Source organism: Streptomyces sp. NPDC048353 (assembly GCF_055587165.1).
The window spans coordinates 170,108-216,462 of sequence record NZ_JBVJGU010000011.1; the positions used below are offsets into that span (position 1 = coordinate 170,108).

The window sequence follows — 46,355 nt, forward strand, 5'->3', positions numbered from 1 at the left end:
CGCGATCTACACCGAACCGCTGGAGCTGCACGAGGGCGCCAAGCGCTACTACCGCTCCGTGAAGCCGTAGACCCGGCGCGCCGCACCCGGCCCGCTCTCACCCCCTCGTTCGGGGTCCACGCCCTCTCACTCCCCGCGGGGCTGCGGGGCCGAGCGCGGCACCGTGACCGTCACGCGCAGCCCGTGCGGCTCGTTCGGTGCGAAGTCGATCGCACCGCCGCCCGCCGCCAGCAGCACCCGGGAGATGGAGAGGCCCAGGCCCGACCCCTTGACGTTCTGGTGGCGGTTGCTGCGCCAGAAGCGGTCGCCGACGCGTTCCAGTTCCTCCGGGGTGAGGCCGGGGCCCTGGTCGGCGACCACGATCGCGCAGGTCCCGCCCTCGGGCGTCACGGTCACCGTGACCTCTTCGCCCGCCGGGGTGAACTTCAGGGCGTTGTCGATCACCGCGTCCAAGGCGCTGGAGAGCGCCACCGGGTCCGCCCACCCCGTCACGGCCCGGTGCTCCCCGGTCAGCCGGACGCCCTTGTCCTCGGCGAGCGGCCGCCAGGAGGCGATCCGCTCGGCGGCCAGCGCCCCGATGTCGGTGAGGCGCAGATCGGCGGCGGCGTGCTCGGCGAGCGCGAGGCCGAGCAGGTCGTCGAGGACCTGGGCGAGCCGCTTGCCCTCGGTGCGGACGGAGGCGATCTCCTCGTTGCCCTCGGGGAGTTCGAGGGCGAGGAGTTCGATCCGCAGCAGCAGCGCGGCGAGCGGGTTGCGCAGTTGGTGGGAGGCGTCGGCGACGAAGGCGCGCTGCTGCTCCAGGACGTCCTCGACGTTGTCGGCCATCTCGTTGAACGAGCGGGCGAGCCGGCGCAGTTCGGGCGGCCCGCCCGCGGCGGCGACGCGGGACTTCATCCGGCCGGTGGCGATGTCGTGGGTGACGGCGTCCAGGACGCGGACCGGGCGCAGCACCCAGCCGGTGAGGCGGAACGCGGCTCCGACGGCGAGGAGCATCGCGGCGGACTCGCCGGCGGCGATGAGGAGCCAGCCGCGGAGGATGGCGGAGCGCAGCTGTCCGGTGGGCGAGTCGGTGACGACGACGGCGACGACGTCCCCGTCGCGTACCACCGGGGAGGCGATGGCGAGCCGTGCGTGCTCCTGCCAGGGCCAGACCTGGGGCGGGTCGTGGCTGCGGCGGCCGAGCAGCGCTTCGTTGAAGGCGCGGCGCCCCTCCCCCTCGTAGGGGACGACCCACTCCTCGGGCGCGGCGGCCATGGCACGGTTGTCGCGGAAGAAGATCCCCGTCCGGATGCCGTAGACGTCGTGGTAGCTGGCGAGTTCCCCTTCGAGGGCGGTACGGCGCTCGTTCGGACCGAGGTCGGTCTCGCTGACGAACTGCGCGAGCGCGGCGAAGCGTGCCGCGTCGTCCAGCCGGTCGACGACCACCCGCTGCTGTTCGGAGGCGGCGAGGCTGGCGGCGAGCGGGAAGCCGAGGGCGAGCAGGACCCCGGCCATGAGGATGATGAGGAGCGGGAGGAGACGTGTGCGCACGAGAGGGATCCGGCGGTTACGCGGCCGGGACGACCAGGCGGTAGCCGACGCCGCGCACGGTCTCGATCAGGGCGGGCATGCGGAGCTTGGAGCGCAGCGAGGCGACGTGGACCTCCAGGGTGCGGCCGGTGCCTTCCCAACTGGTGCGCCAGACCTCGCTGATGATCTGCTCGCGCCGGAAGACCACCCCGGGCCGCTGGGCGAGCAGCGCGAGGAGGTCGAACTCCTTGCGGGTGAGCTGGACCGGTGCGCCGTCGACGCTGACCCGGCGGGTGGGCAGCTCGATGGTGACGGAGCCGAGGCGCAGCGCGCTCTCCTCGCCGGGCCCGGTGGCCTCCTCGCCCCCGGCGGTGCGCCGGCTGACGGCGTGGATGCGGGCGAGCAGCTCCCCGGTGTCGTACGGCTTGACCACGTAGTCGTCGGCGCCGAGGTTGAGCCCGTGTATGCGGGATCGGACGTCGGCCCGCGCGGTCACCATGATCACCGGGGTGGCGGTGAGCTTACGGATACGGCCGCAGACCTGGTATCCGTCCTGGTCGGGCAGGCCGAGGTCGAGCAGGATCACGCCGAAGGAGGGGCGCTCGCCGTGTGCGGCGGGCAGCACCGCCTGGAGGGCCTCCTCGCCGTTGCGGGCGTGCGTGACGGCGAAGCCGTGCTTGGCCAGGACGGCGGACAGGGCCGCGGCGACGTGATCGTCGTCCTCGACGAGCAGCAGTCTCATGACCCTCCTCCGTTACCTCGATGTCCGGGATGACCGTGCCGGTCGGGTGACCGTGCCGGTCCGGTGATCACTCTGTTCAGGTGATCGCCTTGTTCTCGTGCGGTTCGCGTGATCGTCTCGTCGTGGTGATGGTGTTCTGTGTACAGGCTGCCATCAGGTTTGTACCAGGGCTGAACGCCGATGGTCGCCGTCACCGTCAAGTCTGCCCCCTGCGACCGTGGGGTTTCCGGGATGAACCGGCTGCGCCCGGGGCGTCCCCTTCACCCACTGTGTCCGGTTGCGGCCGGATCGTTATCCTCAATTTCCGCTCAGATGTAATGACGCTGGTCGCACCACGTGCCTAGTGTCCTCCCCAACCGAGGAGGACGGAGCAAGAAGCCGATGAGCGGAGTGTCAGTGACCAAGGGCTCGAAGGACGCCGTACCGGCGGCGGGCGACCTGGTCGTGCTGTCCAACGTGAACAAGCACTTCGGCGCGCTGCATGTGCTCCAGGACATCGACCTGACGATCGCCCGGGGCGAAGTCGTGGTCGTCATCGGGCCTTCCGGGTCCGGTAAGTCCACGCTGTGCCGCACCATCAACCGCCTGGAGACGATCGACTCCGGCACCATCACCATCGACGACCGGCCGCTGCCCCAGGAGGGCAAGGAGCTGGCCCGGCTGCGCGCCGACGTGGGCATGGTCTTCCAGTCCTTCAACCTCTTCGCGCACAAGACCGTGCTCGAGAACGTGATGCTGGGCCAAGTCAAGGTCCGCAAGACGGAGAAGGCGGCCGCCGAGACCAAGGCCCGCGCGCTGCTCGACCGGGTGGGCGTCGGCACGCAGGCCGACAAGTACCCCGCGCAGCTCTCCGGCGGCCAGCAGCAACGCGTCGCGATCGCCCGGGCGTTGGCGATGGACCCCAAGGTCATGCTCTTCGACGAGCCGACCTCGGCCCTCGACCCCGAGATGATCAACGAGGTCCTGGAGGTCATGCAGCAGCTGGCGCGTGACGGCATGACCATGGTCGTCGTCACCCACGAGATGGGTTTCGCGCGCTCCGCCGCCAACCGGGTCGTCTTCATGGCCGACGGCAGGATCGTCGAAGAGGCCACGCCCGACCAGTTCTTCAGCAACCCGCGCAGCGACCGGGCCAAGGACTTCCTGTCGAAGATCCTGCACCACTGACCGTCACCGGCGGGCTCCGCCGGCCGTACCGTCCAGCGGGTTTCCCCCTGGCCGTCCGGTCGGCGGGCATACCCTGACCGTCTTGTCAGCGGGCCTCCCTGCTTCGCCCGCCGATCAACAACCCACGAAAAAAGGGATGTTCACCATGAAGCTCCGCAAGAGCGCGGCCGTGGCCGTCGCCGTCCTCGCGCTGACCGCCACCGCCTGTGGTGGCAAGGAGGGCTCCGCCGGCGACAAGCCCGCCGTGAAGCCCGGCGACAAGAGCGCCCCCCAGCTGCCCAAGTACATCGTCGCCACCGACGTGAAGGTCGACTCGCCGACCCTCAAGGAGGCGCAGAAGCGCGGGAAGCTGATCATCGGTTCCAAGGCCGACCAGCCCTACCTCGGCTTCGAGGACCAGGCCACCAAGGAGCGGTCCGGCTTCGACGTCGAGATCGCGAAGATGATCGCGGCGGAGCTCGGCTTCAGCGAGGACAAGATCGAGTGGAAGACCGTCGACTCCAAGCTGCGTGAGACGGCGATCTCCACGGGCCAGGTTGACTACTACGTCGGTACGTACACGATCAACGACAAGCGCAAGGCGCAGGTCGGCTTCGCGGGTCCGTACTACCAGGCCGGCGCCGACCTCCTGGTCCGCAAGGACGAGACCGCGATCACCGGTCCGGAGACCCTCAAGGGCAAGAAGGTCTGCTCCATCACGGGCTCCACCCCGCTGCAGGAGATCAAGAAGCCGCAGTACGGCGCCCAGACCACCGAGCTGGCGAAGTACTCGGACTGCGTGCAGCAGCTGCTGACCAAGCAGGTCGACGCCGTCACCACCGACGACTCGATCCTCAAGGGCTACGCCGCCGCCAACAGCGGCAAGCTCAAGGTCGTCGGCAAGCCGTTCACCAAGGAGCCCTACGGCGTCGGCATGGACAAGGCCGACACCGCCCTGCGTGCCAAGATCAACGACACGCTGGAGAAGTACGTCAAGGACGGCACGTACAAGAAGATCTACGAGGCCACCCTCGGCCTGTCCGGCTCGGCCTACACCGCGCCGCCGGCGATCAACCGCTACTGATCGTCCGCGTCACCACGGGCGCCCCGTACAGGAGTACGGGGCGCCGCTCCCCCTGCCCGTACACCTTGTCCGTAAGCCTTGGCACGCCTCGACCGTAGGCCGCCGACCGCCGACGCGGAGACCTCATGAACGTACTGCTCGACCATTTCCCGGAGTTCCGCGACGGCTTCATAGGAACCGTGTCGATCACCGCCGTCAGCTCGGTCATCGCGCTGGTCCTCGGCGTCGCCATCGCCGGCTTCCGGGTGTCCCCCGTCCCGCCGCTGCGCTTCTTCGGCACCCTCTGGGTCACGTTGCTGCGCAACACCCCGCTCACGCTGCTCTTCCTCGTCTCGTTCTTCGTGGTCCCGGAGATCTTCTTCCCGGGCATGAGCCCCTTCCTGCTGGGCTCGCTGGCGCTCGGCTTCTACACCTCGGCGTTCGTCTGCGAGGCCGTCCGCTCCGGCATCGGCACGGTGCCGATCGGCCAGGCGGAGGCCGCCCGTTCGCTCGGCATGACCTTCTCGCAGACCCTGCGCATGATCGTGCTGCCGCAGGCGACCCGTACCGTCCTGCCGCCGCTGAGCTCGATCTTCATCGCGCTCACCAAGAACTCCGCCATCGCCGGCGCCTTCAGCGTCACCGAACTCTTCGGCTGGCAGACGCTGATGAGCGAGCAGGGCTACGCGATCGGTCCGATCTTCGTCTGGGTGGCCGCCGCGTACCTGGTCGTCACCTTCACCATCAGCGGGATCTTCCGTCTCCTTGAGCGCCGCATGGAGGTCGCCCGATGAGTGCCAGCGTTCTCTACGACAGCCCCGGCCCCAAGGCACGCGTCCGCAACCGGATCTACGCCGTCCTGGGCACCGTCGCCATCGTCGCGCTGCTCGGGGTCAGCGTCCTCCGGCTGAGCGACAAGGGTCACCTCGACCCCGCGATGTGGGACATCTTCAACTACGCGGGCATCCGGCAGAACATCGCCGACGCGATCCTCGCCACCCTGAAGGCCTTCGGCCTCGCGGCGGTCGGCTCGCTCGTCCTCGGCGTGCTGCTCGCCGTCGCCCGGCTCTCGGACCACAAGCCGGTCCGCTGGGCCGCCACCGGCTTCATCGAGATCTTCCGCTCCATCCCGCTGCTGATCACGATCTACGCCGTGTGGGTCGGCTTCCTCACCGAGTACTCGATGTGGGCGCTGGCGCTCGGCCTGTCGATCTACAACGGCTGCGTGCAGGCCGAGGTGTTGCGCGCCGGCGTCAACGCGGTGCCCAAGGGCCAGCGCGAGGCCGCGTACGCGCTGGGCATGACGAAGACGCAGGTCATGACGACCGTCCTGCTGCCGCAGGCCGTCCGTTCGATGCTGCCGACGATCATCAGCCAGCTCGTGGTCACCCTGAAGGACACCTCGCTCGGCTTCGTGATCCTCTACCCCGAGCTGCTCCAGACGGCCCGCCTGATCGCCTCCAACACGCAGGTCAACGGCCAGTACCCGTACGTCTCGACGATCGTGGTCATCGGCACCATCTACATCGCGATGTGTCTGGCGCTCTCCGCGCTCGCGACCTGGATCGAGAAGCGCGGCCGCCGAGCGAAGACGGGCATCCCGGTCACGGACGCCGCCGCGCAGGAGGTCGTGCTCACCGCCGACGCCGGCGGGGGCCCCGGGCGGACGACTGGGGACGCCGACGGGTCCGGTATCACGAAGAACTGACAGTATGTGACATCATCCGGGGGCAGTGGCGGTCGCGCCGCTGCCCCCGTCGCTTGACGCAAGCACCCGCAATGGGTTGCATACGTTCTGTGATCACGCACCGGGCTCGCGCCACACTTCGCTGTGCTACCCGCATGACCGAACGGCCTTCAGGAGCCGCGCCGTGGACCCGGTGATCATCGTGGGCGCGGGGCCCGTGGGCCTCGCGCTCTCCCTTGCCCTGGCCTCGCAGGGCGTGCCCAGTGTCGTCCTCGACGAGGGCCCCGGCAAGGAGGAACCCCGCCCCGCCCGTACGGTCGTCCTGCGCGCCGACATGGCCGCGATGGCCGAACGGCTCGGCTGCACCACGCTGCGTGACGAGGGTGTCCGGTGGGTCGGCTGGCGCTCCCTGCGCCGGAAGCAACAGATGAGGCAGGTCGCCCTCCATCCTGGTCTCGCGGATACGGAGAGTGACGCCGAGGGGCCCGCAGCTCCGCTGCACATCCCGCAGCACGCCCTGGCGCGCGGCCTGCGCGACGCGATCGCCGGGCAGGACCTCGTCCAGTTGATCACCGAGGCCCGGCTCGACGGGATCGAGCAGGACGCGGACGGCATCACGGCGCACACCCGGGGGCCGGGCGCGACCTGGTGGCGCGGCAGCCATCTGGTGGGGTGCGACGGGGCCCGTTCCACCGTGCGCAAGCTGCTGGGCGTCCGCTTTCCCGGGCGTACGGCGGTGGAGCGGCACGCGGTCGCGGCGCTGCGTACGGAACTGCCCTGGACCGGCGAGGCCGTGCTGCACCGGCAGCCCCCGTGGCGGGGCGGCGGCGAGGAGGTCACGGCCCGGCCGCTGCCGGACGGGGTCTGGCGGATCGACTGGCTGCTGCCGCCGCGCGGTGATCTCGTCACCCCGGACGCGCTCGTCTCCCGGATCCGCGACACGCTCGCCGGCTGGTGCGGCGGCCAGACGCCGCCGTACGAGCTGATCGACACCGGGGTCCACACCCTGCACCACCGGCTGGCCCGGCGCTGGCGGGTGGACCGGGTCTTCCTCGCGGGCGACGCGGCGCACCTGCTCGGCGCGGTCGGCACCCAGGGGGTCGACGAGGGGCTGCGGGACGCGGACAACCTGGCGTGGAAGCTGGCGCACGCCTGGCACCACGGCGCCTCGGAGACACTGCTCGACAGTTACCAGAGCGAGCGGCGGGCGGCCGTCGCCTCCCGGCTCCGGGCCGCCGACCAGTCGCTTCCGGTGTTGCGGGGCGGCGGCGGTCTGCGGACGTACATCCCCGGCGGCACCCGCGGGCACGACGCCCTGCTCACCGACGGCCACCTGGGGCTGGGCCCGCTGGGCGCGCCGCCCGCCTACCCGCACTCGCCGCTCGCGCCTCCGGAGGACGGGAACGGCCGGGCCGCGGCGGTGGTCACGGAGGCCGGTGCGCCGGTGGAGGATGTCCGGGTGACCGCGCCGGACGGCACGACCGTACGCCTCCGGGACCGGCTCGGCCGGGGCCGGCTCCTGGTCGTCCTGATCGCCCCGGGGACGGGGGTGTGGGACCGGCGGCACTGGAAGAGCGCCGGGGTCATGCCCCAGTTGGCGGAGGCGGTGGCCGCCCTGCCGGTACGGGCGGAGGTGCTGGTCACCGAGGCGTACCCGGGCGCGGCCGCCCACACCGTCCTGCTGGTGCGGCCGGACGGGCATCTGGTCGCCGCGTTCGCCGGTGTCCGGCCGGCGGAGCTGTTCGCGGCGGCGGACGCCGCCCGCGGCGGGGCCGTCGGGGGCACCCGGGAACTGCCGAGGCCGGCCTCCGGGGAGCCCGGCTCCGGCGCGCCGGGCGGCGCCGCCGCGTCGGGCGCCGCCGCGGGGTCCGGGGCCGCCTCGGCGTCCGCGTCCACGTGAGCGACCGCACGGCGGACGCCGATTGACCGTCGCGGGCGCGCATGGTGTACTCCGGATCGTGACCGACACCGATGTGCGCCTGTGGCGGAGGGTCCATATGGACCTCGTCCGCTACGCGGGCTGCGTGTGTCGCCCTTCCTGCTGAATTCGCCCTTTCCCGCGCGCTTTTCGCCGTCGTCGTCGGCGTGGCCTCGCGCGCTCTCCGCGAACTCCCAGGACGGTCCTTCGTGTCTTCCGCGTCTTTCGTGCCCCCTGTGTCGGCCGTATCCCCCGTGTCTGCCGCGGCCCCGGTATCGGTCGTAACCCCTGTGTCCGCTGTGGCGGTCGGCACCTCGCTGCCGTCCGGGTCCTCGCCGGCCGCCGGTTCCGCTTCCTCGCCCGCGCGTTCCTCTTCCACCCCTTCCGCGGCCGATCTGCTGGACTTCGTCCGGCGGACGGCCGAGGACACCGCGCTGATCGACTCCCTCCCCCTGGATCCGGAGGGCCGTACCTGGGTGCGGCTGGACGGGCCCGGGGGCAGCGAGGCCTGGCTCATCGGCTGGCCGCCGGGCACCGGTACGGGCTGGCACGACCACGCCGAGTCGCAGGGCGCCTTCACCACTGCTCGGGGCACGCTCCGGGAGAACTCCCTGGCGGCACGCCTGCCGGCGAGCGGCTGGAAGACCCTGGAACTGGCCGAGGGGGTCGACCGGACGAGGCATCTGCCGGCGGGCCGGGGCCGGGCGTTCGGGCAGCACCATGTGCACGAGGTGCTCAACGAGTCCCGCACGGCGCACGCGGTGTCGGTGCACGCGTACTATCCGCCGCTTCCGCTGATCCGCCGTTTCAGCCGGTCGGGCGCGGTGCTCCGTCTTGAGCAGGTCGAGCGTCCGGAGGACTGGCAGTGAGCGACGAACGGGTCGGCATCGACGAGCTGTTGGAGCGGGTCAGGTCGGGCCTGGACCGGATCGAGGCGCGTGCGGCCTACGAGGCGTACGAGGCGGGTGACGCGCTTCTGGTCGACACCCGGTACGCGGCGCTGCGGGACCGGGACGGGCTGATCCCCGGCGCCCTCGTCGTGGAACGCAACGAGCTGGAGTGGCGGCTCGACCCGCTGGGCAGCCATCGCGCGCCCGAGGCGGACAGTCACGATCTGCGGGTGGTGGTGTTCTGCAACGAGGGCTACGCGTCCTCCCTGGCGGCCGCCTCGCTCCGGCAGCTGGGTCTGCACCGCGCGACCGACGTGATCGGCGGCTTCCAGGCCTGGAAGGCGGCGGGCCTCCCGGTGCTCCTTCCGGAGGCGTAGCTGGAGGCGCGAGGGGCCGGCCCGGGGCGGGGCGTAGCTGGAGGCGCGGGGTGCCGGGCCGGAAGCACGGGGCGTAGCTGGAGGCTCGGAGAGAGCCCGGTGGTCCGGCTTTGCCCGGGGCCCGGGTCGGGCTGGGGAGCGGAGGGCCCGGCCGCGCCTCTCGACACGCGCTCCGCTAGGGCGTGTTCCGTAGGAAGCGTCGTCCACCCGCCGGCCAGACGGGACTTTCGAAACACGCCCTAGAAGGGTTCGTCCAGTCCCTCCGTGTCCTCGCCCTCTTCCTCCAGTGCCTGTCTGACCACCCGCAGGGCCATGCCTTCCGCGTACCCCTTGCGGGCGAGCATCCCCGCCAGCCTCCGCAACCGCCGGTCGCGCTCCAGGCCGCGGGTGGCGCGGAGCTTGCGGTCGACGAGCTCGCGCGCCGTGATCTCCTCCTGCTCGGAGTCGAGCTGCCCGACCGCCTCCTGGATCAGCGAGGGGTCGACACCCTTGGTGCGCAGCTCCCGGGCGAGGGCCCGACGGGCGAGGCCGCGCCCGTGGTGCCGGGACTCCACCCAGGCGTCCGCGAAGGCGGCGTCGTCGATGAGACCGACGTCCTCGAACCGGGAGAGGACCTCTTCCGCGACCTCGTCGGGGATCTCCCGTTTGCGCAGGGCGTCGGCGAGCTGCTTGCGGGTGCGAGGGGTCCCGGTGAGCAGGCGCAGGCAGATCGCCCGCGCCCGCTCAGCCGGATCCTGGGGCGACAGCTCCTTCTCGGCCCTCGACGAGTCGGGGCTGTCGCCCGGCCATTCGGTGCGCCCGGTCACCGCGTCAGCTCTTGGCCGCCGGGGCCTTGGTCGCCTTGGTGGCCTTGACGGCCGGGGCCGTGGCGGGCTTGGCGGCGTCGTCCGCTGCCGCCGTCTCCGTGGCGCCCGCGGCGTCCGCGGCCGGCTCGGCCGCCGGGTCCTTCGGCCGGACACCGACGCCCAGCTTCTCCTTGATCTTCCTCTCGATCTCGTTGGCGAGGTCGGGGTTGTCCTTCAGGAAGTTCCGGGCGTTCTCCTTGCCCTGGCCCAGCTGGTCGCCCTCGTACGTGTACCAGGCGCCGGCCTTGCGGACGAAGCCGTGCTCCACGCCCATGTCGATCAGACCGCCCTCGCGGCTGATGCCCTGGCCGTAGAGGATGTCGAACTCGGCCTGCTTGAAGGGCGGCGCGACCTTGTTCTTGACGACCTTGACGCGGGTGCGGTTGCCGACCGCGTCCGTGCCGTCCTTGAGGGTCTCGATGCGGCGGATGTCGAGGCGCACCGAGGCGTAGAACTTCAGGGCGCGGCCACCGGTCGTGGTCTCCGGCGAGCCGAACATCACGCCGATCTTCTCGCGGAGCTGGTTGATGAAGATCGCGGTGGTCTTGGACTGGTTGAGCGCGCTGGTGATCTTCCGCAGGGCCTGGCTCATCAGTCGGGCCTGCAGACCCACGTGCGAGTCGCCCATCTCGCCCTCGATCTCCGCGCGCGGGACGAGCGCGGCGACGGAGTCGATGACGATGAGGTCGAGGGCGCCGGAGCGGACCAGCATGTCGACGATCTCGAGTGCCTGCTCGCCGTTGTCCGGCTGGGACAGGATGAGGTTGTCGATGTCGACGCCGAGCTTCTTGGCGTACTCGGGGTCGAGGGCGTGCTCGGCGTCCACGAAGGCGACCTGGCCGCCGGCCTTCTGGGCGTTGGCCACGGCGTGCAGCGTCAGGGTCGTCTTACCGGAGGACTCCGGGCCGTAGACCTCCACGACACGGCCGCGGGGCAGGCCGCCGACGCCGAGCGCGATGTCGAGGGCGGTCGATCCCGTGGAGATCACCTCGATCGGCTCCTGCACGCGGTCGCCCATGCGCATCACGGCACCCTTGCCGAATTGCCGTTCAATCTGTGCGAGCGCGGCGTCGAGCGCCTTCTCGCGGTCGGTTCCTGCCATGGGTTCCACCCGGTTTGCTTGAGTCGATCGCTTCATGTGAAAGACGCTATCCCCTGCCACTGACAATGGGCCTCGGCGTCCTTCCGACCTGTGGAAAACTCGGCGGCGCCCCGCCGAGAAGCCCGTGTTTCCAGGGGCCGGAACTCCATCAGAATGGATGTTCGATTTCGGTGTCAAGCACACCACGCCGTGCGCCCCGACCGCTGCGGGGCGCTGAGCCGCGAGTCCTCAGCCGCGAGTCCCAGCCGTGAGCCGACTGCCGTCAGCCGCGTGCCGTGCCCACTTATCCTTCCTGATATGGCCCTCCCCCACCGCGTCCGTGGCACCCGCGTGCCGCCACGGACCGCCGACGCCGCCGTGACGCTCGCCGTCACCCTCGTCGTGGCCGTCTGGACCCTGGTCTCGGGGCGGTACGAGGACGAGCCGGTGTCCCGCACGGTCATCGGCTGGGTCCTGCTGGCGATCGGCTGCGGAGCGCTCTACTTCCGGCGTCGGCTGCCCGTGACGGTCGCCGTCGTCACGCTCCTCGCCTGCGTGGCCTACTACCCCGTGTCCGCGCAGGACGGGCCGCTGATGGTCGCCTTCGCCCTCGCGCTCTACACCACGGCCGCCGAAGGGCGTTTCGCCGCCTCCGTCGCCCTCGCGGCCGCGACGCTGCTCGCCGTCGGGGTCGGCGAGATCCGCCAGCAGCCGGGCCACCGGCAGATCGACGACACCTCGCTCGTCATGCTGGCGGGCTGGCTGATCAGCCTGGTCGCCGTCGGACGCGCCCAGCGCACCCGGCTCGCCTATCTGCACGAGGTGGAGCAGCGCGCGCTCGCAGCCGAACGGGAGCAGGAGGCGCGGGCCCGGCAGAGCGCCACCGAGGAGCGGCTGCGGATCGCCAGGGAGCTGCACGACGTCCTGGGCCACACCCTCTCGCTGATCAACGTCCAGACCGGTGCGGCGCTGCACCGGTTGGACAAGAAGCCCGATCCCGAGGTCGCCCTTGCCGCGGCCGAGGAGGCCCTGCGGGCGGTGCGGGCCACCAGCAAGGACTCCCTGCGCGAGCTGCGCGCGACGCTCGGGGTGCTGCGCCGGGCGGACGAGACGGCACCGACCGCGCCCACCTCCGGCCTCGCCCTCCTCGGCGAGCTGGTGGAGCGGGCCAGGAGCGGGGGCGTCGACGTCCGTACGAGCGTGACGGGCGCCGCCGTACCCCTGGCGCCGCCGGTCGACCTCGCCGCGTACCGGATCGTGCAGGAGTCGCTGACCAATGTGGCCCGTCACGCGCGGGCCCGCGGCGCCACGGTCGCGCTCGACTGGCGCGCGGACGAGCTGCGCCTGCGCGTCGAGGACGACGGCGAGGGCTCGCCGGACGACGCGCCGCTGGGCAGCGGGATCCGGGGGATGGCCGAGCGCGCGCGGGCCTTCGGCGGCGACCTGACCGCGCGCAACACCGCGGCCGGCTTCCGGGTCGACGCCCGCCTTCCGTTCACCGGACTCACCGCCACCACCACTGCCACCGCCGCCACCACCGCCGCCACCGCCACCGCCACCGACGAGCTCGCCCCGGGCGCCGCCGCCATCGATCCCACCCCAGGTTCCGGACCGACCGCACCCCCCGCCCCCGCAGCACCCACCCCACCGCAGGACGTGTCCGAGAGGGACCCCCGATGATCCGTGTCGTACTCGCCGACGACCAGACCCTGGTCCGCGCGGGGTTCCGCTCGATCCTCGCCGACGAGGACGACATCGAGGTGGTCGGCGAGGCAGGGGACGGCGAGCGGGCGGTCGCCCTCGCCCGCGAGCTGCGCCCCGACGTGGTCCTCATGGACATCCGGATGCCGGTCCTCGACGGGATCGAGGCCACCCGCCGCATCACCACGGACGCGCGGCTCGAAGGCGTCCGGGTGGTCATCCTGACCACCTTCGACCTCGACGACCACGTCTACGGCGCGCTGCGCGCCGGAGCGAGCGGATTCCTCGTCAAGGACACCGAGCCGATGGAACTGCTGCACGGCGTACGGGTGGTGGCGCGCGGCGACGCGCTGATCGCCCCGGCCGTCACCCGCCGCCTGATCGCGGACCTCGCCGGCCGCGGCCGCCGGCCGGACCCGAGCCCCCGCCTGAACGCCCTGACGGAGCGGGAGCGCGAGGTGATGGGCCTGGTGGGCGCGGGGCTCTCCAACGACGAGATCGCCCAGCGCCTCGTCCTCTCCCCCGCGACCGCGAAGACGCACGTCAGCCGGATCATGACCAAGCTCGGCGTCCGGGACCGGGCGCAGCTGGTGATCCTGGCGTACGAGTCGGGGATGATCACGCCCGGCTGGCTGGCCTGACCCGACCGACCGGCCGCCCAAACCGCCTTGCCCGGCCCGGGGCCGGCCGACGAAGCCCACTCCCGCCCCCTAGGGGGCACGCGCGCGTGGACGCGACTCCCGGGGTACGCGCGCGTGGGGAGGCACAACCCGTGGGGTACGGCGGGTGTCCCCCGCTGGGGGACGCCCCGGCCGGAGTCGTACGCCGACGCTGGCGCGGTGAATCCAGATGTCCTCGATCTCGCCCGGCTGCAGTTCGCGCTCACCGCCGGCGGTCACTTCCTCTTCGTCACCCTCACCCTGGGACTCGCGACCCTCGTCGCCGTGCTCCAGACCGTGGCGACGATCGGCCGGAAGCCGTCCCACGCGCGCATGGTCCGCTTCTGGGGACAGCTGTACGTGATCAACTACGCGGTCGGGATCGTCACCGGCATCGTGATGGAGTTCCAGTTCGGAATGAACTGGAGCGGACTCACGCACTACGCGGGCAACGTCTTCGGCGCCTCCCTCGCGGTCGAGACGATCGTGGCCTTCTTCGTCGAGTCGACCTTCCTCGGGCTGTGGATCTTCGGCTGGAACCGGCTGAACCGATGGGCCCACCTGGCGGCGATCTGGATCGTCACGCTGACCGCGTACCTGTCGGCGTACTGGATCCTGGTCTCCAACGGCTTCCTCAACCACCCGGTCGGTCACCGCGTCGAGGGCGACAAGCTGGTCCTGGACGATCCGGTCGCCGTGCTGACCAACCCCTCCGTCCTGCTCGCCTTCGGGCACATCCTCGCCGGGTCGCTGCTGACGGCGGGCTTCTTCGTCGCCGGGGTCAGCGCGTACCACCTCTTCCGCCGCTCCCCCGAGTGGGAGCTCTTCGGCCGGAGCCTGCGGATCGGGGTGTTCCTGTCCCTCCCGGCGCTGATGGCGACGGCCGCGTTCGGCGGCGTCCAGCTCGCCTCGTTGAGCACCCTCCAGCCCATGAAGTCGGCCGTCTTCAGCCAGGAAACGGCCGAGATCACCCGGCTCCAGGCGGAGCTCGTGGCCCGTCACGGTCCCGGTGACTACGTCCCCTCCGAGGTGTGGACGCGCGGCGGCGGCCTGGTCATGCTCGTCTGCTTCGGCCTGATGATGTACTTCACCTTCGCCGGCGCGATCCTGGCCTGCTTCAAGAAGGCCGTCTTCCGCTTCCGGCTCTGGCATCTCGCCCTGATGGCCGCCGTACCGCTGCCGTACGTCGCGATGATCAGCGGCTGGGTCTTCCGGGAGGCGGGCCGCCAACCCTGGGTCGTGTACGGACTCCTGACGACCGAGGACGCGGTCTCCGACCTGTCCCCCACGTCGATGCGGGTCTCACTGGCCGTCTTCACCACCCTCTTCGCACTGCTCGTCGTCCTCAACGCCTGGCTGCTGGCCCGCCACGCCCGCCGCGGACCCGTCGACTCCGGTCTCGGCCATGACGACCGTACGGCCTCCCCCGAGGAGCAGGCGGCAGCCCTTCCCCCCGCGCGCTACTAGGAGCGGACCGTGCACACCCCCGACACTCTCGGCACCCTCGCCATCGTCCTGCTCGCCTTCTTCGCGACCGGCTACCTCGTCCTCGGCGGCGCGGACATCGGCACCGGGATGATCGCCCCGTACCTCGGGCGCACCGATGACGAACGCCGCCTGGTCCTCGCCTCCTTCGCGCCCTTCTTCCTGGGCAACGAGGTGTGGCTGGTCGCCACGGCCGGCGTGCTCGTCGGCTGCTTCCCCGATCTCGAAGGGGAGCTGCTGACCGGCCAGATCGCGGTGTTCGTGCCGCTGCTCACCGGGTGGGTCGTCCGTGACGCCGGCCTGTGGTCGCGCGGCCGGGGCGGGGGCCGGGTGTGGCGGGCGGTGTGCGACGGCGCGGTGGTCTGCGGCAGCTGGGTGGTCGCGCTGTCCTGGGGTCTGCTGCTGGCGGCGCTGCTGACCGGGAAGCCGTACGAGCCCGCCGGCGGGTCCGTCGCCGTCCTCATCGCTCTCGCCGTGGCGGCCCTGTTCGCGGCGCACGGCCTCGGCTTCGCCACGCTCCGGCTGACCGGCCGCCCGTACGCACGCGCCCGTCAGCTGGTGGGGCGCACCGGCCCCTGGCAGTCCTTCGCCCTCACCGGTGTGCTCCTCGGGGCGCTCGCGCCGGCGGCCGGAGCCGGTCTGCCGCTGGCGGCGCGGGCGGCGGACCGGGCGACGCTCTCCCTGCTCGTCCCGGCCCTGCTGGTGATCACCCCGCTCCTGGTCGCCGCCCAGGTGTGGACCTGGCGCACCTTCCGGCACCGGGTGGACCGCCCCTCGTACCTGTGACGCCTCCGCACCGGGGGGACCGCCCCCCGTACCTGTGACGCCTCCGCGGCCACGGGCCGAGCCCGCAGGGCCGAGGGGAGCCGTCCTCGCGGGGCGCCCCCGGCACGGTCAGGCGCCGTCGTCGCGGGAGGCCCCCTGGCCCTGCTCCTTCTTGTGGTGCAGCGCCCTCTGGAGGCGCGCGACCACCGCTTCGCCGTAGCGCCGGTGTCCGTGCACGCGCGGGTCGTCGGTCACGTCGTACCGCTTCACATAGGCGCCGAGGAACGCCTGGAGGGTGGCGATGGCCGGGATCGCGATGAGCGCGCCGACCGCGCCCAGCAGCGCCGTGCCGGCGATCACGGATCCGAACGCCACGGCGGGATGGATGTCCACGGTCTTGGCGGTGAGCTTCGGCTGGAGGACGTAGTTCTCGAACTGCTGGTAGACGAGGACGAACGCCAGCACCCACAGGGCGTACCAGGGGTTCACGGTGAAGGCGATCAGCATCGGCAGCGCGCCCGCCAGATACGTACCGATGGTGGGGATGAACTGCGAGACCAGGCCGACCCACACCGCGAGGGCGGGCGCGTAGGGCACGCCCAGGACCTCCAGGAGGATGAAGTGGGCGATGCCGGAGATGAGGGCCATCAGTCCGCGGGAGTAGAGATAGCCGCCGGTCTTGTCGACGGCGATCTCCCAGGCCCGCAGGACCTCGGTCTGGCGGGCGGGCGGCAGGACGGAGCACAGGGCGCGCCGCAACCGGGGGCCGTCGGCGGCGAAGTAGAACGAGAACAGGAAGATCGTCAGCAGCTTGAACAGGCCGCCGAGGACGGTGGCGGAGACGTCCAGGACACCGCTCGCGCTGTTCTGGACGTACTTCCGCAGCCAGTCGGAGCGCAGCACGCTGTCCTGGACCTCGACCCGGGACATGTCGGTGTGGAACGTCTGGTTCATCCAGTTGATCAGTGAGTCGAGGTACTTCGGGAAGTTCTCGACCATGTCGACGATCTGGCCGGCGAGCATCGACCCGAGCAGGACGACGAAGCCGACGCTGACGATCATGACGGCGAAGAAGACCAGGAAGGTGGCCAGGCCCCGGCGCATCCCGCGGGCCGCCATGCGTCCGACGGCCGGCTCGATGGCGAGGGCGAGGAAGAAGGCGACGAGGATGTTGACCAGGAGCCCGATGAGCTGGTGGAAGGCCCAGCTGCCGAGCTGGAAACAGGCGTAGAGGGCGAGGGCCAGCACGAGGGCGCGCGGCAGCCAGCGGGGCATGCGGGCGGCGGGCGGCACCTGGGCGGTCGTCGCGGCCGGGCCGGCTTCCGGTCCGGCCGCCGCGCTCCCCGGAGCCGCCGCGTCGCCGGTCCGCCGGGGCTTGCCGGTGCCGCCGCCCCGGCGCACGGGGCGGGTCGGATCCGTGGGATCGGTCGGGTCCGTGGGGTCGTCGGTCAGGTCTGCGGGGTCTGCGGGGTCCGCAGGGCCTGCGGGGCCTACGGGGTCTGTCCGGTCGGTCTCGTCGGAATCGTCAGTCGGAGCCACCCCGCCAGTCTCGCGCACCGGGCGGACATTCCGTCCCGGCCCGGCGCCTCACCGTTTGTCGTCGGGCACGCCGACGGCCGCGCAGACCGCCCGCCACACGTCCTTGGCCTCCCAGCCGGCGTCCAGCGCCTCGTGGACCGTACGGCCGCCGAGTTCGGACATCACGTGGTCCCGCGCGAAGGACTCGGCGTAGGACCCACCGAAGTGGTCCTCCATCCGCTCCCAGAAAATCGTCAACCGCATGACCCCAGTATCCCGCTCCCAAGAGTGCAGCCCCGCCCTTACCCCTTGTCAGCGGCGCTTTCCGCCCTACGGTCTGACCATGGCTGGAACTCCTCTCGCGGATCCGTCCGCGGCTCCGCACGCGCAGTCCCCCCTCGCGCGTGCCGAGCACTTCATCTGGCTCACGGCCCGCGTCCTCGAACAGCGCCGCTTCGCCTACCACTTCCTGCGCGGGGGCGCGGAGCCCGTGGAGGCCGCGTTGTCGGCGTACCTCAACGAGGACGGCGGGTACGGCCACGCCCTCGAACCCGATCTGCGCGGTCCGGTCAGCCAGCCGCTGCACACCGGGCACGCGCTGCGCGTCCTGGACTCCATCGGCCGCTGCGGCGGCCTGCGGGTCGAACGGATCTGCCGCTACCTCACGGAGGTGTCCACCCACGACGGCGCCCTGCCCGCGGTCCTCCCCACCCAGCGCGCCTACCCGCACGCGCCCTTCGTGCCGGTCGTCGACGCGCCGCCCAGCGAACTGCTGGCCACCGGCCCGGTGGTCGGCCTCCTGCACCGCAACCAGGTGTGGCACGCCTGGCTGTTCCGGGCCACGGAGTTCTGCTGGGCGGCGGTGGAGTCGCTGGAGAAGTCCCATCCGTACGAGATCGAGGCCGCCGTCGCCTTCCTCGACGGGGTCCCCGACCGCTCACGGGCCCAGGCGGCGGGCGACCGGCTGGGCCGCCTGGTGCGGGAGCAGGGGCTGGCGGTCCTCGACCCGGGGCAGCCGGACGTCTTCCCGGTGGCGCCCGGGTACGCCCCGGGCGAGCACCACTTTCCGTACGACTACGCGCGCGTGCCGGACTCCCTGGCCCGCCGCTGGTTCACCGAGGAGGAGATGGCCCACTCGCTCGACCACCTCGCCGCGGCCCAGGAGGAGGACGGCGGCTGGCCGGTCAACTGGCGGCAGTGGGCGCCGGGCCCGGCCATGGAGGCCCGCCCGATGGTCACGATCGAGGCCCTGCGCACGCTGCGCGCCCACGGCCGCCCGATCGACTGAACGAGAGGGGCGCCTCCCGCCGGCGCGGGACCGCCGCGGCGCGGGCGGTGCGGGCCCGGGCGTACGAGCCCGAGGCGTACGTGCCTGAGACGGGCGGGCACAGGGCCACCCGGCCGGCTGACCCGAGGGCGCCTTCCGCCGGCGCGGGACCGCCGCAGCGCGGGCGGTACGAACCCGGGCCGTACGGACCCGGCCCCTGCGAGCCCGGAAGCGCCGCCTCGCGGTCCACCCGGCTCCGCGGCCCGGGGCCCTTGCCGCCGGGCTCCTCTGCCGTCGCCCCTCAGCCGCCGATGGCCCGGACGCCCGCCGTCACGACGACGGCGGCTCCGACCACCACCAGGAAGGGCGCCCGCACGATCAGCGCGACGGCGGCGGCCGCGATGCCGGCGGCGCGGGCGTCCAGGACGAGGGCGCCACCGGCGCTGAAGGTCTGCTGGGCGGTGAGGGCCGCCAGCAGGGCCACCGGGAGCAGGGCGGCCAGGCGCTGGACGACCGGTCGTTCCAGCGCGCCCGCGGGCACCAGGAGCCCCAGGAGTTTGACGAGGTAGCACCCGGCCACGGTGAGGCCGATGGCGAGCCAGACGTTCATCCCTCGTCCTCCGTTCCGCTCTTGTCGGGCGTCCCGCGCCGCCCGCTCTTCCCGTCCACCGGGGTCGTCCGGCCCGGCTCACCGCTCCCGGGCTTCCCGGCTTCCCTCCCCGCGTCCTTCGCCGCCTCGCGGCGGCCCTGCACCCACAGCACGGCGGGCGCGGCGAGCGCCGCCGCCAGGACGGGGACGCCGGCGGGCAGGACGGGCAGCAGGCCGAGGCCGAGCAGGACGGCGAGCCCTGCCGTGGCCCGCTCGGTGGCCGTGCGCAGCATCGGCGCGAGGAGGGCGAGGAAGACGGCCGGACCGGCCGCGTCCAGGCCCCAGGCCTCGGTGTCCCCGAGGGCTTCGGCGCCGAGCGCCCCGAGGAGCGTGGTCAGGTTCCACAGCACGTACAGGGTGAGTCCGGTGACGGTGAACCCGATCCGCGCCGCCCGTCGGGTGGGCTGCGCGAGCGCGACGGCCGCCGTCTCGTCGATGACCCACTGGGCGGCGAAGGGCCTGACCGCGCGGGGCAGGGCGAGCAGTTGGGAGAGCCGCAGGCCGTAGAAGGCGTTCCGGGTACCGAGGAAGAAGGCCCCGGCGGCGGCCGTGAAGGGGTTGCCGCCCGCCGCGAGCGCCCCGACCAGCGCGAACTGCGAGGCGCCGGTGAAGACGAGGAGGCTGAGCGCGCAGGTCTGGAGCAGGGTGAGGCCGGCTCCCGCCGACGTCACGCCGAAGGCGAAGCCGGAGAGCCCGACGGCGATGCCGACGCCGAGCGCGTCGCGTACGACGGCGGAGTCGGGTTTATCCGGTGCGTCCCGTATGACCGGGGGTGCTGTCTGTTCTGCCACGTCAGGGACGTTACGAGCCGTCCCGCGGGCCGGTCTTGTACGTTCTTGCACGCTCCCGCTGGTACGCACCGGGAGGAACCCCGACGATCCGGGTGAAGTGCCTGTTCAGGTGGGGTTGGTCGGTGAACCCGACGGTCACGGCCGCCTCGCTCGGCGCGACGCCGGTCTCCAGCAGGTGCCGGGCGCGCCGCACGCGCGCGTTGGTCAGCCAGGTGTGCGGGGGCATGCCGTACGCGGTCTTGAAGGCCCGCAGCAGGGCGAAGGGGCTGACGCCGAGCTCCCGGGCGAGCTGTTCCAGGGACGGCGGCTCGGACATCCGCCCCTCCAGGAGCTCCCTGGCCCGGACCGCCGTACGGCCTCCGGCCGCCTGCGGGGTGCGGGCGGGCAGGGTCTGGCCGTGCCGGCGCAGCAGCCGGGCCACGCCGATCCGCAGCAGGCTGTCGGCGGCGAGGGCGTTGCCCTCCTCGGCCGCCCGGTGCACGGCCTGGATGAGCCGGGCGGTCTCCTCGTCCTCCACGATCGTCTCGGCGAACCCGACGGTCCCCCGCAGCGTGGTCTCCTCGCGCGCGATGCCGGCGATCAGCTGCGAGGAGGGGTAGAGCGTGGCGTACGACCAGCCCTCGGGCACTCCGGCGTGCGCCGCGTGTGGCACCTCGGGGTTGATCAGGACCACGGTGCCGGGCCTGGCGCGGATCGTGCCCTCGGGCATGACCACGTCCTCGATCCCCCGGCGTACGGCGCCGAGGACGAACCCCTCGTGGCTGTGGCGGGTGAAGGAGTGGCTCACATAGCGGGCGCGCAGCAGATCGAGACCGGGCACGCCGGGGTACTGCCAGTGCCTGGCCCACTCGTCCTTGTGGCCGCCGCTCGGCTGGATCGCCATACCTTCCATTCTGCGCCGCCGGAACCGCCCCCGACCTGCGCGTCCATGCCTCGGACCCGCCAGGGCGGGCACGCAGGGGCCCGGGCGGGCAGGGATGAGTACGGAAGGTCCCCAGGCGGCCCCCGGGGGTCGCCTCGCCGTGCACGTCATCCGACCGGGCAGGCACGGCCGGCGCCCGGGGCGGTCCCCGGGGAGACGCCCCGCCGTGCACCTCATCCGGCCCCGGGCAGGGACGAGTACGGAGGGTCCCCAGGCAGGCACCGCCAGGCCCGAGGCGCCCCTGGGGAACGCCTTCCTCCGCCCCCCGCCGGGCACGTCATCCGGCCCCGTTGTCAGTGGCCGGGTGCACGATGGGGGGCATGGTCAGGTCTGCTGCGCTCGACTCGTTCTCCCCCGCGACCCGCGGCTGGTTCACGCGGGCCTTCAGCGCGCCCACGGCGGCGCAGGAAGGCGCCTGGCAGGCCATCGGCGCGGGCTCCGACGTGCTCGTCGTGGCGCCCACCGGCTCCGGCAAGACCCTGGCCGCCTTCCTCGCGTCGCTCGACCAGCTCGCCTCGGCCCCGCCGCCCGCGGACCCCAAGAAGCGCTGCCGGGTGCTGTACGTCTCGCCGCTGAAGGCGCTCGCGGTCGACGTGGAGCGCAATCTGCGCTCGCCCCTGACCGGCATCCGCCAGGAGTCGGTGCGGCTGGGGCAGCCGGAGCCGGACGTGCGGGTGGGCATCCGCTCCGGCGACACCCCGCCCGCCGAGCGCCGGGCTCTGGCCACGAAGCCGCCGGACATCCTGATCACCACGCCGGAGTCGCTGTTCCTGATGCTGACCTCCGCCGCGCGCGACGCCCTCTCCGGCATCGAGACGGTGATCCTTGACGAGGTCCATGCCGTGGCCGCGACCAAGCGCGGTGCCCATCTCGCGCTGTCCCTGGAGCGGCTCGACGAGCTGCTGCCGCGCCCGGCGCGCCGGATCGGCCTGTCGGCGACCGTCCGCCCGGTGGACGAGGTGGCCCGCTATCTCTCCCCGCAGCGCAAGGTGGAGATCGTCCAGCCGCCCTCAGGCAAGGAATTCGACCTCTCCGTCGTCGTCCCGGTCGAGGACATGGGCGAGCTGGTCGGCTCCCCCGCCTCCGAGGGCAAGGACGGCGGCGACAAGCCCTCGATCTGGCCGCACGTGGAGGAGCGGATCGCCGATCTCGTCCAGTCGCACCGCTCCACGATCGTCTTCGCCAACTCCCGCCGGCTGGCCGAGCGGCTCTGCAACCGGCTCAACGAGATCGCGTACGAACGCGCGACCGGGGAGGCTCTTCCCGAGGGCTCCCCGCCGGCCGAGGTCATGGCCCAGTCCGGCGCCGCGCAGGGCGCTCCCGCGTTGCTCGCCCGGGCGCACCACGGTTCGGTCTCCAAGGAGCAGCGCGCCCAGGTCGAGGAGGATCTGAAGGCGGGCCGGCTGCCCGCGGTGGTGGCCACCTCCAGCCTGGAGCTGGGCATCGACATGGGTGCGGTCGATCTGGTCGTCCAGGTCGAGTCGCCGCCGTCCGTCGCCTCCGGGCTCCAGCGGGTGGGCCGCGCGGGGCACCAGGTCGGCGCCGTCTCCACGGGCGTGGTGTTCCCGAAGTACCGCGGCGACCTGGTCCAGGCGGCCGTGGTCACGGAGCGGATGCGCAGCGGTTCCATCGAGGCGCTGCGGATTCCGGCGAACCCCCTGGACGTGCTGGCCCAGCAGCTGGTGGCGATGGTGTCCCTGGACACCTGGCAGGTCGACGACCTGCTGACCGTGATCCGGCGGGCCGCCCCCTTCGCCTCCCTGCCCGAGTCGGCGTTCACGGCCGTCCTGGACATGCTGGCCGGCCGCTATCCCTCGGACGCCTTCGCCGAGCTGCGCCCGCGCGTGGTCTGGGACCGCGTGGCCGGTACGGTCACCGGCCGGCCCGGCGCGCAGCGGCTGGCGGTCACCTCCGGCGGCACGATCCCCGACCGGGGTCTCTTCGGGGTCTTCCTGGCCGGCGCAGACCCGAAGAAGGGCGGCGGCCGGGTCGGTGAGCTCGACGAGGAGATGGTGTACGAGTCCCGGGTCGGCGACGTCTTCACGCTGGGGACCACGACCTGGCGGATCGAGGACATCACCCGGGACCGGGTCCTGGTCTCCCCCGCGCCGGGCGTGCCGGGCCGGCTGCCGTTCTGGAAGGGCGACCAGTTGGGCCGCCCGCTCGAACTGGGTCGCGCGGTGGGGGCGTTCCTGCGCGAGGTCGGTTCGCTCGAACCGGAGGACGCCCGGCTGCGGCTGCTCACGGCGGGCCTGGACGGCTGGGCCGCCGACAACGTCCTCGCCTATCTGGACGAGCAGCGCAAGGCCTGCGGTCACGTGCCGGACGACCGGACGATCCTGGTCGAGCGGTTCCGCGACGAGCTCGGCGACTGGCGGGTCGTCATCCACTCCCCCTTTGGAGCCCAGGTGCACGCCCCGTGGGCGCTGGCGCTCGGCGCCCGGCTCGCCGAGCGGTACGGCATGGACGCCCAGGTCATGCACGCCGACGACGGGATCGTGCTGCGGCTGCCCGACGCGGACATGATGGGCCTGGACCTCCTCGACCACGAGCCGGTGGACGCCGACCGGCGCCTCGACACGACGTACGACGCCGACCAGGCCCCGATCGGCGCGGCCGACGCGCTCTTCGACAAGGGCGAGATCAGCCAGATCGTCACCGACCAGGTCGGCGGCTCGGCCCTGTTCGCCTCCCGGTTCCGCGAGTGCGCCGCGCGGGCCCTGCTGCTGCCCAAGCGCAATCCGGGCAAGCGCACGCCCCTGTGGCAGCAGCGGCAGCGGGCCGCCCAGCTGCTCCAGGTCGCCAGCGAGTTCGGATCCTTCCCGATCGTCCTGGAGGCCGTCCGCGAGTGCCTCCAGGACGTCTTCGACGTCCCCGGGCTCACGGAGCTGATGGGCGACATCGAATCCCGCAGGGTGCGGCTGGTCGAGGTCACCACCCCGGAGCCGTCCCCGTTCGCCCGCTCCCTCCTCTTCGGCTATGTCGCCCAGTTCCTGTACGAGGGCGACTCGCCGCTCGCCGAGCGGCGGGCGGCCGCGCTCTCCCTGGACTCCCGGCTCCTCGCCGAGCTCCTCGGCCAGGCCGAGCTGCGCGAGCTGCTCGACGCGGACGTGCTGACCGAGCTGGAGCGGGAGCTGCAATGGCTCACCGACGACCGCCGGATCAAGGACGTGGAGGGCGTCGCCGACCTGCTGCGCGTCCTCGGCCCGCTCACGGACGCCGAGCTGGCCGAGCGGGGCGCCGATCCGGAGTGGGCGCCCCGGCTGGCCACGGACCGCCGGGCCATCCGCGTCCGAATCTCCGGCACGGAGCACTGGGCGGCGATCGAGGACGCCGGCCGGCTGCGGGATGCCCTGGGCACGGCCTTGCCGGTCGGGGTGCCGGAGGCGTTCACGGAGCCGGTCAAGGACCCGCTGGGCGACCTCCTCGCCCGGTACGCGCGCACCCACGGCCCCTTCACGTCCTCCGCGGCCGCCGCCCGCTTCGGGCTCGGCGCCGCGGTCACCGACGGCGCCCTCCAGCGGATGTCCGCGGCCGGCCGCGTCGTCCAGGGCGAGTTCCACCCGTCGGGGATCGGGCAGGAGTGGTGCGACGCGGCCGTGCTGCGCCGTCTGCGGCGCCGCTCGCTCGCCGCCCTCCGGCACGAGCTGGAGCCGGTTCCTCCGGCCGCGCTCGCCACCTTCCTGCCCCAGTGGCAGCACCTGGGCGGCAGCAGCCTGCGCGGGATCGACGGCCTCGCCCGTGCCGTCGAGCAGTTGCAGGGGGCGCCCGTCCCCGCCTCGGCCCTGGAGAAGCTGATCCTGCCGTCCCGGGTGCGGGACTACTCCCCGGCCCTGCTCGACGAGCTGACCACGACCGGCGAGGTCGTCTGGGCCGGTGCCGGCGCCCTGCCGGGCAAGGACGGCTGGGTCTCCCTCTATCTCGCCGACGCGGCGCCCCTGCTCCTCCCGCCGCCGCATCCGCTCGAGACGACCGCGCTCCACGAGTCCGTGCTCACGGCCCTGACCGGGGGCTACGGCCTGTTCTTCCGCCAGATCGCCGACCAGGTCCGGGCCACCACCCATCCGGACGCGACCGATCCGCAGCTTGCCGACGCCCTCTGGGACCTGGCCTGGTCCGGGCGGCTCACCAACGACACCCTCGCCCCGCTGCGTTCGCTGCTCGGCTCCGGCCGGACGGCCGGCGCCACGGCGCACCGCGCCAAGCGCACCGTCCCCCGCGGTCGTTACGGCACCCTGGCGGTGGCCGCCCGCTCCGGCTCGCGGACCGGCCCGCCCACGGTCAGCGGCCGCTGGGCCCTGCTCCCGCCCGCCGAGCCGGAACCGACCCACCGCGCCCACGCCCTGGCCCGCACGCTCCTGGACCGGCACGGCGTGGTGACCCGCGGCGCGGTGGCCGCCGAAGGGGTCGAGGGCGGTTTCTCGGCGACGTACCGCATCCTGTCGGCCTTCGAGGACAGCGGGCAGGCCCGGCGCGGCTATGTGGTGGAGGGCCTCGGCGCGGCGCAGTTCGCGATGGACGGGGCCGTGGACCGGCTCCGGGCGGCGGCGACCGCCCGCGACCGCGGGGCGGAGGCGGCCATGGGGCCGCGTGCGGTGGTGCTGGCCGCGGCCGACCCGGCCAACGCGTACGGCGCCGCCCTGCCCTGGCCTGAGCCTCCGACGGGCGCAGGCCACAAGCCCGGCCGCAAGGCGGGCGCCATGGTGGTCCTGGTCGACGGCGAGCTGACGCTCTACATGGAGCGGGGCGGGAAGACGCTGCTGTGCTGGCCCGCGGACCCGGACGATCCGGCGCTGAGAGCCGCCGCCGAGTCCCTGGCCACCTCGGCCCTCGCCGGCTCGCTCGGTACGGTCACGGTGGAACGGGTCAACGGAACCGCGGCCCTCACCTCCCCCCTCGCCCGCGCCCTGGAAACCGCCGGCTTCCACGCCACCCCCCGCGGCCTCCGCCTGCGCCCCTAGACCATCTCCGGAAAGTCCCGCCTGGCCGGGATCGCCTGGCACACCCGCTCGCTTGCCGGGTCGCGGTGTCCGGCACCCCGACCCGGCACCCGGCGCGATCGGCAGGACACGCCTGACGGCCTGGCCGAGCTGCGCCCGGCCACCTCCGGCGCCCCTGACCCCCTGCCCCTCGATCCCGCATGATGGAGCCATGCCTGAAGGAGACACCATCTGGCTGGCCGCCCACCGGCTGCACGCGGCGCTGGCCGGGCGGGTGCTGACCCGGTCCGATCTGCGGGTGCCCCGGTTCGCGACCGCCGACCTCACCGGGCGCACGGTCCTCGACGTCACCCCGCGCGGGAAGCACCTGCTCACCCGGATCGAGGGCGGTCTGACCCTCCACTCCCATCTGCGGATGGACGGCTCCTGGCAGGTGTACGCCAACGGTGAGCGGTGGCGCGGGGGCCCCGTCCACCAGGTCAGGGCGATCCTCAGCAACGACGAGCGCACCGCCGTCGGCTACCGCCTGCCCGTCCTCGAACTCATCCGCACCTCGGAGGAGCCCGATGTCGTGGGCCACCTCGGCCCGGATCTCCTCGGCCCTGACTGGGACGCGGCGGAGGCGGTCCGCCGGCTGACCGCCGACCCCGCGCGCTCGCTCGGCGAAGCCCTGCTCGACCAGCGCAATCTCGCGGGCATCGGCAACGTCTACAAGTCGGAGCTGGCGTTCCTCGCCGCGGTCACTCCCTGGCTTCCGGTGAGCGAGCTTGCGCCCGGCGTCCCCGAGCGGCTCGTCGCCACGGCCCGCCGTCTGCTGGAGGAGAACAAGGAACGGACCTCGCGCAGGACGACGTCCGCCCGCCTGCCGTCCGAACAGCTCTACGTCTACGGCCGTCGCAGCCGCCCCTGCCTGCGCTGTGGGACGGCCATCCGGAAGGCGGAGCTCGGCGACCGCGTCACCTACTGGTGCCCGGGCTGCCAGAAGGGCCCCACCGCGTAGCGGAAGGACCCCACCGCGCACCGAAAGTGTCCCACCAAGTAATTGACGGACCGTCAGATTCGGTCGTACGGTCCCCGCATGCCTCTCACGGCGTACGACCTCAGCGGCCGCACCGCCTTCGTCACCGGCGCGGCGGGCGGGATCGGCCGGGCGACGGCCGTCCTGCTCGCGGAGGCGGGTGCGACGGTCCACTGCGCGGATCGCGACGAGCCGGGACTACAGGAGACCGCGGCCCTCGTGGCCGAACGCGGCGGCACGGCCCGCCTCCACCCCTTGGACGTCACCGATCGCACCGCCCTCGCGGCGGCCGTCGGCAGCGTCGCCGGCCCGCTCCACGTGATGGCGGCGATCGCCGGGATCATGCACACGAGCACGGTCCTGGAGACACGCGACGAGGATCTCGACCGCGTGCTCGCGGTGAACTTCAAGGGAGTGCTGTACGCCTGCCAGGAGGGGGCCCGGTCGATGATCGCATCGGGCACGCGCGGCTCCGTCGTCACCATGGCCTCGGGGGCGATGGACTCGGCGAGCGCGGGTCTGCTCTGCTACAGCGTCGCCAAGGCCGCCGTGGTGCAGTTGACGAAGACCCTTGCCACGGAGGTCGGCCGGCACGGCATCCGGGTCAATGCGATCGCGCCCGGGTGGATCCGTACGCCCATGACCGACCGCCACGAACCGGCCGCTCAGGAGCAGGCGGAGGCGGCGATGGTCCGGCATTCCCCCTTGCGCCGGGTCGGCGTGCCCGAGGACATCGCGCACGCGGTGCTGCACCTCGCCTCGGACGCCTCGTCGTTCACGACGGGTCAGATCCTCCGCCCGAACGGCGGGGTCGCGATGCCGTGGTGAGCCGGGTGCGTCCGGCGGTGAATCGGAAGAGTCCGGAAGCGAGCCGGGTACGTCCGGCGGAGAGCGCTGAACGTCCCGTCCGTATTCGGCCCCGGGGGCCGCGTGCGGTCGAGGCGGCCACATGGACGGGCAGCAGACTGAGCCCCCAGCCGCCGGCGGCCACCGCGCCCTCGACCAGCCCGGTCTGCTGCGGGACGAGGAGAAGGCGCAGCACGGCCCACCACCACAGCCCGCCGACCGCCAGCCCGCTTGCCACCAGTGCGAACGTCACCGGCGGAAACCATCGCCGTACCATGGCCGCCTCCTCCGGTCGACGCTAGACCGGGCGTATCGCGCGACGGGAGGGCGCACCGGAGGCACCGCGGGCGCACGCCGGGCCGTTCAGGCCGCGCACGCCCCGGAGAGCCCCGCCTGGCCCGCGACGCCCGGCACCGCGCCCTGATCCGGCCTGAGCGACGAGACACCCTCTGGCGTCGCGAAGACCGGGCAGGCCCGGCGACGCGGCCCGTGGGCCCCGCGACGTCGCCCCGCCGCGCGGGCCCGGGCCGCCCGTCGCCATGATCAGGCGCTCTCCGCCTGGAACATCCATGCATGCTTCTCGAGGTCGGCCGTCAGGCCGATCAGGATGTCCTGGGTGACGGGGTCCGGCTCGTCCGTGGCCTCGATCCGCTCCCGCATCCGCGCGATGACCGCGACCAGGGCGTCGACCAGGATCTTCACCGCGTCGGTGTCCTTGATCCAGCCGGTGGGCACTTCGCCGATGGCGCTGCCGGAGGCGACGGACGCGGCCCGGCCGTCCGGGTTGACGCCCACCGCCGAGGCGCGTTCGGCCACCACGTCGGAGTGCTGGCGCGCGGTCATCACGACCTCGTCGAGCTGGAGGTGGACCGAGCGGAACCGCGGTCCGACCACGTTCCAGTGAACCTGCTTGGCGACGAGGCCGAGGTCGACCAGGTCGACCAGGGCGCCCTGCAGGGCATTGCCGACCGTCTTGAGGTCGGCTTCGGACAACGAGCTCTTCACGACGGACATGCCTGTTCTCCAACCAGTCGTACGTTCCCTCACCATGGCACGCATGACCGGTATCGGGCATCTCAAACCAAGCACCCGTACCCCGTCGAGAGGCCGCGAACAAGACAAAAACCCCGGCGGATGTCCTCCTGGGACATCTTCCGGGGCTCTCGCCCATTCGGTTCAGGTCGTGTCAGGCGGCGACGACGTCCACCGCTTCCGCGGGCGCCTTGATGGTCACCCGCTCGGTGGGCACACCGGCCACCGACGTCACCGACACGGAATTGAGCATCGGGCGGACCGGTGTCGGCACCGGTTCGCTCGCCGCTGCCGATTGGGCCAGTTCGGCCAGTGACAGCTCGTCGCTCACTTCGCGCATGAGCTCGGACATCCGTACGTCAAGCGCGTCGCAGATCGCGGAGAGCAGCTCGGAGGAAGCCTCCTTCTGCCCCCGCTCCACCTCGGAGAGATAGCCGAGCGAAACTCGGGCGGACGAGGAGACTTCGCGCAGAGTACGGCCCTGGCGCTGGCGCTGCCGACGCAGCACGTCACCCAATAGGCGACGGAGCAGAATCATCGGTGGCTCCCTCCTCGGACCGCGTAGCCGCATCCTTCACGCCCCACCGTACCGCCTCGCGCTGCGGCCGTGCGGGGAGCGATGTCGTGTTCACTCAGGGCTGCAAACATCAATTCCCCCCGTTCTGTTCCGTATCCTGTGCCCGCGCATTTCCCGAGAGTTCGTCGCCGAGCAGTTCCAGCACGCTGCGCACACTCTCTTTACGGATGTCCGCGCGATCGCCGTTCAACCGCAACGAGGCCACTTTCCCGGCCGCGGCGCCCGATCCGGCCGGTCCCGCGACGGCCACGTACACCGTGCCGACGGGCTGCCCGTCCTGCGGCTCTGGCCCGGCGACGCCGGTCGTGGAGATGCCCCAGTCGGCGCCGAGCCGGTCGCGGACACCGGCCGCCATCTGCAGCGCGACCTCCGGGTCGACCGCGCCCCGCTCTTCCAGGAGGGACCCGTCGACGCCGAGGAGCGTCTCTTTGAGGGGTGTGGCGTAGGCCGTGACGGACCCGCGGAAGCCGGCCGACGCCCCGGGGGCGTACGTCAGCTCCGCGGCCACCAGGCCGCCCGTGAGGGACTCGGCGACGGCCACCGTGTGACCGCGCTCCGCGAGCAGGTCCAGGACCAGCGTGGCTTCTTTCATCGCGTTTCCCTCACCGCGCTTCCCTCATCACGCCTCTTCCATCGCGTTCGCCGTCACCACGACGGCGCTCGCCCTTGCACGACCGCGGTCACGTTCCCGCGCCCGCGGTCACCTTCACCGCGTCGAGCCGGCCGTGGGCCCGGGGACCGAGGGCCCGTCGGACGATCGGGCGGCCCGCTCGGCGGCCAGCCCCTGGCGCCTGAGGACGACGGCCTGCCGGACGTAGTCCAGGCCGGTGACGACCGTCAGCACGACGGCCACCAGCATCACCCAGAAGCGCAGGGTGGCGAGTGGACCGGTCAGCATGAGGACGTACATGCCGACCGCCGTCCCCTGCGCCAGCGTCTTCACCTTCCCGCCCCGGCTGGCCGGAATCACCCCGTGACGGATCACCCAGAACCGCAGCAGCGTGATGCCGAGCTCGCGGGCGAGGATCACCGTCGTCACCCACCACGGCAGGTCCCCCAGCCACGACAGGGAGATCAGTCCGGCCGCCATGATCGCCTTGTCGGCGATCGGGTCGGCGATCTTCCCGAAGTCCGTGACCAGGTTGTACGTCCGTGCCAGATGGCCGTCGAACACGTCCGTGATCATGGCGACGGCGAACGCGGCCCACGCCCAGGCGCGCCAGGCCGGGTCGTGCCCGCCCTCCTGGAACAGCAGCAGCACGAAGGCGGGGACGAGCACCAAGCGCATCATGGTGAGGATGTTGGCGATGTTCCACAGGCTGGCCTGATTGACGGCCGCAGCGCCCAGCTTGCCGCCGGGCGCGGGCCTACCGGGCCCGCCCGTCGCGGACGCCGGGACTCCGGTCATCTGCCCGCCTCCTCGAAAAGACACTCGGCCACCAGGTCGACGCCTTCCGTTCCCACGACCTTCGCTGTGACCATACGGCCGGGAGCCAGGTCGTGGCGCGCGGCGGACTCGGGGGTGAGGACCACCTGGCCGTCCGTCTCCGGCGCCTGGTGGGCGGCACGGCCGATCACGCCGCCGTCCTCGTCGACGGAGTCGACCGTTTCGACGAGTACTTCCAGGGTCTCTCCGATCCGCTCCTCCGCACGCTGGGCGGTGAGCTCCTCGGCGAGTCGGGAGAGGTGGGCGAGGCGTTCGTCCACGATCTCCTGGTCCAGCTTGCGCTCGTAGGAGGCGGCCTCGGTGCCGTCCTCGTCGGAGTAGCCGAAGACGCCGATGGCGTCGAGGCGGGCGTGGGTGACGAAGCGTTCCAGCTCGGCGAAGTCCGCCTCGGTCTCGCCGGGGAACCCGACGATGAAGTTGGAGCGGGCACCGGCGGTGGGCGCCTTGGACCGGATGGTCTCCAGGAGCTCCAGGAAGCGGTCGGTGTCGCCGAAGCGGCGCATGGCCCGCAGCACGTCCGGGGCGCTGTGCTGGAAGGACAGGTCGAAGTAGGGGGCGACCTTCTCGGTCGAGGTCAGCACGTCGATCAGCCCGGGCCGCATCTCGGCGGGCTGGAGGTAGCTGACACGGATCCGCTCGATCCCGTCGACGGCGGCCAGCTCGGGCAGCAGCGTCTCCAGCAGGCGGATGTCGCCGAGGTCCTTGCCGTAGGAGGTGTTGTTCTCGGAGACCAGCATGACCTCCTTCACCCCCTGCTCGGCGAGCCAGCGCGTCTCGCCGAGCACGTCCGAGGGACGGCGCGAGACGAAGGAGCCGCGGAAGGACGGGATGGCGCAGAAGGAGCAGCGGCGGTCGCAGCCGGAGGCGAGCTTCACCGAGGCGACGGGGCTGGAGTCCAGGCGGCGGCGGAGCGGCGCGCGCGGGCCGGAGGCCGGGGCCAGGCCCTCGGGGAGGTCGCTCGGCACGTTCTCCGGCGCCTCGGCGGCGCCGGTGCCGGCCTGGCCGCCGTGGCCCGGCAGGGCGACCGCGGCGGCGGCCTCCTGCCGCTCCACCGGGGACAGCGGCAGCAGCTTGCGCCGGTCGCGCGGGGTGTGCGCCTCGACGTTGCCGCCGCTGAGGATGGTCTGGAGGCGGTCGGAGATGTCGGCGTAGTCGTCGAAGCCGAGCACGCCGTCGGCCTCGGGGAGGGCCTCGGCCAGCTCCTTGCCGTACCGCTCGGCCATGCAGCCGACCGCGACGACGGCCTGGGTCTTGCCGTGATCCTTCAGATCATTGGCTTCGAGGAGGGCGTCGACGGAGTCCTTCTTGGCGGCTTCGACGAATCCACAGGTGTTGACGACGGCGACGTCCGCGTCCGATGCGTCCTCGACGAGCTCCCAGCCGTCCGCTGCCAAGCGGCCTGCGAGCTCCTCCGAGTCCACCTCGTTACGGGCGCAGCCAAGAGTGACAAGGGCGACGGTACGGCGTTCGGGCATGGGCTCAAGACTACTTCGTCCTGACCGTACCCCCGCCGCGCAGGGTTCTTCCGCGCGACGGGGGTACGGGACGGGGCTGTGGCCGCGGCCGGGAGGATCAGCCGGCCTCGGGGTCGCCCTTGGTGTAGGAGAGCCGCTCGACCTGTCCGGTCTCGAACTTCTGCGCGACCTTCTTGCCGTTCACGTAGAGCTCGATCGGCCCGGCGTTGCCGAGGATCAGGTCGATGCGCTCGTCGTCCTGGAAGGTCTTCGAGTCGCCCTTGAGGAGCAGGCCGTCGAAGAGCAGCTTGCCGTCGTGGGCCTTGGCGGAGATCCAGCTCTTGTCGTCGGTCGCGGTCAGCTTGACCGTGACCTTGTCCTTCGGGACCGCCGCGATGGCGCTCTCGGAGGGCACCGGCTTGGGGTCGGCGGGCTTGGTGGGCTTGGGCTTGACGGGCTTCTTGACGGGGGCGGGGCCTTCCGCCACCGTGCCGGAGCCGCTCGACGCGTCGTTCCCGTTGAACATCGTGAAGCCGGCGAAGCCGACGACGGCGACGATCGCCGCGACCATGGCGGCGGTCCAGTTGGGGCGGCGCGGCTCGGGGCGGATACGTTCCGCCTCGAAGAGCGGTGCGGCGGGGGTCGGCGCTGGACGGCCGCCGTGCTCGGCGTCGTACTGGTCGACGAGCGGCGCCGGATCGAGTCCGACGGCGCGCGCGAGCGTGCGGATGTGCCCGCGGGCGTAGACGTCGCCGCCACAGCGGGTGAAGTCGTCCTCCTCGATCGCGTGCACGATCGGAATCCGGACACGGGTGGAGGCACTGACCTCTTCGACGGTGAGGCCGGCGGCGACGCGGCCCTGCTGGAGAGCGCGACCGATCGAATCCCGGTCGTCTGCCGGGACGTTCCGGTCGTCTTCGGGGGAGTTGCCGATGGACACGAGAGCGCCTTTCGAGCGTGTAGCCACCTGCTGGATGTTCAGTCTATGGGTGGTACGAAAGGGTGGGGCAACCGGGCGGACTCGGTTTGTACGCCATGAGGCTGGGACATCGTTCTGTCCCTCCCTCCAACTTGACGTACGGCCAAGGGAAACGGTTGCCCTCCGTTCCCTTACGAGTGAGTCTCGGCCAGGTCTCGTTCCGGCCATGCGGGTGACGCCGGGCCCGTTCGGGTCACCCGATCGCCTCCGCGCGGGCGGCCCGCCCGGGCCCCCGGACTCACCCCTCCGACTCCCCGCGGATGACGGCGAGTACCCCGTCCAGCTCGTCCGGCTTGACGAGGACGTCCCGCGCCTTGGAGCCCTCGCTGGGCCCGACGATGTTCCGCGACTCCATCAGGTCCATCAGCCGGCCGGCCTTCGCGAAGCCGACCCGGAGCTTGCGCTGGAGCATGGACGTCGACCCGAACTGGGTGGAGACCACCAGCTCGGCGGCCTGGCACAGCAGGTCGAGGTCGTCGCCGATGTCCTCGTCGATCTCCTTCTTCTGCTTGGTGCCGACGGTGACGTCGTCCCGGAAGACCGGGGCCATCTGGTCCTTGCAGTGCTGGACGACGGCCGCGACCTCGTCCTCGGTGACGAAGGCGCCCTGCATGCGGACGGGCTTGTTCGCGCCCATCGGCAGGAAGAGTCCGTCGCCCTTGCCGATGAGCTTCTCCGCTCCGGGCTGGTCGAGGATGACCCGGCTGTCGGCGAGCGAGGAGGTGGCGAAGGCGAGCCGGGAGGGCACGTTGGCCTTGATCAGGCCGGTGACGACGTCCACGGACGGGCGCTGGGTGGCCAGGACCAGATGGATGCCCGCCGCCCGGGCCAGCTGCGTGATGCGGACGATGGCGTCCTCGACGTCCCGGGGGGCGACCATCATCAGGTCGGCCAGCTCGTCGACGATCACCAGGAGGTACGGGTAGGGGCTGAGCTCCCGCTCGCTGCCCTCGGGCAGCTTGACCTTGCCGTTGCGGATGGCCTCGTTGAAGTCGTCGATGTGCCGGTAGCCGAAGGCGGCCAGGTCGTCGTAGCGCAGGTCCATCTCGCGCACGACCCACTGGAGCGCCTCCGCGGCCCGCTTGGGGTTGGTGATGATCGGCGTGATCAGGTGCGGGATGCCCTCGTAGGCGGTGAGTTCGACCCGCTTGGGGTCGACCAGGACCATCCGGACGTCCTCGGGGGTCGCTCTTATCATCACCGAGGTGATGAGGCAGTTGATGCACGAGGACTTTCCGGAGCCGGTGGCTCCGGCGACCAGGACGTGCGGCATCTTCGCGAGGTTGGCCATCACGTAGCCGCCCTCGACGTCCTTGCCGAGCGCCACCAGCATCGGGTGGTCGTCGCCGGCGGCGTCGGCGAGGCGCAGGACGTCGCCGAGGTTGACCATCTCGCGGTCGCTGTTGGGGATCTCGATGCCGACGGCCGACTTGCCCGGGATCGGCGAGATGATCCGGACGTCCGGGCTGGCCACGGCGTACGCGATGTTCTTGGTGAGGGCGGTGATCTTCTCGACCTTGACGGCCGGCCCGAGCTCGACCTCGTAGCGCGTGACCGTCGGACCGCGGGTGAAGCCGGTGACGGCCGCGTCGACCTTGAACTCGCTGAAGACGGTGGAGAGCGATGCGACCACGGCGTCGTTGGCCGCGCTGCGCGTCTTGCCGGGGCCGCCGCGCTCCAGCAGGTCCATCGACGGGAGCGCGTAGGTGATGTCCCCGGCGAGCTGGAGCTGCTCGGCCCGGGCGGGCATCTCCTGGTGCTCGGGCGCGGGCTTCGTGAGATCCGGTACGGCTCCGGTCCGGCGCCCGGCCTCCGGCTCGGCGCCCCGCGCGGTGGGCACCGGAGCGGCCGGAGGCACCGAGGGACGGGCCGGGACGGCCGGCGGCTCGGTCGGAACGGGGGGAGCCTCCGCCCCCGTGGCGGCGGCCCGCTCGGCGGTGACGTCCCGGGTGAGGTCGGCGACCAGCGGGGAGGGCGGCATGCCGTTGAGCACGGCCCCGTCGAGCGCGGCGGCCGCGGCCGCGGCGACGTCCACGGCGTCCAGGGGCCGGTCGGCCGACCGCGCGGAGGAGCGGCGCGGGCTCCTGCGCCGGGTGAGCGCCTCCTCCTCGGCCCGGTCGGTGTCGTACACGTCCGCGGGCCCGGGGGCGCGGCGCCGGCTCCGCGCCGGGGCGGCCTCGCGCCAGGCCCCGTCGTACGCCTCGCCCTCGTCGATGATCTCGGGGTCGTACGCCGGGTCGTACGCGGGGTCGTACGCCGGCTCGACGATGCCGAGCCGGGCGCCGAGCGCGCGCAGCCGCTGCGGGATGGCGTTGACGGGGGTCGCGGTGACGACGAGCAGCCCGAAGACCGTGAGCAGGACGAGCATCGGGACGGCGAGGACCTCGCCCATCATGAAGACGAGCGGCTTGGAAGCGGCCCAGCCGATCAGACCGCCGGCGTCCTGCATCGCCTCGGTCCCGTCGCCCCGGCCGGGCGAGCCGCAGGCGATGTGGACCTGCCCGAGGACGCCGATGACGAGGGCGGAGAGACCGATGACGATCCGGCCGTTGGCCTCCGGCTTCTCCGGATAGAGGATCAGGCGGATGCCGATGGCACCGACCAGGAGCGGGACGAGCAGGTCGAGCCGTCCGAAGGCGCCGGTGACCAGCATCTCGACGAGGTCGCCGACCGGGCCGCGCAGCTGGGACCAGGTCCCGGCGGCGACGATCAGCGCGATCCCGAGGAGCAGCAGCGCCAGACCGTCCTTGCGGTGGGCCGGGTCGAGTCCCTTGGCTCCGCGCCCTATCCCCCGGAACATCGCGCCGACTCCGTGCGCCAGGCCGAGCCAGACTCCGCGGACGAGCCGGTACACGCCCCCGGTGGGGGACGGTGCGGGCCTGGGCGCCGCCTTCTTCGCCGCGGCCTTCCCGGCCGGCGCGCGTCTGGCGGGCGCGGCCTTCCTTGCGGCGGTCTTCTTCGCGGGGGGCTTGGCCGCCGGACCGGCGGTCCTCTTCGCGGGCACCGCTCTCTTCGCGACGCCAGGCGTACGGCCGGCGCGCGGCTTCGCGGTGCCCGCCGTGCCCTGGGAACCCTTGCCGGACGTACGTGAGGCCATGATGCTGAGGTTACCGGTGTGAGCGGCCGTCGACACGTGCGCGTCCGGCCTCACCCGTTCGTGTCGCCCGTGCCGGGGCGCGAAACTGACGAACGCTCACGGCTTGCGACCCGACCGTGACACTACGTCCGCGCCGGAGGTGACGTACCGTCCGCGCCGACGGCGGCGGCGCGCCCGGTCCACGGACGAGGGGCGTCCGGTCTCGTCCGGGTGTCACCGCGACCGGCGGTGACGGCGCGTCAGTTCTGCGCGGGGAGGGTGGGCGCGCCGCCCGTGCCCGGCTCCAGCGCGTCGAGCGCGCGCCGCAATCCGGTGAGCTTGCGCTCCAGGTGGGCCGCCGTGGCGACGGCCGCCGCGTCGGCGGAGTCGTCGTCGAGCTGCTTGGACAGCGCCTCCGCCTGCTCCTCGACCGCGGCGAGACGGGCCGACAGCTCGGCGAGCAGTCCCGCGGACTCCTTCGCGTGACCGCCGTGGCCGCCGCCCTCCAGCTGGAGCCGCAGGAGCGCGGCCTGTTCACGCAGCTGGCAGTTCTTCATGTACAGCTCGACGAAGACGGAGACCTTGGCGCGCAGCACCCACGGGTCGAACGGCTTGGAGATGTAGTCGACCGCGCCCGCCGCATAGCCCCGGAAGGTGTGGTGGGGGCCGTGGTTGATGGCGGTGAGGAAGATGATCGGGATGTCCCGGGTCCGCTCCCGCCGCTTGATGTGCGCCGCGGTCTCGAAGCCGTCCATCCCCGGCATCTGGACATCCAGCAGAATGACCGCGAAGTCGTCGGTCAGCAGCGCCTTGAGCGCTTCCTCCCCGGACGATGCCCGCACCAGCGTCTGATCGAGCGCGGAGAGAATGGCCTCCAGCGCCAGCAGATTCTCCGGCCGGTCATCGACCAGGAGGATCTTGGCCTTCTGCACCATGCCCCGTCCTCCTCGCCCCGGCATGGGCTCTCCCCGACTCACCGAGTCGGGGGAGACACCGGGCGCCGCCCCAGAAGACGACTCCCTTGCGCCGTCCGTCCTTGTGCCGGTCATGGTAGCCGCACCCCGCCTGTCGCCACACCCTGTCACCACGATGTCACTGTGCACGTAGCGGAAACGTGGTGGGAGACCAGAAGGTTCCCCGTAAACCGGCCGCTCACACGCCCGTGGCGACGGCCGGCCGGCGGAGCCCGGACCTCCGCACGACGTCCCGCGCTTCCTCACCCCGCGCCGGTCGCGGCGGGCACGAGCGCCCCGCCGCCACCCCGCGTGCCGCGCGGGACCCGCGTCACTCCCCTCGCATCCACTGCTCCATCACCGTCAGCAGATGGTCCGGGTCGACCGGCTTGGTGACGTAGTCGGAGGCGCCGCACTCGATCGCCTTCTCCCGGTCTCCCTTCATCGCCTTCGCGGTGAGCGCGATGATCGGCAGCCCGGCGAACTGCGGCATCCGCCGGATCGCGGTCGTCGTCGCGTATCCGTCCATCTCCGGCATCATGATGTCCATCAGGACGACCGTCACGTCGTCGTGCTGCTCCAGGACCTCGATGCCCTCGCGCCCGTTCTCCGCGTACAGCACCGCCAGACCGTGCTGCTCCAGGACGCTGGTCAGCGCGAAGACGTTGCGGATGTCGTCGTCCACGATCAGCACCTTCTCGCCGCCGAAGGCGAAGGTGCGGCGCGGCGTCGTCTCGGCCCGCTCGTCGGCGGACTGCTGGTCGCCCTGCCCGGCCCGGCCGGGCAGCGCGGGGCGGGTCTCCGTCGCCGGGACCGCCTTGCGGCGGTGCCGGAACAGCGCCCCGGCCCCGGAGCGCAGCTCGGCCGCCATCGGCGAGGATGACGACTCGTAGGGCCCGTCGTGTCCGTCGGAGCCGTCCTCGTACGCCGACTGCGGGTCGGTCGAGCCGTCCTCGCCCTGCCCGTAGCCGTTCGGGGACAGCTCGATCGGGTTCAGCGGCAGATAGAGCGTGAACGTCGAGCCGCGGCCCGGCTCGCTCGCCGCGTAGATCTCGCCGCCGAGCAGCCGCGCGATCTCCCGGCTGATGGAGAGGCCCAGGCCCGTGCCGCCGTACTTGCGGCTGGTCGTCCCGTCCGCCTGCTTGAACGCCTCGAAGATCACCCGCATCTTGCCGGCCGCGATGCCGATGCCCGTGTCGGTCACGGAGAACGCGATCAGGTCGGCCTCGGGATCGCGCAGCGACCCGGCCTCCAGGAGCTGCTCGCGGATCGACTGCGGCACGTCCGTCCCGGCCGGCCGGATGACCAGCTCGACCGCGCCCGTGTCGGTGAACTTCACCGCGTTGGAGAGCAGGTTGCGCAGCACCTGGAGCAGGCGCTGCTCGTCGGTGTGGAGCGTGGCGGGCAGTTCCGGCGAGACCCGCACCGAGAAGTCGAGCCCCTTCTCCGCGGTCAGCGGCCGGAACGTCGCCTCCACGTAGTCGACGAGCTGCACCAACGCGATCCGGGTCGGGGAGACGTCCATCTTGCCCGCCTCGACCTTGGACAGGTCGAGGATGTCGTTGATCAGCTGGAGCAGGTCGGAACCGGCGCCGTGGATCGTCTCGGCGAACTCCACCTGCTTGGGCGAGAGGTTGGCGTCGGCGTTGTCGGCGAGCAACTTGGCCAGGATCAGAAGGGAGTTGAGCGGCGTGCGCAGCTCGTGCGACATGTTCGCCAGGAACTCCGACTTGTAGCGCATCGAGACGGCGAGCTGCTCGGCCCGCTCCTCCAGGACCTGCCGCGCCTCCTCGATCTCGGTGTTCTTCACCTCGATGTCCCGGTTCTGCCGGGCGAGCAGTTCGGCCTTCTCCTCCAGCTCCGCGTTGGAGCCCTGCAGCTCCTTCTGCCGGTGCTCCAGCTCGGCGGAGCGCTCCCGCAGCTGCTCGGTCAGCTCCTGCGACTGCTGGAGCAGCACCTCGGTCTTGGTGTTGACGCTGATGGTGTTGACGGTCGTCGCGATCAGCTCGGCGAGCTGGTTCAGGAAGTCCCGCTGGATCTGGGTGAACGGCTGGAAGGAGGCCAGCTCGATCACCCCGAGGACCTTCCCCTCGAAGAGGACCGGCAGCACGATCACATGCGCCGGGGCGGCCTCGCCGAGCCCGGAGGAGATCTTCAGATAGCCCGGCGGCACGTTGACCTGGATCGTCCGCTTCTCCTCGGCCGCCGTCCCGATCAGGGTCTCCCCCGGCCGGAACGAGGTCGGCATCGAGCCGGCGGAGTATCCGTAACTGCCGCGCATCCGCAGCTCGTACGAGCCCTCGCCCTCCCCGCCCAGTTCGGCGCTGGCGGTCGCGGAGCCGGTCGGCATCGCCACGAAGAACGCGCCGTGCTGAGCCGAGACGACGGGCGTCAGCTCGCTCATGATGAGCGAGGCGACGTCGTCCAGGTCCCGGCGGCCCTGCATCAGTCCGGAGATCCGGGCGAGATTGCCCTTGAGCCAGTCCTGCTCCTCGTTGGCGAGGGTGGTGTCGCGCAGATTGGCGATCATGGTGTTGATGTTGTCCTGGAGGGCCTGGATCTCGCCCGCCGCGTCCACACCGTCGATCTTCAGGTTGAGGTCGCCGCGGGTCACCGCGGTGGCGACGGCCGCGATGGCCCGCACCTGCCGGGTCAGGTTCCCGGCCATCTCGTTCACGGACTCGGTCAGGTCGCGCCAGGTGCCGTCGACGTCCCGGACCCGTGCCTGGCCGCCCAGGATGCCCTCCGTGCCCACCTCGCGGGCCACCCGGGTGACCTCCTCGGCGAACGAGGACAGCTGGTCGACCATCGTGTTGATGGTGTTCTTCAGCTCCTGGATCTCACCGCGCGCGTCGATGTCGATCTTCTTGGTGAGATCACCCTTGGCGATGGCGGTGGTGACGGCGGCGATCTGACGCACCTGGCCCGTCAGGTTGGACGCCATCGAGTTCACCGACTCCGTCAGGTCCTTCCAGGTGCCCGAGACGCCCGGCACCCGCGCCTGGCCGCCCAGCTCACCCTCCGTACCCACCTCGCGCGCGACTCGCGTCACCTCGTCCGCGAACGAGGACAGCGTCGTCACCATCGTGTTGACGGTGTCGGCCAGCTCGGCCACCTCGCCGCGCGCCTCGACGGTCACCTTCTTCGTCAGATCGCCGTTGGCGACCGCGGAGGAGACCCGGGAGATGTTCCGCACCTGACTCGTCAGGTTGTTGGCCATCAGGTTGACGTTGTCGCTCAGGTCCTTCCAGATGCCCGTCACCCCGCGCACCCGCGCCTGACCGCCCAGGATGCCCTCGGTGCCCACCTCGCGGGCGACCCTCGTCACCTCGTCGGCGAAGTTCGACAGCTGGTCGACCATCGTGTTGACGGTCGTCACCAGCTCCAGGATCTCGCCCTTGGCGTCGACGGTGATCTTCTTCGAGAGGTCGCCCTTGGCGACCGCCGTCGTCACCTCGGCGATGTTGCGCACCTGGGAGGTCAGGTTGTTCGCCATGAAGTTCACCGACTGGGTGAGGTCCTTCCAGGTGCCGGAGACCCCCTGCACCTCGGCCTGACCGCCCAGGATGCCCTCCGTGCCCACCTCACGGGCCACCCGCGTCACCTGCTCGGCGAAGCTGGAGAGCTGGTCCACCATCGTGTTGAGGGTGTTCTTCAGCTCCAGGATCTCGCCCCGCGCGTCCACGTCGATCTTCTGCGACAGGTCACCGCGCGCCACCGCCGTGGCGACCTGCGCGATGTTACGGACCTGGGCGGTGAGGTTCCCCGCCATGCCGTTCACCGAGTCGGTCAGATCGCGCCACACCCCGGCGACGCCCGGCACCTGCGCCTGACCCCCGAGCCGGCCGTCCGTGCCCACCTCGCGGGCCACCCGCGTCACCTGCTCGGCGAACGCGGACAGCTGGTCGACCATCGTGTTGATGGTGTTCTTCAGCTCCAGGATCTCGCCCCGCGCGTCCACGTCGATCTTCTGCGACAGGTCACCGCGCGCCACCGCCGTCGTCACCTGGGCGATCTGCCGCACCTGGGACGTCAGGTTCCCCGCCATGAAGTTGACGGAGTCGGTGAGCTCCTTCCACGTACCGGAGACACCGTCGACCCGCGCCTGACCGCCGAGGCGGCCCTCCGTGCCCACGTCCCGCGCCATCCGCGTCACCTGGTCGGCGAAGGACGACAGCTGCGACACCATCGTGTTGACGGTGTTCTTCAGCTCCAGCATCTCGCCCGCGACGTCGACGGTGACCTTCTGGGAGAGATCACCATTGGCGACCGCCGTCGTCACCTGCGCGATGTCCCGCACCTGACCCGTCAGGTTGCGGAACGCCGTGTTCACCGAATCGGTGAGGTCCTTCCACGTTCCCGCCGCACCCGGCACCTCGGCCTGGCCGCCGAGCAGACCCTCGACACCGACCTCCCGCGCGACCCGGGTCACCTCGGAGCCGAACGCCGACAGCTGGTCGACCATCGTGTTGACGGTGTTCTTCAGCTCCAGCATCTCGCCGGCCACGTCGACGGTGACCTTCTGCGACAGATCACCATTGGCGACCGCCGTCGTCACCTGCGCGATGTCCCGCACCTGCGTGGTGATGTTCCGGAAGACGGTGTTGACCGAATCGGTCAGGTCCTTCCACGTCCCCGCCGCACCCGGCACCTGCGCCTGACCGCCCAGCAGACCCTGCGCGCCGACCTCCCCGGACACGCGCGTCACCTCGTCGGCGAACGTCCGCAGCGTCTCGGTCATCTGGTTGATCGTGTCCGCGAGCTGCGCGACCTCGCCGCGCGCGCTCACGGTGACCTTCTGCGAGAGGTCGCCGTTGGCGACCGCCGTGGTGACCTCGGCGATACCCCTCACCTGATTGGTGAGATTCCCCGCCATCGTGTTGACGGAGTCGGTGAGGTCCTTCCACACGCCCGCGACCCCGGCCACCTCGGCCTGACCGCCCAGCTCGCCCTCCGTGCCGACCTCCCGCGCCACGCGGGTCACCTCGGAGGAGAACGAGGACAGCTGGTCCACCATCGTGTTGACGGTGTTCTTCAGCTCCAGCATCTCGCCGGCCACGTGCGCCGTGACCTTGCGCGACAGATCGCCCTTGGCGACCGCCGTCGTGACGAGAGCGATATCACGTACCTGAGCCGTCAGCCGGTACGCCATCGTGTTGACCGAATCCGTGAGGTCCTTCCACGAACCGGACATACCGCGCACCTGGGCCTGACCGCCCAGCTTCCCCTCGGTACCGACCTCCAGCGCGACCCGCGTCACCTCGTCGGTGAACGCCGACAACTGGTCGACCAGGTTGTTCACCGTCCGGGCGACCTTCAGGAACTCCCCGCGCAGCGGCCGCGCCGCACCGTCGGGCCCGTCGGACCGCAGGTCCATCCGCTGGTCGAGATCGCCCTCGGCCACCGCCGACAGCACCCGCCCGACCTCGGACACCGGCCGCGTCATGTCGTCGACCAGCGCGTTCGCGGCCTCGATCGCCGCGGCCCAGGCGCCTTCGCTGGCCCCGGCCTCCAGCCGTTCGGACAGCTTGCCCTCGCGCCCCACCATCCGCCGCACCCGCGACAGCTCACCCGTCAGATGCATCTGCCGGTCGGCGACCTCGTTGAACACGGCGGAGATCTCCGCCATGACCCCGTCGCCGGACACGGTCAGGCGCTTGCGGAAATTCCCGTCGCGCATCGAGACCAGCGCCTGGAGCAGCCGCTCCATGGCCGCCGCGTCCACCTGCACCGTCCCACCGCTCCGGGACCGTCCGCCCTTTGCCCGCGTGCCGCTGCCGCTGCCGCGCCGCGCCGCCGTGCCAGAGTCCACCGTGTCCCTCCCGAAGGGATTGGCCGTCCTGCCCGGGCCGTCGCCACAGGCCGACCCAGTGTTTCACCGCAGCCGAACAAGGCCATAACAGTTCGGCAGCTTCGCATAACGTCCCCGCCCGTAGGGGACGGAAACAGCGGTGACCGGCATCCGCCCGGACAGTGAAGGTAAGTAACCTGGCATCCGGCTGTCCAACCGCCCCGGTCCGCCCGGCGGGGGCGGGGCGGCGGGAAGAAGACCAGCGGGCAGCGGGAGGGGCACACCGACCATGGCAGAGCCGGGCGTCGAAACGCGTACGAGGAGTTCTGTGATCACCGCGCGGGCGGCTGCCAGCTTCGACCCCGTCGGGCGGTCCGTCGCGACCGCCCGCGCCTTCGTCAGGGACACCCTGCAGGGATGGGGGTACGCCGAGGTCGTCGACGACGCCGTCGTCCTCACCAGCGAACTCGTCACCAATGCCGTCGTCCACGCCGGCACCGCCGCCGACGTCCTGTGCCTGCGCAGCGAGGACGGCGTCCGCGTCGAGGTCGCCGACCGCTACCCCGAGCGCGAGATCCCCGTCCAGGGCGGCCGCACCGTCGCCCACCCCGACCGGGAGAACGGCCGGGGCCTGCTGCTCTGCGCCGCCCTGGCCACGCGCTGGGGCGTCGAGTACACCCCCACCAGGAAGAACGTCTGGTTCCAGCTGGACCTGCCGGAGCGCCCCATCGGGACCCGCTCGGCGGGCCCCGTCCTCCCCGACGCCCTCCTGCCCGTCGCCGAGAGCCGCGTCCGCGTGGCCGTCGCCCAGATCGACCGCGGCGGCTCCGTCACGGCCTGGAACGAAGACGCCGAGGAGCTCTTCGGCTACACCGCGGAGCAGGTCCTCGGCAAGCCGCTCGGCGATCTCGCCGCCTGGCCCCACACCCCCGGCATCGGCACCGGCCTCGTCGAGGCGCTCCAGCTCTCCCGCTGGGAGGGCAGCTACGGCATCCGCTGCGCGGACGGCCGGGTCGTGCCCGTGTACGCCTCCCACCTCCGGGTCCGCGACGCCGGAGGCGAGCCGTCCACCGTCTGCCTCCTCGTACGCGAGTACGAGCGCGCGGTCCTGCAGACCCCGCAGCGCACCGCGGTCTCCGACTCCGGCGCCGAGAGCCGTTCGGCGGACCCCTTCGAGGTGTTCATCGGCTCTCCGGCCCCGGACGACCTGGACGGGCTCCTCCAGCGCACGGTGGAGCGCGCCCGCGACATGCTCGACGGCGACGCTGCGTTCCTCCTGCTGGCCACGGACGACGAGACGGAGTTGGAGGTGCGCGCCACGACGGGCCTGCCGTCGGCCCGTCAGCGCTTCGCCCGCGTTCCGGTGGAGACGGGTGCCAGCCGTTACGGCTCCGCCCGGATGCCGGCCGTCCACGAGGACCTGGCCGCCGTCCCGGGCGCGGTGCCCCTGCTGGAGGGCACCGGCATGCGTTCGGTGGTCACGGTCCCCCTCAAGGTCGAGGGCCGGCTGACCGGCTCCCTGGGCGTCGCCGCGGAGAACCCGAACCGCTACTCCAACGAAGAGGCCCTGCGCCTGCAGTTCGCCGCCGACCGGATCGCCCTGGCCGTGGAGTCGGCCCGTCTCGGCGAGCTGGAGCGCCTGCGCCGCGGCTCGTTGAGCTTCCTCGTCGAGGCCTCCGACCTGCTGGCCGGCACGCTGGACCGCGATCAGACCCTGGCGCTCATGGCGCAGATGACCGTTCCGACGCTCGCGACCTGGTGCGCCGTCTACACGATCGCCGACCAGTCGTCGGACCCGTATCTCTCGTACGTCCTGCACGAGGACGAGGACCGGATCGACGGTCTGAAGGCCCTGCTCTCCTCGATCGCCCCGCCGGACCCGGTGCCCACGCCGGGCGCCCGTGTCTGGTCCGCGCCGGCGGCGGCCGCCCACCGGGCGGCGCTCTCCACGTCGATGCGCGAACTGGGCGGTGCGGCGGGCCCGTTGTCCTCGGGCATCGACACGACTCTGGCGACGGCGGCCGTGGTCGGCGGGGAGACGGTGGTACTGCCGCTGGTGGCCCGCAACCGCGTGATCGGCATGCTCACGCTGGGGAAGCCGTCGGACGACCATTTCCGCCAGGAGATCCTGGAGCTCGCCGAGGACCTCTCCCGCCGGGCGGCGCTGGCTCTGGACAACGCCCGTCTCTACAGCGAGCGGATGGCCATCTCCCAGTCCCTGCAGCGCAGTCTGCTGCCGCCGGGTCTGCCGGACATCCCCGGGGTCGAGGTCGATGTCATCTATCGGGCGGCCGGCGAGGGCAATGAGGTCGGCGGCGACTTCTACGACCTGTTCCCGATCCGCGACAACGCCTACGGCTTCGCCATCGGCGACGTCTGCGGTACGGGTCCGGAGGCGGCGGCCGTCACGGGCCTGGCCCGCCACGCGCTGCGTCTGCTGGCCCGGGAGGGTTTCGGCGGCCCGGCGGTCCTGGAGCGGCTGAACGCCGCCATCCTCGACGAGGGCGCCCGCAGCCGCTTCCTGACCCTTCTCTACGGCGAGATGTGGCCGCAGGAGGACGGCTCGGCCCTTCTCAAGGTGGTTTGCGCCGGTCATCCGCTGCCGCTGCGTCTGCGCCAGGACGGCACGGTCTCCTCGGCGGCGGATCCTCAGCCGCTCCTCGGTGTCATCGATGACCTGGAGCTGTACGAGCAGACGATCACGCTGGATCCGGGTGATGTCCTGCTCTGTGTCACCGACGGCGTCACGGAACGCCGCGAGGGCAGCCGGATGTTGGGCGACGACGGTCTGGCGGAGGTCCTGAAGACCTGCACGGGCCTGACGGCCGGCGCGGTCGCGGCCCGCATCCTGCGCGCGGTGGAGCGCTTCGCTCAGGAACCGGCGTCGGACGACATGGCGATCCTGGCGATGCGCATCCCGGAGCCGATCACCGCCGGCTGACGCTCTCCCGGCCGGCGCCCCTGTTCACCGCAGGGGCGCCGGCTCCAGGGCCCGGAGCCGGCGCACAAAACAAAGAAGGCCCCCGCCATGTGGCGGGGGCCTTCTTCTTTTTCGGAGCCCTTTAACGGAATCGAACCGTTGACCTTCTCCTTACCATGGAGACGCTCTACCGACTGAGCTAAAAGGGCGGGTTGTTCGGCGGCGTCCTACTCTCCCACAGGGTCCCCCCTGCAGTACCATCGGCGCTGAAAGGCTTAGCTTCCGGGTTCGGAATGTAACCGGGCGT

At 72.0% G+C, this 46,355-nt stretch carries 36 protein-coding genes, 1 tRNA gene, 1 rRNA gene and 1 pseudogene (1 of these 39 cut by a window edge); 18 read left to right on the forward strand and 21 right to left on the reverse strand.

What is annotated here, in order from left to right; all coding sequences use genetic code 11:
- Nucleotides 1–70, forward strand: the 3' portion of a protein-coding gene (locus ACZ6RC_RS31080) for a TAXI family TRAP transporter solute-binding subunit (RefSeq protein WP_391141324.1). Its footprint begins 929 nt before the window's first position; the window shows 70 of its 999 coding nt (coding positions 930–999); its start codon lies beyond the left edge, outside the window; it ends in the stop codon at nt 68–70.
- A gap of 56 nt (nt 71–126) precedes the next feature.
- Here ACZ6RC_RS31080 and ACZ6RC_RS31085 read toward each other — a convergent pair whose 3' ends face one another.
- Both ACZ6RC_RS31085 and ACZ6RC_RS31090 read right to left on the reverse strand, forming a co-directional pair.
- The gene (locus ACZ6RC_RS31085) at nt 127–1,530 is read right to left on the reverse strand and encodes a sensor histidine kinase (RefSeq protein ID WP_469589539.1); all 1,404 of its coding nucleotides are present in this window, start codon (nt 1,528–1,530) and stop codon (nt 127–129) included.
- 16 nt (nt 1,531–1,546) lie between these two features.
- Nucleotides 1,547–2,251 carry a response regulator transcription factor gene (locus ACZ6RC_RS31090; RefSeq protein ID WP_391141320.1) on the reverse strand — a complete coding sequence of 235 codons (705 nt, stop codon included), beginning with the start codon at nt 2,249–2,251 and terminating at the stop codon, nt 1,547–1,549.
- A 381-nt stretch (nt 2,252–2,632) separates the two neighbouring features.
- On the opposite strand from ACZ6RC_RS31090, the gene ACZ6RC_RS31095 reads away from it, so the two are divergent.
- The 8 genes from ACZ6RC_RS31095 (at nt 2,633) to ACZ6RC_RS31130 (ending at nt 9,332) form a co-directional block, all read left to right on the forward strand.
- On the forward strand, nt 2,633–3,418 hold the full coding sequence (locus ACZ6RC_RS31095) for an amino acid ABC transporter ATP-binding protein (RefSeq protein ID WP_391141317.1): 786 nt from the start codon (nt 2,633–2,635) through the stop codon (nt 3,416–3,418).
- Nucleotides 3,419–3,563: 145 nt separating this feature from the next.
- Nucleotides 3,564–4,481 (forward strand): glutamate ABC transporter substrate-binding protein, encoded by a 918-nt coding sequence (locus ACZ6RC_RS31100; protein WP_391141316.1) that lies wholly within the window; start codon nt 3,564–3,566, stop codon nt 4,479–4,481.
- Nucleotides 4,482–4,606: 125 nt separating this feature from the next.
- Nucleotides 4,607–5,254, forward strand: coding sequence for an amino acid ABC transporter permease (locus ACZ6RC_RS31105; protein WP_391141313.1), 648 nt, complete (start codon nt 4,607–4,609; stop codon nt 5,252–5,254).
- The gene (locus ACZ6RC_RS31110) at nt 5,251–6,168 is read left to right on the forward strand and encodes an amino acid ABC transporter permease (protein WP_391141310.1); all 918 of its coding nucleotides are present in this window, start codon (nt 5,251–5,253) and stop codon (nt 6,166–6,168) included. The genes ACZ6RC_RS31105 and ACZ6RC_RS31110 overlap by 4 nt, the downstream gene beginning before the upstream one ends.
- Nucleotides 6,169–6,331: 163 nt before the next feature.
- The gene (locus tag ACZ6RC_RS31115) at nt 6,332–8,047 is read left to right on the forward strand and encodes an FAD-dependent monooxygenase (RefSeq protein ID WP_469589546.1); all 1,716 of its coding nucleotides are present in this window, start codon (nt 6,332–6,334) and stop codon (nt 8,045–8,047) included.
- A gap of 73 nt (nt 8,048–8,120) precedes the next feature.
- Entirely contained in the window at nt 8,121–8,192 is a 72-nt protein-coding gene (locus ACZ6RC_RS31120) for a putative leader peptide (RefSeq protein WP_309544753.1), read from the forward strand.
- Between the two features lie 163 nt (nt 8,193–8,355).
- Nucleotides 8,356–8,934, forward strand: a complete 579-nt coding sequence (locus tag ACZ6RC_RS31125; RefSeq protein WP_469589550.1) for a cupin domain-containing protein — start codon at nt 8,356–8,358, stop codon at nt 8,932–8,934.
- Nucleotides 8,931–9,332 (forward strand): rhodanese-like domain-containing protein, encoded by a 402-nt coding sequence (locus tag ACZ6RC_RS31130; protein ID WP_453619361.1) that lies wholly within the window; start codon nt 8,931–8,933, stop codon nt 9,330–9,332. The genes ACZ6RC_RS31125 and ACZ6RC_RS31130 overlap by 4 nt, the downstream gene beginning before the upstream one ends.
- A gap of 239 nt (nt 9,333–9,571) precedes the next feature.
- Here the strand turns inward: ACZ6RC_RS31130 and recX are convergent, their stop codons facing one another.
- Complete coding sequence (gene recX / locus ACZ6RC_RS31135) at nt 9,572–10,291, reverse strand: recombination regulator RecX (protein WP_453619362.1); 720 nt, start codon at nt 10,289–10,291, stop codon at nt 9,572–9,574.
- A 64-nt stretch (nt 10,292–10,355) separates the two neighbouring features.
- Nucleotides 10,356–11,315: pseudogene (gene recA, locus ACZ6RC_RS31140) on the reverse strand (recombinase RecA); the annotation flags it as partial.
- Nucleotides 11,316–11,576: 261 nt separating this feature from the next.
- On the opposite strand from recA, the gene ACZ6RC_RS31145 reads away from it, so the two are divergent.
- The 4 genes from ACZ6RC_RS31145 (at nt 11,577) to ACZ6RC_RS31160 (ending at nt 15,889) form a co-directional block, all read left to right on the forward strand.
- On the forward strand, nt 11,577–12,938 hold the full coding sequence (locus tag ACZ6RC_RS31145; protein WP_469589553.1) for a sensor histidine kinase: 1,362 nt from the start codon (nt 11,577–11,579) through the stop codon (nt 12,936–12,938).
- Nucleotides 12,935–13,600, forward strand: a complete 666-nt coding sequence (locus ACZ6RC_RS31150) for a response regulator (protein ID WP_469589555.1) — start codon at nt 12,935–12,937, stop codon at nt 13,598–13,600. Before ACZ6RC_RS31145 ends, ACZ6RC_RS31150 begins: the two co-directional genes overlap by 4 nt.
- Nucleotides 13,601–13,798: 198 nt before the next feature.
- Nucleotides 13,799–15,085 carry a cytochrome ubiquinol oxidase subunit I gene (locus ACZ6RC_RS31155; protein ID WP_469589559.1) on the forward strand — a complete coding sequence of 429 codons (1,287 nt, stop codon included), beginning with the start codon at nt 13,799–13,801 and terminating at the stop codon, nt 15,083–15,085.
- A gap of 9 nt (nt 15,086–15,094) precedes the next feature.
- Complete coding sequence (locus tag ACZ6RC_RS31160; protein ID WP_469589562.1) at nt 15,095–15,889, forward strand: cytochrome d ubiquinol oxidase subunit II; 795 nt, start codon at nt 15,095–15,097, stop codon at nt 15,887–15,889.
- A gap of 108 nt (nt 15,890–15,997) precedes the next feature.
- On the opposite strand, the gene ACZ6RC_RS31165 is transcribed toward ACZ6RC_RS31160, so the two are convergent.
- On the reverse strand, nt 15,998–17,143 hold the full coding sequence (locus tag ACZ6RC_RS31165; RefSeq protein ID WP_469589629.1) for an AI-2E family transporter: 1,146 nt from the start codon (nt 17,141–17,143) through the stop codon (nt 15,998–16,000).
- Between the two features lie 312 nt (nt 17,144–17,455).
- Complete coding sequence (locus ACZ6RC_RS31170) at nt 17,456–17,650, reverse strand: DUF3046 domain-containing protein (RefSeq protein ID WP_391141289.1); 195 nt, start codon at nt 17,648–17,650, stop codon at nt 17,456–17,458.
- Between the two features lie 79 nt (nt 17,651–17,729).
- Between ACZ6RC_RS31170 and ACZ6RC_RS31175 the strand changes: the two genes are divergently transcribed.
- Complete coding sequence (locus ACZ6RC_RS31175) at nt 17,730–18,674, forward strand: hypothetical protein (protein WP_469589565.1); 945 nt, start codon at nt 17,730–17,732, stop codon at nt 18,672–18,674.
- 280 nt (nt 18,675–18,954) lie between these two features.
- Here the strand turns inward: ACZ6RC_RS31175 and ACZ6RC_RS31180 are convergent, their stop codons facing one another.
- Genes ACZ6RC_RS31180 through ACZ6RC_RS31190 form a run of 3 tightly spaced genes read right to left on the reverse strand, consistent with a single transcriptional unit; the run spans nt 18,955 to nt 20,976 of the window.
- Entirely contained in the window at nt 18,955–19,263 is a 309-nt protein-coding gene (locus tag ACZ6RC_RS31180) for an AzlD domain-containing protein (RefSeq protein WP_391141284.1), read from the reverse strand.
- A complete protein-coding gene (locus ACZ6RC_RS31185) occupies nt 19,260–20,093 on the reverse strand; it encodes an AzlC family ABC transporter permease (protein WP_469589569.1) in 834 nt (277 codons plus the stop codon). The genes ACZ6RC_RS31180 and ACZ6RC_RS31185 overlap by 4 nt, the downstream gene beginning before the upstream one ends.
- A gap of 10 nt (nt 20,094–20,103) precedes the next feature.
- Nucleotides 20,104–20,976, reverse strand: a complete 873-nt coding sequence (locus ACZ6RC_RS31190) for an AraC family transcriptional regulator (protein WP_469589571.1) — start codon at nt 20,974–20,976, stop codon at nt 20,104–20,106.
- Nucleotides 20,977–21,326: 350 nt separating this feature from the next.
- Between ACZ6RC_RS31190 and ACZ6RC_RS31195 the strand changes: the two genes are divergently transcribed.
- From ACZ6RC_RS31195 to ACZ6RC_RS31205, 3 genes are all read left to right on the forward strand, one after another.
- Entirely contained in the window at nt 21,327–25,976 is a 4,650-nt protein-coding gene (locus ACZ6RC_RS31195) for an ATP-dependent helicase (protein ID WP_469589574.1), read from the forward strand.
- A 190-nt stretch (nt 25,977–26,166) separates the two neighbouring features.
- Nucleotides 26,167–26,955, forward strand: coding sequence for an Fpg/Nei family DNA glycosylase (locus ACZ6RC_RS31200; protein WP_469589577.1), 789 nt, complete (start codon nt 26,167–26,169; stop codon nt 26,953–26,955).
- A gap of 78 nt (nt 26,956–27,033) precedes the next feature.
- The gene (locus ACZ6RC_RS31205; protein ID WP_469589580.1) at nt 27,034–27,801 is read left to right on the forward strand and encodes an SDR family NAD(P)-dependent oxidoreductase; all 768 of its coding nucleotides are present in this window, start codon (nt 27,034–27,036) and stop codon (nt 27,799–27,801) included.
- Here the strand turns inward: ACZ6RC_RS31205 and ACZ6RC_RS31210 are convergent.
- The 10 genes from ACZ6RC_RS31210 to ACZ6RC_RS31255 all read right to left on the reverse strand — a co-directional run bounded on the left by ACZ6RC_RS31210 (nt 27,749) and on the right by ACZ6RC_RS31255 (nt 43,149).
- Nucleotides 27,749–28,096 (reverse strand): hypothetical protein, encoded by a 348-nt coding sequence (locus ACZ6RC_RS31210; protein WP_469589583.1) that lies wholly within the window; start codon nt 28,094–28,096, stop codon nt 27,749–27,751. The two genes, ACZ6RC_RS31205 and ACZ6RC_RS31210, sit on opposite strands and share 53 nt — an antisense overlap.
- A 266-nt stretch (nt 28,097–28,362) precedes the next feature.
- Complete coding sequence (locus ACZ6RC_RS31215) at nt 28,363–28,833, reverse strand: Dps family protein (protein ID WP_391141269.1); 471 nt, start codon at nt 28,831–28,833, stop codon at nt 28,363–28,365.
- Nucleotides 28,834–29,005: 172 nt separating this feature from the next.
- Nucleotides 29,006–29,389 (reverse strand): helix-turn-helix domain-containing protein, encoded by a 384-nt coding sequence (locus tag ACZ6RC_RS31220; protein WP_391141266.1) that lies wholly within the window; start codon nt 29,387–29,389, stop codon nt 29,006–29,008.
- A gap of 109 nt (nt 29,390–29,498) precedes the next feature.
- A complete protein-coding gene (locus tag ACZ6RC_RS31225; RefSeq protein ID WP_453619380.1) occupies nt 29,499–30,020 on the reverse strand; it encodes a CinA family protein in 522 nt (173 codons plus the stop codon).
- A gap of 114 nt (nt 30,021–30,134) precedes the next feature.
- Nucleotides 30,135–30,836 (reverse strand): CDP-diacylglycerol--glycerol-3-phosphate 3-phosphatidyltransferase, encoded by a 702-nt coding sequence (pgsA, locus tag ACZ6RC_RS31230; RefSeq protein ID WP_469589588.1) that lies wholly within the window; start codon nt 30,834–30,836, stop codon nt 30,135–30,137.
- A complete protein-coding gene (gene rimO, locus ACZ6RC_RS31235) occupies nt 30,833–32,350 on the reverse strand; it encodes a 30S ribosomal protein S12 methylthiotransferase RimO (RefSeq protein ID WP_469589591.1) in 1,518 nt (505 codons plus the stop codon). The genes pgsA and rimO overlap by 4 nt, the downstream gene beginning before the upstream one ends.
- Nucleotides 32,351–32,447: 97 nt before the next feature.
- Entirely contained in the window at nt 32,448–33,269 is an 822-nt protein-coding gene (locus ACZ6RC_RS31240; RefSeq protein ID WP_391141255.1) for a helix-turn-helix domain-containing protein, read from the reverse strand.
- A gap of 277 nt (nt 33,270–33,546) precedes the next feature.
- Nucleotides 33,547–36,405, reverse strand: coding sequence for a DNA translocase FtsK (locus tag ACZ6RC_RS31245; protein WP_469589596.1), 2,859 nt, complete (start codon nt 36,403–36,405; stop codon nt 33,547–33,549).
- Nucleotides 36,406–36,644: 239 nt separating this feature from the next.
- Nucleotides 36,645–37,319: a response regulator gene (locus tag ACZ6RC_RS31250; RefSeq protein ID WP_391141251.1), complete on the reverse strand. Its 675-nt coding sequence runs from the start codon at nt 37,317–37,319 to the stop codon at nt 36,645–36,647.
- Nucleotides 37,320–37,668: 349 nt separating this feature from the next.
- Entirely contained in the window at nt 37,669–43,149 is a 5,481-nt protein-coding gene (locus ACZ6RC_RS31255) for a HAMP domain-containing protein (protein ID WP_469589600.1), read from the reverse strand.
- Between the two features lie 268 nt (nt 43,150–43,417).
- Between ACZ6RC_RS31255 and ACZ6RC_RS31260 the strand changes: the two genes are divergently transcribed.
- The gene (locus ACZ6RC_RS31260) at nt 43,418–46,069 is read left to right on the forward strand and encodes a SpoIIE family protein phosphatase (protein WP_391141245.1); all 2,652 of its coding nucleotides are present in this window, start codon (nt 43,418–43,420) and stop codon (nt 46,067–46,069) included.
- A gap of 115 nt (nt 46,070–46,184) precedes the next feature.
- On the opposite strand, the gene ACZ6RC_RS31265 is transcribed toward ACZ6RC_RS31260, so the two are convergent.
- Nucleotides 46,185–46,257 (reverse strand) — tRNA-Thr (locus ACZ6RC_RS31265).
- A gap of 5 nt (nt 46,258–46,262) precedes the next feature.
- A 5S ribosomal RNA gene (gene rrf / locus ACZ6RC_RS31270) occupies nt 46,263–46,355 on the reverse strand; the annotation flags it as partial.

Bases quoted from the DNA above. Each gene is read 5' to 3' on its own strand.
- ACZ6RC_RS31090 (WP_391141320.1), bottom strand. From the start codon at position 2,251: ATGAGACTGCTGCTCGTCGAGGACGACGATCACGTCGCCGCGGCCCTG.
- ACZ6RC_RS31095 (WP_391141317.1), top strand. From the start codon at position 2,633: ATGAGCGGAGTGTCAGTGACCAAGGGCTCGAAGGACGCCGTACCGGCG.
- ACZ6RC_RS31100 (WP_391141316.1), top strand. From the start codon at position 3,564: ATGAAGCTCCGCAAGAGCGCGGCCGTGGCCGTCGCCGTCCTCGCGCTG.
- ACZ6RC_RS31105 (WP_391141313.1), top strand. From the start codon at position 4,607: ATGAACGTACTGCTCGACCATTTCCCGGAGTTCCGCGACGGCTTCATA.
- ACZ6RC_RS31110 (WP_391141310.1), top strand. From the start codon at position 5,251: ATGAGTGCCAGCGTTCTCTACGACAGCCCCGGCCCCAAGGCACGCGTC.
- ACZ6RC_RS31145 (WP_469589553.1), top strand. From the start codon at position 11,577: ATGGCCCTCCCCCACCGCGTCCGTGGCACCCGCGTGCCGCCACGGACC.
- ACZ6RC_RS31150 (WP_469589555.1), top strand. From the start codon at position 12,935: ATGATCCGTGTCGTACTCGCCGACGACCAGACCCTGGTCCGCGCGGGG.
- ACZ6RC_RS31165 (WP_469589629.1), bottom strand. From the start codon at position 17,143: ATGCCCCGCTGGCTGCCGCGCGCCCTCGTGCTGGCCCTCGCCCTCTAC.
- ACZ6RC_RS31170 (WP_391141289.1), bottom strand. From the start codon at position 17,650: ATGCGGTTGACGATTTTCTGGGAGCGGATGGAGGACCACTTCGGTGGG.
- ACZ6RC_RS31175 (WP_469589565.1), top strand. From the start codon at position 17,730: ATGGCTGGAACTCCTCTCGCGGATCCGTCCGCGGCTCCGCACGCGCAG.
- ACZ6RC_RS31180 (WP_391141284.1), bottom strand. From the start codon at position 19,263: ATGAACGTCTGGCTCGCCATCGGCCTCACCGTGGCCGGGTGCTACCTC.
- ACZ6RC_RS31190 (WP_469589571.1), bottom strand. From the start codon at position 20,976: ATGGCGATCCAGCCGAGCGGCGGCCACAAGGACGAGTGGGCCAGGCAC.
- ACZ6RC_RS31195 (WP_469589574.1), top strand. From the start codon at position 21,327: ATGGGGGGCATGGTCAGGTCTGCTGCGCTCGACTCGTTCTCCCCCGCG.
- ACZ6RC_RS31200 (WP_469589577.1), top strand. From the start codon at position 26,167: ATGCCTGAAGGAGACACCATCTGGCTGGCCGCCCACCGGCTGCACGCG.
- ACZ6RC_RS31205 (WP_469589580.1), top strand. From the start codon at position 27,034: ATGCCTCTCACGGCGTACGACCTCAGCGGCCGCACCGCCTTCGTCACC.
- ACZ6RC_RS31210 (WP_469589583.1), bottom strand. From the start codon at position 28,096: ATGGTACGGCGATGGTTTCCGCCGGTGACGTTCGCACTGGTGGCAAGC.
- ACZ6RC_RS31215 (WP_391141269.1), bottom strand. From the start codon at position 28,833: ATGTCCGTCGTGAAGAGCTCGTTGTCCGAAGCCGACCTCAAGACGGTC.
- ACZ6RC_RS31220 (WP_391141266.1), bottom strand. From the start codon at position 29,389: ATGATTCTGCTCCGTCGCCTATTGGGTGACGTGCTGCGTCGGCAGCGC.
- ACZ6RC_RS31225 (WP_453619380.1), bottom strand. From the start codon at position 30,020: ATGAAAGAAGCCACGCTGGTCCTGGACCTGCTCGCGGAGCGCGGTCAC.
- pgsA (WP_469589588.1), bottom strand. From the start codon at position 30,836: ATGACCGGAGTCCCGGCGTCCGCGACGGGCGGGCCCGGTAGGCCCGCG.
- rimO (WP_469589591.1), bottom strand. From the start codon at position 32,350: ATGCCCGAACGCCGTACCGTCGCCCTTGTCACTCTTGGCTGCGCCCGT.
- ACZ6RC_RS31245 (WP_469589596.1), bottom strand. From the start codon at position 36,405: ATGGCCTCACGTACGTCCGGCAAGGGTTCCCAGGGCACGGCGGGCACC.
- ACZ6RC_RS31250 (WP_391141251.1), bottom strand. From the start codon at position 37,319: ATGGTGCAGAAGGCCAAGATCCTCCTGGTCGATGACCGGCCGGAGAAT.
- ACZ6RC_RS31260 (WP_391141245.1), top strand. From the start codon at position 43,418: ATGGCAGAGCCGGGCGTCGAAACGCGTACGAGGAGTTCTGTGATCACC.